Below are 57,671 nucleotides of genomic sequence, written 5' to 3' on the forward strand. Positions count from 1 at the left end.
CCCGGCGCCCCCCTACCCCCCCGGCCCCCCCCGGGCCCCCCCCGGCCCCCCCAACCCCCCCCCCCCCCCCCCGCCCCCCCCCCCCCCCCCCCCCCCCCGGGGGGGGGCGGCCCCCCGGCCGCCCGCCGATCGTGGTGCGGGGTTCGGTCCTATTGATCCTTGCGGGAGCCGGACGGGCCCCCGAAGAGCCCGCCGCCCGGTGGCTCCGTGGTCGGCGAGGGCGAGGGTCCGCCCGGGTCACCGCTGGGGCCGGCGTTCTCGTTGCCCTGGTTGTCGCCGCCGGCGTTCTGGTTGCACTTGAAGTCCAGCGGATCACACGACTCCGTGGGGCTCGGACTGCCGGAGGTCGTCTCCGACGGCGTCGGAGACGGCGTCGGAGACGCCGTCTCGGACGGCGTCTGCGTCGGCTTCTGGGTCGTCGGCGTCGGGCTCGCGCTCTCGCCGTAGACCTTGTCACCGATCGGCGTGGCCGCCGGGAAGTCCTTCGCCGGCTGGCCCGCCATGGCCTGGCGCATGTAGTCGGCCCAGATCTCGGCCGGGAACGACGCACCGTGGATGGTCTTCTGACCGCCCACGCCGCGCATGGAACGGAAGACCTGCCGCTTGGCCCGGTCGTCGACCCGCCACATGCCGATCGACGTGGACAGCTGCGGGGTGTAACCGGCGAACCAGGCCGACTTGTTCTGGTCAGTGGTTCCGGTCTTGCCCGCCGCCGGGCGGCCGATCTTCGCGGAGGTGCCGGTGCCGCGCTCGACGACGTTCTTCAGCACGTCCGTGACGTTGTTCGCCACGTTCGCGTCGAAGGCCCGCTTGAGCTTGGCGTCCTCCTTGTGGTTGTAGACCTCGCCGTCCTTGTCCTCGACCCGCTCGACCGAGTACGGATCGGCCTGCTGGCCGCTGGCCGCGAAGGTCGCGTACGCCCCGGCGAGCCGGATCGCGCTGGGCGCGGAGGTGCCGAGGGAGAACGTCGGGGTGATCGAGGCCAGCTGCTCCTTGCTGAGGCCCGCGTCCAGGGCCGCGTCCCGCACCTTGTCGGTGCCGACGTCCATGCCCAGCTGGATGAAGGGCGTGTTCACCGAGTACTGCATCGCGGTGCGCAGGCTGACCTTGCCCTTGTCCTCCTCACCGTCGTTGCTCTGGTGCCACTCCTGGTTGTTCTTGTCCTTCCAGACCGAACCGTCGTAGTCGCGCAGCGTCAGCTTGTTGTCACCGTTGTAGACACTCGACGGAGAGACCTTGGTGCGCTCGGAATCCGGTTGGTCACGCGGCCCGTTGCGGTCCCGGACACCGTCCCTCATCGCCGCGGCCAGCACGAAGGGCTTGAAGGTCGAACCCACCTGGACACCGGTGTAGTCCGCGTTGTTGCGATAGTGCTGCAGCGCGTCGCTGCCGCCGTAGATGGCCTTGATCTTGCCGGTCTTGGGCTCCACCGAGGCACCGCCGAACTGCACGTACTTGTCCTGCACGCGCTGTTTCGGCTTGATGTTCTCCTTGGTCACCTTCTCGACCGCGTTCTTCAGTTCACCGATCTTCTTGCGGTCGAAGGTGGTGTGGATCTGATAGCCACCCTTGTCCAGCTGCGCCTTGGAGATGTTGGTGTTGGCGACGACGTAGTTGTCGGCGAGGTCGGTCAGGTAACCGATCTGGCCCTGCTTGTTCGTCGCCACCTTCGGGCTCTTCGTCCGCGGGAAACCCTTGGCGAGATAGTGCTGGGCCTCGGACTTGGACAGCCGGCCCACCTGGACCTCCCGCTTGAGGATCCACGACCAGCGCGCCGTGGCCCGCTTGGTGTTCGCCTCCGCGCTCGCGGTCGGTCCGTAGCCGCCGTTCGGGTCGTACAGGTTGGGCCCGTTGAGCGTCGCGGCGAGGAAGGCGCTCTGGCTCGGGTCGAGCTTCTCGCAGTCCTTGTCGAAGTACGCGCGGGCCGCCGCCTGACAGCCATACGCGCCGCGGCCGTAGTAGGCCGTGTTGAGGTACCCCGCGAGAATGTAGTCCTTGCTCTCGACCGTGCCGACCTTGACGGAGATGAACAGCTCCTTGAGCTTGCGCGTCACCGTCTGCGACTGGTCGAGGTACGTGTTCTTCACGAACTGCTGGGTGATGGTCGACCCACTCTGGGTCGCGCCGCCCCGCGCCATGTTGACGACGGCGCGCGCGATACCCATCGGGTCGACACCCGAGTCCTGGTAGAAGCTGGCGTTCTCGGCCGAGATCACCGCGTTCTGCATGGACTCGGGGATCTTGTTGAGCGGCACGATCTGCCGATTGAGATCACCGCCGCCCGAGACCACCATCTGCTTGCCGTCGCCCCAGTAGTAGACGTTCTTCTGGGCCTGCGAAGCGGCTTGCGCGGTGGGAACGTCGACGATCATCCACCCGATACCCACGGCACTGACGAGCGCCGCGAAGAAGAAGATGAAGGTTCCGGTGACGAGCCTCCAGGACGGGACCCAGCGGCGGAAGCCCGACTTGCCCGCGCGCGGGTAGTCGATGAACCGCTTCTTGGCGGGCGGACCGTCGCCGCCCGCGCCCCGTCCGCGGCCACCGCCGGTGGCCCGCCGGCCGCCGCCGCGCCCTCCGCGGCCCGCGCCACCGGCGGCCGGATCGGGTCCTCGTCTCCGGCCGCCGCGTTGCGCGGCGCGCCGGGCCTCGGCCCTGCCGCCGTGGGAACTCTCCTCCCCGTACGAGGCCGAGCCCGACTCGGCGGCGGCGTTGTGCGATGGTGCTGCGCGACGGCCGGACGACTGCTGTCCGGCACGCCGGGCCGCTGCTCGGCCGCCGCCTTGGGGCTGCGGCGGCTTGCGACGGTGCTCGCTCATGGAACGACTACTCCTCGGGCAGGCGCTATCGCCTGAAAGCGGCAGGTGGCTTCCGGTCCCCCCGATGTGCGATCCGGCCACACCTGGCAACCGGACGCACTGCCTCCAGGACGAGGACGCAGGACAGCGTCACACGGTTCCCTTTGGTCTGCATGGCGAACAGAGTACGCACGGCCAAATCTTGTCCCCTCGGCGCCTTCACTCCATAACGGTCCGGTTGAGTCCCACGAACCGGTGATGTGACGCCGTTCACCGTGGTCGCTCTTGTCCCATCGGAATCACGGTTCTATCGTCTGGATGTATCGAGTCGATACATCAGGTCGGCATAGTGGGCCCAGGAGAGGGGAGAGGCGGGCGATGAGCAGACGCTCCGGCATCCTTGAGTTCGCCGTCCTCGGCCTGCTCCGCGAGTCCCCGATGCACGGATATGAGCTGCGAAAGCGTCTCAACACCTCACTCGGGGTCTTTCGCGCTTTCAGCTACGGCAGCCTCTACCCCTGCCTCAAGACGCTGGTCGCCCAAGGCTGGTTGATCGAGGAGCCCGGGAACGCCTCCGAGGAAGCCGTCGCGGCGACCCTCGCCGGCCGCCGGGCGAAGATCGTCTACAGGCTGACGGCGGAGGGAAAGGAACGCTTCGAGGAGCTGCTCTCCCACACCGGTCCGGACGCTTGGGAGGACGAGCACTTCGGCGTCCGCTTCGCCTTCTTCGGACAGACGTCGCGAGACGTACGGATGCGCGTACTCGAAGGGCGGCGCAGCCGCCTGGAGGAGCGCCTGGCGAAAATGCGGGCCTCCCTGGCCCGCACTCGCGAGCGGCTGGACGACTACACCCTCGAACTCCAGCGGCACGGCATGGAGTCGGTGGAGCGCGAGGTCCGCTGGCTGAACGAGCTGATCGAGAGCGAGCGGGCCGGGCGCGACCAGCGCGACGAGCCCGCCGGGCAGGACCGGACGCCTGAGCAGGGGCCGGGCCGGTCGCCGGAGCAGGACCGGTCAGGAGAGGCGGACGGCCTGCCCCGGCACCGGGGTGGCCCCCGGCCGGACCCGTCCGATGACACCGCCAAGTGAGGCCCCGCACCCCGCGGGGCTTCGTCGAGTACACACAGGGAGCAACCGGAATGGGTTCGGTTCGTGTAGCCATCGTCGGTGTGGGCAACTGCGCCGCGTCGCTGGTGCAGGGCGTCGAGTATTACAAGGACGCCGACCCGGACACCCGCGTGCCGGGTCTGATGCATGTGCAGTTCGGCGACTACCACGTCCGTGACGTGGAGTTCGTCGCCGCCTTCGACGTGGACGCGAAGAAGGTCGGGCTCGACCTCTCGGACGCCATCGGCGCCAGCGAGAACAACACCATCAAGATCTGCGACGTGCCGTCGACCGGTGTCACGGTCCAGCGCGGCCACACGCACGACGGTCTCGGCAAGTACTACCGGCAGACCATCGACGAGTCCGACGAGACCCCGGTCGACGTCGTCCAGGTCCTCAAGGACAAGCAGGTCGACGTTCTGGTCTGCTACCTGCCCGTGGGCTCGGAGGACGCCGCCAAGTTCTACGCCCAGTGCGCCCTCGACGCCAAGGTCGCCTTCGTCAACGCGCTCCCGGTCTTCATCGCCGGCACCAAGGAGTGGGCGGACAAGTTCACCGAGGCGGGCGTGCCGATCGTCGGTGACGACATCAAGTCGCAGGTCGGCGCCACGATCACGCACCGGGTGCTGGCGAAGCTGTTCGAGGACCGGGGCGTCATCCTGGACCGCACCATGCAGCTGAACGTCGGCGGCAACATGGACTTCAAGAACATGCTCGAGCGCGAGCGCCTGGAGTCCAAGAAGATCTCCAAGACGCAGGCCGTCACCTCGCAGATCCCGGACCGCGATCTGGGCGCCGACAACGTCCACATCGGCCCGTCGGACTACGTGGCCTGGCTGGACGACCGCAAGTGGGCGTACGTCCGCCTGGAGGGCCGGGCGTTCGGCGATGTCCCGCTGAACCTGGAGTACAAGCTCGAGGTGTGGGACTCCCCGAACTCCGCGGGCGTCATCATCGACGCGCTGCGCGCCGCGAAGATCGCCAAGGACCGCGGCATCGGCGGCCCGATCCTCTCCGCCTCCTCGTACTTCATGAAGTCGCCGCCGGTGCAGTACTTCGACAACGAGGCCCGGGAGAACGTCGAGAAGTTCATCAGGGGTGAGGTCGAGCGCTGAGCCATCACGGTGCGCCATGAGGCGCTGATCTCCGCCGCTTGATCACGGGCCTCCGGGAATCCCCCCGGAGGCCCGTGCGGTGTGTGAAGGTGGCGTCATGCCCGTTGTGCGTGATCTCCGCGTGCTGCTGCAACTGCGCGACTTCCGCCATCTTCTGGCCGTCCGGCTGCTGTCCCAGTCGGCCGACGGTGTCTACCAGGTCGCGCTGGCCACCTACGTGGTCTTCTCGCCGGAGAAGGAGACGTCCGCCGCGGCCATCGCCTCCGCCATGGCCGTCCTGCTGCTCCCCTACTCCCTCCTCGGCCCCTTCGCCGGTGTGCTGCTGGACCGCTGGCGCCGCCGGCAGGTCCTGCTCCACGGCAATCTGCTGCGCTCCGGGCTGGCCGCCGGAACCGCGGTACTGGTCCTGGCCCAGGTGCCGGAGTGGCTCTTCTACCTCTCCGCCCTGTCGGTGACGGCGATCAACCGCTTCGTCCTGGCCGGCCTGTCGGCCTCGCTGCCCCGGGTGGTGGACAGCCAGGAACGTCTGATCATGGCCAACTCCCTCTCACCGACCGCGGGTACGCTCGCCGCGACCGCGGGCGGCGGCGTGGCGTTCGTGGTCCGGCTCTCCGGCCCGGGCGGCTCCTCTTCGGACGCGTTGGTCGTGCTGCTGGGCGCCGTGCTCTACCTCCTCGCCGGACTCTCGGCGCTCCGCATGCCCTCCGGTCTTCTGGGACCCGATCCGGCGGCCCTGCAACCGCACCTGGGAGCGGCCCTGGCGAGCACCGTCCGCGGACTGGTGGCCGGGGTACGCCATCTCCTGCACCGCCGGGATCCCACCCTGGCCCTGGCCGCGATGACGCTGATGCGCTTCTGCTACGGCGCCCTCACCGTCACGGTGCTGATGCTCTGCCGGTACGCGTGGGCCGACACCGAGTCGGGCGGGCTGGCGCTCCTCGGTATCGCGGTCGGCGTCTCGGGCGCGGGCTTCTTCGCCGCGGCGCTGATCACCCCATGGGCGGTGGGCCGGCTTTCCTCGCTCGACGCCTCCCGGCCGGACGGCCAGCTCCACTGGGTGATGGTGTGCGCAGCGATCGCCGCCGTTCTGGAACCGGGCCTGGGACTCCCCTTCGAGCCCGCCCCGATACTGATTGCCGCCTTCGTCCTCGGCGTCATCACCCAGGGCGCGAAGATCGCCACCGACACGGTCGTCCAGTCCGCAATCGAGGACGACTTCCGCGGGCGGATCTTCTCCCTCTATGACGTGCTCTTCAACGTCGCCTTCGTGGGAGCCGCGGGGGTGACCGCCCTGATGCTGCCGCCGGACGGGGCATCGGCCGTTCTGGTGAGCGGGGTGGCACTGCTCTACGCGGCGACCGCCGCCCTGCTCATGTTTCACGTGAAACACCGCCCCGGGAAACCCACAGAGGTCGATGTTTCACGTGAAACGTGATGTGTCGCGGGCGCGGCGTCAGCCCTGGGCCTGCACCGCCCACCACTCCTTGAGCGCCGCGACGGCGGCGTCCCGGTCCATGGGGCCGTGCTCCAGCCTCAGCTCCAGCAAATGCTTGTACGCCTTGCCGACCTCGGGCCCCGGAGCGATGCCGAGCACCTTCATGATCTCGTTGCCGTCGAGGTCCGGGCGGATCGCGTCCAGCTGTTCCTGCTCCTGCAGCCTGGCGATCCGCTCCTCCAGCCCGTCGTACGCCCGCGAAAGCGCCATGGCCTTCCGCTTGTTGCGCGTCGTGCAGTCCGAGCGGGTGAGCTTGTGCAGCCGGTCCAGCAGCGGCCCCGCGTCGCGCACATAGCGCCGCACGGCCGAATCGGTCCATTCGCCGGTGCCGTAGCCGTGGAAGCGCAGATGCAGCTCGACCAGCCGGGAGACCTCCTTGACCAGTTCATTGGAGTACTTGAGCTTCGTCATCCGCGACTTGGTCATCTTGGCGCCGACCACCTCGTGGTGGTGGAAGGAGACGCGGCCGTCCTTCTCGAAGCGACGCGTCTTCGGCTTCCCGATGTCATGCAGCAGCGCGGCCAGTCGCAGCACCAGATCGGGCCCGTTCTCCTCCAGATCGATGGCCTGATCCAGCACGGTCAGCGAGTGCTCGTACACATCCTTGTGCCGGTGATGCTCATCACGCTCCAGCCGCAGCGCGGGGAGCTCCGGCAGTACGCAGTCGGCGAGCCCGCTCTCGACCAGCAGCCGCAGCCCCTTCCGGGGGTGGGCGCCCAGGACCAGCTTGTTCAGCTCGTCACGCACCCGCTCCGCCGAGACGATGTCGATCCGTCCGGCCATCGCCTTCATCGCGGCGACCACCTCGGGCGCCACCTCGAAGTCCAGCTGAGAGGCGAACCGCGCCGCGCGCATCATCCGCAGCGGATCGTCGGAGAAGGACTCCTGCGGGGTCCCAGGGGTGCGCAGCACCCGCGCGGCGAGATCTTCGAGCCCGTTGTGCGGGTCGATGAACTCCTTCTGCGGGAGCGCCACCGCCATCGCGTTGACCGTGAAGTCCCGGCGGACCAGATCTTCCTCGATGGATTCGCCGTAGGACACCTCGGGCTTCCGGGATGTCCGGTCATAGGCTTCCGAGCGATATGTCGTGATTTCGATCTGGAAGTTCTGATGCGCCCCGTTGTCGCCCGGCCCTTCCTTCTGGCAGCCGACCGTGCCGAAGGCGATGCCCACCTCCCACACGGCGTCCGCCCAGGGCCGGACGATCTTCAGCACCTCGTCGGGGCGGGCGTCCGTCGTGAAGTCCAGATCGTTACCGAGTCGGCCGAGCAGCGCATCCCGTACCGAGCCGCCGACCAGGGCCAGGCTGAACCCGGCCTGCTGAAAGCGTCGGGCAAGATCGTCGGCGACGGGAGAGACCCGCAGGAGTTCGGCCACGGCGCGGCGCTGCACCTGGTTGAGCTCATTGGTGGACTGCGGGGATCGGCTGTCATTGTTGGCGTTCGGCACAACAGAACAGGGTACGTGGCCGCGCGCCCCGGGGCCTCCACGTTGATCGTCGGTTCCATCACGGTGACGATCTTGTGGAGCCGTCCACAGCACTTCGTCACAGCGGGCATCGTTACCATTTCGTGGACGCACATTGCGACGACCACTGACGATCACTGACGACAAGGGACGGGCGAGCGCGTGGCCGATGCGGCAGACCTCCGGGAGACGACGTCCTCTCGCGCCCGTCGATGGCTACGGCGGACCGGGGCGCTGCTCGCAGCGGCACCGGTGCTCGCGGGCGTGCTGCAGGCCCCGGGGGCTCCCGCCGCCCACGCGGCGGGCAAACCCACCGGTTCGCGCTCGGTGGACGTCGACATCACCTCGTTGACGCCCACCGCACCGACCAAGAGCGACACGCTCACCGTCAGCGGCACCGTCACCAACGACAGCGGTTCGACGGTCTCCGGCGCCCATGTCGGCCTCCGGGTCGGCCCCACCATGGAGGGCCGCAACGCGATCGACAGCGCCTCCCGGCGGACCGGCTACCAGCAGGGCGCCGACGGCACCGAGATCGGCGGCAAGTACGCCGAGAAGATCGGCAAGCTGGGCGCGGGTGCCAGCCGGGACTTCACGCTCTCCATACCGGTGAACGAGCTGCACCTCGGGGAGAACGGCGTCTATCAGCTCGGCGTCTCCCTCAGCGGTCAGACCCGGAGCCGCCCCTGGCAGCAGGTCTTGGGCATCAAGCGCACCTTCCTGCCCTGGCAGTCGAGTGCGCCGGCCAAGAAGTCCCAGCTCACCTATCTGTGGCCGCTGATCTCCACGCCCCATATGACCTCGCGCACCGACGCGGACGAGGACCGGACACCGATCTTCCGGGACGACCGTCTCAAGGCGGAGCTGGCCCCCGGCGGCCGGCTCCAGCAGATGGTCAGCCTGGGGAAGAACCTCCCCATCACCTGGGTGATCGACCCCGATCTGCTCGCCACGGTCGACGCGATGACGCGGGAGTACGAGGTCCAGAACCGGCACGGGGACGGGACGACCGCGGGTAGCGGCCAGGCCGTCGCCAAGCGGTGGCTCAACGACCTGCAGAAGGCCGTGCAGGGCCACCAGGTGGTCGCCCTGCCGTTCTCCGACCCCGACCTCGCGTCGCTCGCCCACCACGGCAAGAACGTCCCCGGCGCCCTCAGCCACCTCCGGGACGCCACCGAGCTGGCTTCGACGACCGTGGAGACGGTCCTCGGAGTGAAGCCGCGCACCGACTTCGCCTGGCCCGCCGACGGCGCGGTCGACTCCTCGATCGTCGATGTCGCCACCTCCGCGGGCGCCCACAACGTCATCGCCCGCAGCGACAGCCTCCGGGAAACCGGCAACCTCTCGTACACTCCCACCGCGGCCCGGCAGATCGGCGGCGGCAACACGGCGGTGGTCGCGGACGCCCGGCTGTCCACGGCCTTCACCGGCGACATGTCCAAGGCCGACAACTCCACGCTTGCCATCCAGCGGTTCCTCGCCCAGAGCCAGATGATCAACCTGCAGTCTCCGGACAGGCAGCGCAGCATCGTCGTGGCTCCGCAGCGCATCCCCACCACCAGTCAGGCGCAGGCGATGGCGGCGGCCCTGGACGGCCTGTCCGGGCAGTGGACCCAGCCGATGAACCTGGGGCAGGCCGCGAAGGCCAAGCCCGACCCGAACGCCACCCAGCGCGTGCCCAGCACCCGCTCGTACCCCGCCTCGCTCCGCCGCCAGGAGCTGCCGACCCAGGCGTTCGAGGACGTCCGGAAGACCCAGGGCACGCTCGACAGGTTCGTGACCATCCTCACCGCCAAGTACCACGTGGTCTCTCCCTTCGGAAACGCGATCCGGCGGGAGATGTCCACCTCATGGCGGGGCGATGCCCGGGGCGCCACCCACTTCCGCGAGGGCGTGCAGGGGTATCTGGAGGGGCTGACCAGGAAGGTGCGCCTGATCCCGAAGACGGACATGACCCTGTCCGGGCGGAGCGCGACCATCCCGGTGACCGTGCAGAACAACCTGGTGCAGGGCGTTCAGCTGCGGCTGGTCCTCCGCTCCCAGCAGGGCAACCGCCTGGCGGTCAGCGAGCCCCAGGTCGTCAACGTCGAGGGCGGGCACAGCCAGTCCGTGAAGTTCGGGACGACGGCCAACGCGAACGGCCCGGTATGGGTGTCGGCCCAGCTGGTCACGCCGGACGGACAGCCGTACAGCCGCGAGATGGCGTTCGAGGTGAATGTCACCGAAATCACATCGACCGTCATCCTCGTGATCGCGGGCGGTGTACTGCTGCTGGTCCTCGCCGGAATCCGCATCTACCTCCAGCGCAAGCGGACCGCCACCGCGAACGGCGGCGACGAGGACGCGCAGGAGAACGAGGTGAAGGACGCGGAGACCGACGGAGACGACCCCGCCTCCGCCCTCGTGCCCGAGCAGCCGAGTGACCCGGCGCCGGACACCGGTTCGCAAAGCGCCGGGGCATCCGGCGCGGGTGAGAAAGTGGACCATTGAGCAATTCCGGGGCCGGTCGGCCGCAGCGGACGATGAGGTGGGGTAGCGATGAACGCGCCGTATGACGGTGAGAGGCGGATGCCACCGCCTTCCCCCCACGCGCCCCAGGAACCGTATGGGCAGGAGCCGCACCAGAACGATCCGTACCTGGGCGACGGCCACCAGGCGCCCGCGAGCGATCCGCGCCAGGACTACGGGCAGTACTACGTGCAGGACCCGTACGCGGACGACCCGTACGCCACCGGCAGCTTCACGCCGTACCCCTATCCGGCCCAGGACGCGTACGGCCACGACCCGCTGACGGATCCGCTGTACGACCGGTCCGCCCCCCAGCAGGGCGGCTACCAGCAGCAGACGCCGCACCAGCAGCAGTCCGCCGCACCGCAGGGCGCCGATCCACGGGCCTGGCCGGTGGCACCCGGCTCCCAGGAGCCGGCGCGGCAGAGTTACGCGGCCGAGCCCACCGCCACGGGCTACGGCGACCAGGGCGGCTACGGGGCGGGGGAGCAGCCGCAGCAGGACGCCTTCGCGCACCTCTACCGCGACCAGCAGCAGCCCTACGACCCGCGGCGCGCCCAGGGGCAACCACAGGGCGCCGCCCACGGCTACCCGCCCGTGCCCCCACCGGGCCAGCCGCCGGTGCCCGGCCCCGCGCGGCACGAGTCCGCGCCCCCGTCGGCCGCCGCTCCCACGGTGGCCGCTCCGGTGGTGAGCCCCCCCGAGACCGACGGGCAGGCCGAGGCCGCCCCGAAGCGCTCCGGCGGCCGTGCGGCCGGCCTGCTCCAGTCCAGCGCCCTCATGGCCGCCGGCACCCTGGTTTCCCGGCTCACCGGATTCGTCCGCCAGATGGCGATCGTCGCGGCCCTCGGCGCCGCCTCCGTGGGGCAGACCTACGCGGTCGCGTACCAGCTGCCCGCGATGATCTACTTCCTCACCGTCGGTGGCGGTCTGAACTCCGTCTTCGTCCCGCAGCTCGTGCGCGCGATGAAGGAGGACAAGGACGGCGGTGTCGCCTACGCCAACCGTCTGCTCACCCTCGCGATGGTCGCCCTCGGCAGCCTGGTCGCGCTGTCCATGCTCGCGGCCCCGCTCCTGATCCGGATGCTCTCGCCGTCCATCGCGAACGACCCGCCCTCCAACGAGGTCGCGGTCGCCTTCGCCCGCTACTGCCTGCCCACCATCTTCTTCATGGGTGTGCACGTCGTGGTCGGCCAGATCCTCAACGCCCGCGGTAAGTTCGGCGCGATGATGTGGACCCCGGTCCTCAACAACATCGTCGTCATCGCCACCTTCGGCCTCTTCATCTGGGTGTTCGGAACCTCCAGCACCTCCCAGATGCGCGTCACCACCATCACGGACGAGGGCATCCGGCTGCTCGGCATCGGCACCCTGCTCGGCCTCACCGTGCAGGCCCTGGCGATGTTCCCCTACCTCCGGGCCTCCGGCTTCCGCTTCCGCCCCCGCTTCGACTGGCGGGGCCACGGCCTCGGCAAGGCCGCCAAGCTCGCCAAGTGGACCGTGCTGTTCGTGCTCGCCAACCAGGCCGGCAACATCGTGGTGACCCAGCTCGCCACCGCGGCCGGTTCCGACGCCGACAACCAGGGCCACCCCGGGGCCAGCTACGTCGGCTACACCAGCGCCCAGCTCATCTGGAACATGCCGCAGGCCATCATCACCGTCTCGGTGATGGCCGCCCTGCTGCCCCGGCTCTCCCGGTCGGCCCACGACGGCGACCCCGGGGCGGTCCGCGACGACATCTCCCAGGGCCTGCGCACCTCCGCCGTCGCCATCGTCCCGCTCGCCTTCGGCTTCGTGGCGCTCGGTGTCCCCCTGTGCACCCTGCTCTTCGGCACCTCGGGCACGGAGACGGCCCAGACCATGGGCTACATCCTGATGGCGTTCGGCCTCGGACTCATCCCGTTCTCGGTGCAGTACGTCGTCCTGCGCGGCTTCTACGCCTACGAGGACACCCGAACCCCCTTCTACAACACGGTCATCGTCGCCGCCGTCAACGCGGCCGCCTCCGCCCTCTGCTACTTCGTTCTTCCGACCCAGTGGATCGTGGCCGGTATGGCCGCCTCCTACGGCCTGGCGTACGCCGCCGGCGTGGGCGTGGCCTGGAAGCGACTGCGCAACCGGCTGGGCGGCGACCTCGACGGCCGCCGTGTCGTGCGCACCTACACCCGCCTGGTGGGCGCCAGCGTCCCCGCCGCTCTGCTGAGCGGCGCGGCGGCCTATGCCATCACTCAGGCGCTGGGTCCCGGCATGTCCGGGTCCGTAGCCTCATTGGCGGGCGGAGGTCTCGTTCTTATCGCGGTCTTCTACATTGCTGCGAAACGGATGCGCATTGAAGAGCTGACGGCCATGGTCGGTATGGTGCGCGGACGACTCGGACGCTGATCATTGAGCACAACCATCGTCCGCCATCGTGTGTCGTGCATAGCGGCGGACTGTGGGCACAATTGTCTTGGCTCGGAGTAGGCGCAACGGATGGGGAGGCAGGAACGACGGTGGCGGAACGGAGCACGGCTGCCGTCGACGTGGCCGACAGCGACGGCGAGGAGTCGCTGACCGCCGAGGCGGGAAAGGCCACGGCCGACGGGGCGGGGACGCAACAGAAGGCCGGTACGGAAACAGAGGCCGCGGGCAACCAGGACAAGGGTGCCGCGGCCGACGTAAATCCCCCCGAGCTGCACAGCGGCCACAAGCTGGCCAGACGCTACCGTTTGGAGGAGTGCGTCACCCGACTGGACGGATTCAGCAGTTGGCGTGCGGTGGACGAGAAACTGCGCCGGGCCGTCGGCGTACACGTCCTGCCCGCCGACCATCCACGGGCCCGCCCCGTGCTGGCCGCCGCCCGCTCGGCGGCGCTGCTGGGTGACCCCCGCTTCGTCCAGGTACTCGACGCCGTCGAGGAGAACGACCTCGTCTACGTCGTCCACGAATGGCTTCCCGACGCCACCGAGCTCACCACCGTGCTCGCCTCGGGTCCGCTCGAGCCGCATGACGCCTACCAACTGGTCAGCCAGGTCTCCCAGGCCATGGCCGCCGCCCACCGCGAGGGCCTGGCCCATCTGCGGCTGAACCCCGGCTCCGTCCTACGCACGGAATCGGGCCAGTACCGCATCCGCGGCCTCGCCGTCATGGCCGCGCTGCGCGGCATCAGCTCCGAACACCCGCAGCGCACCGACACCGAGTCGATCGGCGCACTGCTCTACGCCGCGCTCACTCAGCGCTGGCCCTACGACAAGGACGCCCACGGCCTTTCCGGGCTGCCCAAGGGCGTCGGCCTGATCGCCCCCGACCAGGTCCGCGCGGGAGTCCACCGGGGACTGTCCGAGCTGGCGATGCGCGCGCTGGTCAACGACGGCGCCACGGCCTCCCGTCAGGACCAGCCCTGCACCACCCCGGAGGAGCTGTCCAAGGCGGTCGCGGCCATGCCGCGCATCCGGCCGCCCGAGCCCGTCTTCACGCCCTCCCCGGCGTACCAGCACACGACCTACCAGCAGGGCTACGGCCAGCCGCCCGCCCACGGCGGCCCGTCTCGTACGGCCCGCCCGGTCGCGGCTCCCCTGCCTCCGCCGCCCCCGCTGCAGAGCCGTACCGGCAAGGCCCTCAAGTGGACCGTCTCGGCCCTGTTGATCGCGGCCCTGGGCCTCGGCAGCTGGCAACTCGCGGACACCCTTCTGAAGGAAGAAAACAAGCCGGACCCCGGTAAGTCCACCAGTCAGAAGGACGACGACAAGCCCGGTCAGGTTGCCAGCAAGCCGATCCCGATCGAGGACGCCGCCGAGTTCGCCCCGGACGGCTCACCGCAGAACGCCGGCCAGGCGAAGCTCACCCATGACGGAGACGCCTCCACCCTCTGGCGCACCAACGGCTACAACGACGGTCCGCCGCTCGCCCCGTACAAGAAGGGAGTCGGGGTCGTCTATGACCTCGGCTCCGAGCAGAGTCTGAAGGGCGCCTCCATCGGGCTGCACTACGGCGGCTCCTACACCGAGGTCTCGCTGTACGCCACGGACTCCCTGACCCCGTCGGCCTCGGGCTCCGATCCCGTCAGCTCGTTCAAGAAGCTGGCGACGGAGAAGACATCGAGCAAGAGCGCCGACCTGAAGGTCAAGAGCGAGGCCAAGGCCCGTTACGTCCTCGTCTGGCTCACCGCTCTGCCGTACTCTCCCCCGGAGCAGTACTTCACGCGCCCCTACAAGCAGGCCATCACTGAAGTGAAGTTCACCGGCTGACCCAGGGCAGCCGACCGACCGGGGAGGGGGCTCAACGTTGGACGACGCCACCATCGGCGGAGCAAGCGACGGCGAGCTCCTTGCTCAGCACGTGGCCGGCGATCCGCATGCCTTCGGCGAGATCGTGCGACGCCACCGCGACAGACTCTGGGCGGTGGCGCTGCGCACCCTCGGCGACCGGGAGGAGGCCGCCGACGCGGTCCAGGACGCGCTCGTCTCCGCCTACCGCGCCGCGCACACCTTCCGGGGCCAGTCCGCCGTGACGACCTGGCTCCACCGCATCACGGTCAACGCGTGTCTGGACCGCGCCCGCAAGGCCGCCTCCCGTCGCACATCCCCTGTCGACGACACCGAGCGGCTCGAGCAGCTTCTGGAGCCCCATGAGTCGGCCGCCGCACCCGCCGAGCGCGGTGATCTCCATCGCGAGCTGCTGGGAGCGCTGCGCACCCTCCCGCCCGAGCAGCGCGCGGCTCTGGTACTGGTCGACATGCAGGGCTACCCCGTGGCGGAGGCCGCCAAGGTCCTGGACGTCCCCACCGGCACCGTGAAGAGCCGCTGCGCGCGGGGACGGGCCCGGCTGCTGCCGCTGCTCTCGCATCTCCATCCCAACGGAAGGGGTAGCGTCCCGTCCGGCGGGGGAAGGAACCGGTCGCAGGGGACATCCGTCCCACCAGCGGCAGGACCGACTGACACAGATGCCGTGAAGGGCGGAGGTGGGCGAGCGTGACATCCTCGACGGACACGGACGAGCACCCGGAAGTCGCGGAGATCTCCGCACTCACCGAAGGTCTGCTCTCTCCGTCCCGCACCGTCGATGTGCGCACGCACCTCGCCACCTGCGGGCTGTGTGCCGATGTGCAGACCTCCCTGGACGACATCCGCTCCACACTGGGCACCCTTCCCGGGCCGGTGCGCATGCCCGACGACATCGCGGGCCGGATCGACGCCGCACTCGCCGCCGAAGCCCTTCTCGACGCCACAGCCCCCGGCGATCGCGCCTCGGTTTCACGTGAAACCGAGACCGCTGACTCCGCAGGGCATGTTTCACGTGAAACCGAGCCCACGACCGATCCCTCAGGCCCCTCAGGCCCCGCGGCCGACGGAAGGCCCTCCCCGGCCGTGGACCGGCCCGCAGGGCGACCGCGCGCCGCCACCGGACCGGGACGCAAGACCGCCCCCCGCACCGGCGCAGGAGCCCGTGGAGGGCGCGCTCGGCGCTGGCCCAAGGTGGTGCTCGGCACCGCGTGCGCCGCGGCCGTGATCGGTATCGGCACCCTCTTCTTCCCAAGCGGTTCCGAACACGACAAGAGCGGCCCCGGCACCACGGCCAACGCCGACCCCAGCTCCACGGCGAAGACCACCCTCTCCACCGGGACCCTCAAGAACCGGGTGCGGGAGATGCTCGCCGACCAGAAGGCCACCCCGTCGCGCGGAGTCACCACTCAGAACACTCCGGATATGCCGCTGCGTGCGGAGGACCCGGTGGTTCCGTCCTGTGTCCAGCGTGGGACCAGCCGCTCCGAGCCGGTTCTCGCCGCGCAGCAGGACACCTACGGCGGCAAGACGGCCTACATCGTCGTGCTGCCGCATCCCTCCGACAGCACGCTCGTCGACGCCTTCGTGATCGACGCGTCCTGCGTCTCCGCCTCTCACTCCAGCCCCGGGAAGCTTCTGGTGACCCGTACGTATCCGCGAAGCTGAGGCACAGCCCACACCCACGGCCCGCCTGGCCGCACGCGGGAATGCGGGACCCGTAGGATCCGTTGGGTGGGATGGCAGCGGTTCCCCGGAAACCCGGGGGGTGCGCCGTCCAGTCAGCAGTCGGCAGAGACAAGGAAGACATCCGTGAGCGACGTCCGCAACGTGATCATCATCGGTTCCGGGCCCGCGGGCTATACGGCCGCGCTCTACACCGCCCGCGCTTCCTTGAAGCCGCTGGTCTTCGAAGGATCCGTGACCGCCGGTGGTGCCCTGATGAACACCACCGATGTGGAGAACTTCCCCGGCTTCCGCGAGGGCATCATGGGCCCCGACCTGATGGACAACATGCGGGGGCAGGCCGAGCGCTTCGGCGCCGAGCTGATCCCGGACGATGTGGTCGCGGTCGACCTCAGCGAGGACATCAAGACCGTCACCGACTCCGCCGGTACGGTGCACCGCGCGAAGACCATCATCGTCAGCACCGGCTCCCAGCACCGCAAGCTGGGGCTGGCCCGCGAGGACGAGCTTTCGGGCCGTGGCGTCTCCTGGTGTGCCACCTGTGACGGGTTCTTCTTCAAGGACCAGGACATCGCCGTCATCGGCGGCGGTGACACCGCGATGGAGGAAGCGACCTTCCTGTCGCGGTTCGCCAAGTCCGTCACCGTGGTCCACCGTCGGGACACGCTGCGGGCCAGCAAGGCGATGCAGGAGCGCGCCTTCGCCGACCCGAAGATCTCGTTCGTCTGGGACAGCGAGGTCACGGAGATCCACGGCGACGGCAAGCTGTCCGGCCTGACCCTGCGCGACGTCAAGAAGGACGAGACCTCCGAGCTGCCGGTCACCGGTCTGTTCATCGCGATCGGCCATGACCCGCGGACCGAGCTGTTCAAGGGTCAGCTGCACCTGGACGACGAGGGCTACCTGAAGGTCGAGTCGCCCTCCACCCGCACGAACGTGCCGGGTGTCTTCGCCGCGGGTGATGTCGTGGACCACACCTACCGTCAGGCGATCACCGCCGCCGGCACCGGCTGCGCGGCCGCCCTGGACGCCGAGCGCTTCCTGGCCTCCCTGGGCGACAGCGAAGACGCCACCGTCTGAATCCGCTTCCATCCCTGCACCAACGATTAAGGAGAGTAGCCATGGCCGGTGCCACGGTCACCGTGACGGACGCCGACTTCGAGGAGACCGTCCTCAAGAGCGACAAGCCGGTACTCGTCGACTTCTGGGCCGCGTGGTGCGGTCCGTGCCGGCAGATCGCCCCCTCCCTGGAGGCCATCGCCGCCGAGCACGCCGACAAGATCGTCATCGCCAAGCTCAACATTGACGAGAACCCGGCCACGGCCGCCAAGTACGGCGTGATGTCCATTCCGACGCTCAATGTCTACCAGGGCGGCGAGGTCGCGAAGACCATCGTCGGCGCCAAGCCGAAGGCCGCGATCGAGCGCGATCTGGCCGACTTCATCGGCTGAGCCACCCGCACACACGAAGGGGCTGCCCTCTCGGGCAGCCCCTTCGTGTTTCACGTGGAACGCTCACAGCGGACGGAGAGCGGGCTCCTTCTGGACCGCCCCGAGCAGGCGGTCCAGCGCCAGCTCGACGTCCTCCTTCCAGGAGATCGTCGTCCTCAGCTCAAGTCTCAGCCGGGGATACCGCGGATGCGGCCGCACGGTTTTGAAGCCCACCGCGAGAAGGTGGTCGGCGGGCAGCACACACGCCGGTTCCTTCCAGGTGGCATCTCCGAACGCCTCGATCGCTTTGAAGCCCCGGCGGATCAGATCCTTCGCGACGGTCTGCACCATCACCCGGCCCAGGCCCTGCCCCTGGTAGCCCGGCATGAGCCAGGCGGTCATCAGCTGCACGGCATCCGCCGCGACCGGGCTCGTCGGAAAGGCCGTGGACCGCGGCACATACGCGGGCGGCGCGTAGAGCACAAAGCCCACCGGCACATCATCGACGTAGACCACCCGGCCGCAGGATCCCCACTCCAGCAGAACGGCCGAGATCCAGGCTTCCTTCTCCAGCTCCGGACGTCCTGCCCTTACCGCAGCCTCGCCACTGACGGGGTCGAGCTCCCAGAAGACACACGCGCGACAGCGCTTGGGGATGTCCGGGAGGTTGTCCAGCGTGAGCGGTACAAGCCGACGCCCCATGAAGCCAGTCCCTCACTTCCGTGGCCAGCCGCGGCACGGGCGGCTGACAGCGCACTACGCTCCCTGATCAGACTACCGACAAAACCGCCGACAGCGCCCAGGCCCAGTCCTGTGGCCACCAGTCCGGTGCGGCTCACCGATCGCATGGCCCTGCCCTTCGCATGAGGTGCCTCCCCATGGATCCGCCCTACCTGATCGCATCGTATCCGTGCGGAGATTGCACCGATACCGCCCTTGGGCAAAGAGCGGGTCGTGTCCCGATGTCATCGGAACACGACCCGCCCCACTCCGCGCTTTCCCACGGCCGAGCCGCACGGTCAGCGGTTCATTCGTCCTCGTCCGCCGCCTCGTCCCCGGCGGACAGCGGCTGCTCCAGCACCGGGCCCTCGCCCGGGGCCAGAGTGCCGAGAATCCGCTCCAGATCGTCTATCGAGGCGAACTCGACGACGATCTTCCCTTTCTTCTGACCGAGGTCGACCTTCACCCGGGTCTCGAACCGGTCCGACAGCCGGGACGCCAGATCCGTCAGCGCGGGGGACACCCGGGTACCGGCCCGCGGCCCCTTCGTCTTGGGGGCACCACCCGACCGCGAACCCATCAGGGTGACGATCTCCTCGACCGCCCGCACCGACAGCCCTTCGGCAACGATGCGATGCGCCAGCCGGTCCTGTTCATCCGCGTCCTCCACGGAGAGCAGGGCCCGGGCATGGCCCGCGGAGAGCACACCCGCCGCGACCCTGCGCTGGACGGAGGGAGAAAGCTTCAACAGCCGCAGCGTATTGGAGACCTGCGGACGCGAACGCCCGATCCGGTCCGCCAGCTCGTCATGCGTGCAGTTGAAGTCCTTCAGCAACTGGTCGTACGCCGCGGCCTCTTCGAGCGGATTGAGCTGAGCCCGGTGCAGGTTCTCCAGCAGCGCGTCGAGCAGAAGCTTCTCGTCGTCGGTGGCCCGGACGATCGCGGGGATCTTCTCCAGCCCCGCCTCACGGCAGGCCCGCCAGCGCCGCTCGCCCATGATGAGCTCATAGCGCTCGGGCGCCAACTGCCGCACCACGACCGGCTGGAGGAGGCCGACCTCCTGGATCGAGGTGACCAGCTCGGCCAAGGCGTCCTCGTCGAACACCTCGCGCGGCTGACGGGGGTTGGGCGTGATGAAGTCGAGCGGCAGCTCGGCGAAGTGCGCCCCGGCCACCTCGTCCACCGGGGGCGTCGGCGCGGCCTCGGCTTCCTTCTCCGGCGGGGCGGGCGGCTCGGTTTCACGTGGAACGCTCTGCGCGGACAGACCCGCCACCTTGGCCGCCGCCACCCCGCGCTCCTGGGTGAGCACCGGGACCGCGGTCGGCGAGGTCGTAGCCCCTGCGGTGGTGGTCGTTCCCCCGCGCGTCGCGGGTCCGGCGTTATCGGCCCCCTTCGGCGCGGGAGGGATCAAAGCACCGAGCCCACGGCCCAGTCCTCTGCGTCGCTCACTCACTGAATCCCCTCCTGCATGCTGTGCTGGTCGTGCTGGCTGATCTCGGGCATGGGCAAGGCATGAGCGTGCTGAGCGTCGTACTGCACGCTGACCCCGCGAAGCGCGATCTCCCGGGCCGCCTCGAGATAGGAGAGCGCTCCGCTCGATCCCGGGTCATAGGTGAGAACCGTCTGCCCATAGCTGGGGGCCTCGGAGATGCGCACCGATCTCGGGATGCTCGTCCGGAGCACCTCGCCGCCGAAGTGGCTGCGGACTTCGTCCGCCACCTGAGAGGCCAGCCGGGTCCGGCCGTCGTACATCGTAAGCAGGATCGTCGAGACATGGAGCTTGGGGTTGAGATGACCCCGCACCAGGTCGACATTGCGCAGGAGCTGCCCGAGTCCCTCCAGCGCGTAGTACTCGCACTGGATCGGGATCAGCACTTCCGCCCCGGCGACCAGCGCATTGACCGTCAACAGCCCGAGCGAGGGCGGACAGTCGATGAGGATGTAGTCCAGTGGCTGCTCGTAGGCCTGGATGGCTCGGTCCAGCCGGCTCTCCCTCGCCACCAGGGAGACCAGCTCGATCTCGGCTCCGGCGAGGTCGATCGTGGCCGGGGCACAGAACAGCCCCTCCACGTCCGGCACCGGCTGCACCACATCGGACAGCGGCCTGCTGTCGACCAGCACGTCGTAGATCGAGGGGACTTCGGCGTGGTGATCGATCCCCAGTGCCGTCGAGGCATTGCCCTGCGGGTCGAGGTCGATCACAAGGACCCGTCCGCCGTGCAGGGCGAGAGACGCCGCCAGATTGACCGTGGTCGTGGTCTTCCCGACCCCGCCCTTCTGGTTGGCGACCACCATCACCCGGGTCTGCTCCGGCCTGGGCAGTCCCTCACCAGCCCGGCCAAGCGCTTCCACCGCCAGTTGAGCGGCACGGCCAATAGGGGTGTCGTCCATCGGGGGCGGAGTTTCACGTGAAACGTCCTCCCCCGCCGATTCGGTACGGGGGCCGGGGACCGGGTCGGTCATCGGCCCCGCGATGTTGGCGTCGGACCGCAAGGATTCACTCTCCTCGACATCAGGCTCGCGATGCACAGAGCCTGCCATGCTTTGGGGGTTGTGAACCAGCGAGGCCCATTCTCCTGTGGATGAATCCACGTCTTTACGGGGGCGGCGGTCGCGGGGCAGAGCCGCCGCACGACCGCGACTGATGATTCCATGCAGCAGGGAGCGACGTTTCACGTGAAACACGATGCACGGGCAGGCCCGTTGATCCGTCGCGACACTCCGGTATGCGTAGTTTAGGCAGCTTGTATGGAGCACCCCACCAAGCCGTCCGGTCTACGTCAGAGCGCTCAGGGCCGACGTCGTGGCGCCTTGCGCGCCGCCTTGGCGCGCTTCGCGGCGAAGCGCACACCCCCGGGACTCTCCCCGACCTCGACCCGCACCACGGTGGACAGCGGATCGACGACGCCCTCGCCGACGTGCAGCACCGAGGTCCCCACCACACCGAGCTTGCTCAGCGCAGCCCGGGCATGCTTCAGCTCCTCCTCGGCCGTGTCACCCTTCAACAGCAGCATCTCCCCGTACGGCCGCAGCAGCGGAACCCCCCAGCCGGCCAGCCGGTCCAGCGGGGCCACCGCCCGAGCCGTGACCACATGCATCGGGGGCAGCTTCCCGAGGACCTCCTCGGCCCGGCCACGCACGACCGTGACATGGTCCAGGCCCAGCAGCTCCACCACCTCCCGCAGGAAGTTCGTACGGCGCAGCAACGGTTCCAGCAGAGTGATCTGCAGATCCGGGCGGGTCAGGGCGAGGGGAATGCCGGGGAGACCGGCGCCCGAGCCCACATCGCAGACGGTGACCTCCTCGGGCACCACCTCGGAGAGCACGGCGCAGTTGAGCAGATGCCGCTCCCACAGCCGCGGCACCTCGCGCGGGCCGATCAGCCCGCGGGTCACGCCCACATCGGCCAACAACTCGCCGTACCGGACGGCCTCCGGGAAGCGGTCACCGAATACATCCCGAGCCTCCTCGGGCGCCGGGGGGAGCTCCGCTGCTTCCGTCACGGGGACCGTCCTTCCGTACCGAGCACTGTGGTGAACGCTGATGTAAGGCTGACAAGATTCGGCCCCGCCTGCGCGCAGACGGGGCCGGGTAGACCATGAGACCGGGCCTGGTCAGGCCGGGAGTACGACCACGCAGCGCTGGGGCTCCTCGCCCTCGGACTCGCTGTGCAGTCCGGCGGCGGCCACCGCGTCGTGCACCACCTTGCGCTCGAAGGGCGTCATCGCCTTGAGCTTCACCGGCTCGCCGGTGCCCTTCGCCTCTTCCGCGGCCTTGGTGCCCAGCTCGGTCAGCTCGGCACGCTTACGGGCCCGGTATCCGGCGATGTCGAGCATCAGCCGGCTCCGGTCGCCGGTCTCCCGGTGCACCGCGAGCCGGGTCAGCTCCTGAAGGGCCTCCAGCACCTCGCCGTCCCGGCCGACCAGCTTCTGCAGGTCGCGGCTGGTCGAGTCGCTGATGATCGACACCGCTGCGCGGTCGGCCTCGACGTCCATGTCGATGTCACCGTCGAGGTCCGCGATGTCCAGCAGACCCTCGAGGTAGTCGGCCGCGATCTCCCCTTCCTGTTCGAGGCGGGTCAGGGTGTCGACACCCTCGGCGGCGGGGGTGGTGCCTTCCGTCACGGATGGACTCCTTCGTTACTTCTTGGACGGGTGCTTGGGGCGCTGCTGGCCCTTGCGCTGCCCGGACTTCGTGTTCCGGGAGCCGGAGGCCGAGCCGCCGGCAGGCTTGCCGCCCTGCGAACCCTTCTTCTCCGCCGCGCTCTGCTGCGTCGGCTCCTGGTCGGACTTGTCCAGCTTCACCTCGGACGCCGACTGCGCCGTCGCCCTGCTGTGGCCGTGGCCGCCGGCGGTGGTGCGCTGCGACTTGGTCTGCCGCTTGGGCTGCTGGCGGTTGGCGCGGGCCGTCTCGGCGGCCTTCTTGGAGGCGACCTCGGCCGGCTCCTCCTTCAGCTTGCCCTTGGCCCGCAGCCGCTCCTGGCGCGCCTTGTAGGCGAGGCTGCCGGGGGTCGGGTTGCGGCGGATGACGAACATCTGCTGCCCGAGGGTCCAGACGTTGGTGGTCAGCCAGTAGACGAGGACACCGACGGGGAAGTTGATGCCGAAGACGGCGAACATGATCGGGAAGACGTACATCAGCATCTTCTGCTGCTGCATGAACGGCGTCTTCACCGTGAGGTCGACGTTCTTGGTCATCAGCTGGCGCTGGGTGAAGAACTGCGACGCCGACATCAGCACGATCATGGTGATCGTCACGATGCGGACGTCCGTCAGCGAGGCTCCGAGGGACTCGACCTTCGAGGCGGAGTCCAGGAACTTCACCGACAGGGGAGCGCCGAAGATGTGCGCGTTACGGGCGCTGTCCAACAGCGACTGGTCGATGACGCCGACCGTCCTGTTGTTCGCGATGTGGTTGAGGACCTGGTACAGCGAGATGAAGAACGGCGACTGCGCGAGGATGGGCAAGCAGCTGGAGAGCGGGTTGGTACCCGTCTCCTTGTACAGCTTCATCATCTCTTCGGACTGACGCTGCTTGTCGCTCTTGTAGCGCTCCTGGATCGCCTTCATCTTCGGCTGGAGCGCCTGCATGTTCCGCGTCGACTTGATCTGCTTCACGAAGAGCGGGATCAGGCAGATACGGATCAGCACCACCAGCGAAACGATGGACAGACCCCACGCCCAGCCACTGTTCCGGTCGAAAATGAGGCTGTAGAACGAGTGGAACTGGACGATGATCCAGGAAACTACGTCATAAAGAGGACCGAGGATCGTGTCCACGAATCAGGCTCCTTGGGCGTTGGGCTGGGTCTCGGGCTGTGCGGCAGGTTCCACAGCGGAGTGCCCGCCGAAGCGGTTCCGCAGCCGCTGGTGCCACACCGGATGCTTCCGGGGCGGCACGTGGTCGACGCCACCGAGCGACCACGGGTTGCAGCGCAGGATGCGCCACGCCGTCAGCGCCGTTCCTTTCACCGCGCCGTGCCGGTCGATGGCCGTATAGCCATAGTGCGAGCACGACGGGTAGTACTTGCAGACCGGTCCCAACATCGGGCTGATGGTCCACTGGTACAGCTTGATCAACCACAGCAGCGGGTACTTCATCGCGGCACCCCTCCCAGTAGCCGCTGCACTGCGGTGTCGAGATCGCGGGCCAGCTGGTCGTGACCCGCCTCACCCGCACCGGGCAGCGCCCGTACGACCACAAGGCTACCTGCGGGAAAATGATCGAGACGGTCCCGCATGAGATGGCGCAGTCTGCGCTTCACCAGATTGCGGACGACGGCACCGCCGACCGCCTTGCTGACGACGAAACCCGCACGCGCCGGGGGAGCGCTCTCCCCAGGTGCGTGCGGGTCCGTGTTCTTGCTGGTGAGGCCGCTGCGAAAGTGCACGACAAGAAGCGGGCGACCAGCCCTGCGTCCTCGGCGTACCGCGGCCGCGAAGTCCTCGCGCCGCCTCAGCCGATGCTCGGTAGGCAGCACGTCATGGACCTTGAGTCAGGCTGCTCAGGCCGACAGACGGGCGCGACCCTTGCTACGGCGGGACGCGAGGATCGCGCGGCCGGCACGGGTGCGCATACGCAGCCGGAAGCCGTGGGTCTTCGCGCGGCGGCGGTTGTTCGGCTGGAAGGTGCGCTTGCTCACTCGGGGGCTCCAGAAATGAATCGGGTAGTGGCGGTACATCGCCTGGCTGTCACCGTGCGCCCACGAGTAGCTCGCAATACGCCCGAGTGCACCGCTTCACGATCACGGATCATGAAGTCCGTGACCCTTGCCCATCGGAGGCAGGCGGCAGCAGCCATCGACAACTCGACCTGGTCACGGTACGCGCGGTTACGCCATCCGGTCAAACCGACAGACGGCCCGGATGACGCACCGCCCGGCCCGCCCGCCGGGGCAAGGGAACGACCGGCGACATCACATGGCACATTTGTACACACCCTGTGGACAACGACTTGAACCCTGAACCCCGGCCTGACTACCGTGGCCGGGCTCCGATTCCTTCCCACCCGTCCCGAGAACCACCTTTCGTGGGACATGTCGGCGTCCCCCACCCAGCGAGTGAGAGAGCGTGCCCTGTGGCTGACGTACCTGCCGATCTTGCCGCAGTGTGGCCACGCGTGCTCGAGAGGCTTCTGGGAGAAGGCACGGGTCAGGGAGGGCAGGGCGTCGAGGCCAAGGACGAGCACTGGATCAAACGGTGCCAGCCCCTCGCGCTCGTCGCCGACACCGCCCTGCTCGCCGTCCCCAATGAATTCGCCAAGGGCGTGCTGGAGGGCAGGCTGGCCCCGATCGTCAGCGAGACGCTGAGCCGGGAGTGCGGCCGCCCGATCCGCATCGCGATCACCGTCGACGAGTCGGCGGGCGAGCCGATCGTCCCGCAGCAGCCGCAGCGCGACAGCCGGGACGGCTATGAGAGCCGCCGCGACGGATACGACAGCCGCGACGGTCGCGACGGCTACGAGGGACGCGACGGTTACGAGGGATACGAGAGCCGCGACGGCTACGGCCGCCAGACGCCCGACGAGCTGCCGACCGCCCGCCCCGCGTACCCCGGCTATCAGCAGCAGCGCCCCGAGCCCGCCGCCTGGCAGCGGCCCCATGACGACTACGGCTGGCAGCAGCCCCGGCTCGGCGGTTTCCCCGAGGCCGATCCGTACGCGTCACAGCGCTCCTCGTCCGGCTACAAGCAGCAGCCGTACGACCAGCAGCAGCGCGGCGACTACCGGGGCCCCGGTACGGAGCGCCCCGGCCCGGGCGGACCCGGGGGAGGCCCGGGGGCCGGCGGTCCAGGAGGCCCGGGAAACCACGGCGGCCACGGCGGCCCCGGTGGCCACGGCGGCGTACCCGAGCGGCCTCCGTACGAGCAGCAGCGCCACGACCTCCCCGACCCGCTGGAGCGCGCCCGCGGCGGACCGCCCGTCCTGCCCTCGCAGACCGGCGCCCCCGGCCCGCTCGCCGCGCAGCCCGCGCCCGCGTCCGGCCCTGGTGAGCCGACCGCCCGGCTGAATCCCAAGTACCTCTTCGACACCTTTGTCATCGGCGCATCCAACCGCTTCGCGCACGCCGCGGCGGTCGCGGTCGCCGAGGCGCCGGCCAAGGCGTACAACCCGCTCTTCATCTACGGGGAGTCCGGGCTCGGCAAAACGCATCTGCTGCATGCCATCGGGCACTACGCCCGCAGCCTCTATCCCGGCACCCGGGTGCGCTACGTGAGCTCCGAGGAGTTCACCAACGAGTTCATCAACTCCATCCGCGACGGCAAGGCGGACGCGTTCCGCAAGCGCTACCGCGACATGGACATCCTGCTGGTCGACGACATCCAGTTCCTGGCGAGCAAGGAGTCGACGCAGGAGGAGTTCTTCCACACCTTCAATACGCTCCACAACGCCAACAAGCAGATCGTGCTCTCCTCCGACCGGCCGCCCAAGCAGCTGGTGACCCTGGAGGACCGGCTCCGCAACCGCTTCGAGTGGGGTCTGATCACCGATGTGCAGCCGCCGGAGCTGGAGACGCGTATCGCGATCCTCCGCAAGAAGGCGGTGCAGGAGCAGCTGAACGCGCCGCCGGAGGTCCTGGAGTTCATCGCCTCCCGGATCTCCCGCAACATCCGGGAGCTGGAGGGTGCGCTGATCCGGGTCACGGCCTTCGCGAGCCTGAACCGGCAGCCGGTGGACCTCGGTCTCACCGAGATCGTCCTCAAGGATCTGATCCCCGGCGGCGAGGACGCGGCCCCGGAGATCACGGCCACCGCGATCATGGCCGCGACCGCCGACTACTTCGGGCACACGGTGGACGACCTGTGCGGCGCCTCCCGCAGCCGGGTCCTGGTCACGGCGCGGCAGATCGCGATGTACCTGTGCCGTGAGCTGACCGACCTCTCCCTGCCCAAGATCGGCGCACAGTTCGGCGGCCGGGACCATACGACGGTGATGCACGCGGACCGCAAGATCCGGGCGCTGATGGCCGAGCGGCGCTCCATCTACAACCAGGTCACCGAGCTGACCAACCGCATCAAGAACGGCTGAGCGGGCCGCACGGCCGCCACACGGCGGCACCAGAGGCACGCCGCGGTGCTCCGTACGACAGCCGTTGAGGAGCTTGCTGAGGCACCGCGGAGGGTCGCAGAGCGACCACAGAGACGGACAAGGGCGCTCCGGGACGGACAACTCCCGGGGCGCCCTTCGTCGTTCGGTCTCCCCGGCTGTTCGATTCTCTGCCCTGAGAGGCCAGTTCTCCACAGATCCACAGCGGATGGGACGTCCACACCTTGGGGACTTCTCCGTTGTCCAGAATCCGTCCACAGGCTTGGGGTGCAGGATGGGATCTGTCGAGGTCAGCCGGATGTGGAATTGTGGCAAACCGTGGTCCACAGACTGTGGACGACGGGATGACCCACAGGCCGTGCTTCGAGTTGTCCACCGGCCGCCCACAGCCACAGGCCCGTTGCCCACAGCTTCTCCACACGCCTGTCCACTGTTCGGCAACGAAATGGTCTCCCTCACCGGACCGAGTGAAAGGCGTCACACCAAGGAGCCGGGTTGGGCTGTGGGGAAGGTGGGTAAAACTGGGGACGCCGCTGGGGAGAACCGGGTGTCTCCTGTGCATCGCGTGTGCAGAACTTTCCGGCGTCCACAGAACGCGTGAGTTGTCCACGGGTGCCGCCCACAGGACCAGTGGACAAAAAAGCGGCCCTGACCTGCGCAAAGTCAGTTATCCACGGTTTCCACAGGCCCTACTACTACGACCACAGAGTTAGAGCAGGGAAATCGCTTCGAAGTGGGGCCTGTGCACAACTTCGGGCCGGGCCGCCCGACACGTCTCGCACCGACTTGACCCCGAGCCGCGCCGACTGTCAGCGGCGTGCGTCAGACTGGTCTCCGGCACATCAGCCGACGACGAAGGCCAGCAGGGCGAGCCAGCAACAGCAGGAGGCGGTTTCCGGTGAAGATCCGGGTGGAGCGCGATGTACTCGCGGAGGCAGTGGCCTGGACGGCCCGCAGCCTCCCGGCCCGTCCGCCGGTGCCCGTCCTCGCGGGCATCCTGCTGAAGGCGGAGGAAGGCGCTCTCAGCCTCTCCGGCTTCGACTACGAGGTCTCGGCCCGCGTATCCGTCGAGGCCGACGTGGAGGACGACGGCACGGTCCTGGTCTCCGGCCGCCTTCTCGCCGACATCTGCCGCGCTCTCCCCAATCGCCCTGTGGAGATCTCCAGCGACGGTGTGCGCGTGACCGTCGTCTGCGGCTCGTCGCGCTTCACCCTTCACACACTGCCTGTGGAGGAGTACCCGGCGCTGCCGCAGATGCCGACCGCCACCGGCACCGTCCCCGGTGAGGTCTTCGCCGCCGCCGCCGCCCAGGTCGCCATCGCGGCCGGCCGGGACGACACCCTGCCGGTGCTCACCGGTGTGCGGATCGAGATCGAGGGCGACACCGTCACGCTGGCCTCCACCGACCGCTACCGCTTCGCGGTCCGCGAGTTCCTGTGGAAGCCCGAGGCGCCGGACGTCTCCGCCGTCGCGCTGGTCCCCGCCAAGACGCTGCTCGACACCGCCAAGTCCCTGACCAGCGGCGACACGGTCGCCCTGGCGCTGTCCGGCTCGGGTGCGGGCGAGGGGCTGATCGGCTTCGAGGGCGCCGGGCGCCGCACGACCACCCGGCTGCTCGAAGGTGACCTGCCGAAGTACCGCACGCTGTTCCCGACCGAGTTCAACTCCGTCGCCGTGATCGAGACCGCCCCCTTCGTGGAGGCCGTCAAGCGTGTGGCGCTGGTCGCCGAGCGGAACACCCCGGTGCGGCTCAGCTTCGAGCAGGGCGTGCTGATCCTGGAGGCCGGTTCCAGTGACGACGCACAGGCTGTGGAGCGCGTCGACGCGCAACTCGACGGCGACGACATCTCCATCGCCTTCAATCCGACGTTCCTTCTCGACGGGCTCAGCGCGATCGACTCCCCGGTCGCCCAGCTGTCGTTCACCACGTCGACGAAGCCCGCTCTGCTCAGCGGCAAGCCCGCGATGGACGCCGAGGCGGACGACGCGTACAAGTACCTGATCATGCCGGTCCGGCTGAGCGGCTGAGCGGCCGAAGACCGAGCGGATGAGCAGGTGTAGTCAACATCTGTGCGGACACTCGCGGGCGTAGGCTCGGTCCCAGGTACGAAAACCGCACTGACTACGGCATAAGGATCACTGATGGAGCTCGGTCTCGTCGGCCTCGGCAAGATGGGCGGCAATATGCGCGAGCGCATTCGCCGCGCAGGCCACACCGTCATCGGATACGACCGCAACCCGGACGTCGCCGATGTTCACAGCCTCGGTGAACTGGTGAGCAAGCTCAAGGGTCCGCGAGTGGTATGGATCATGGTTCCGGCCGGTGCCGCCACCCAGACCACCATCGACGAGCTGGCCGAACTCCTGTCGCCCGGCGACGTCGTCGTGGACGGCGGCAACTCCCGCTGGACGGACGACGAGAAGCACGCCGAGGAGCTGAAGGCCAAGGGCATCGGCTTCGTCGACTGCGGTGTCTCCGGCGGCGTCTGGGGCCTGGAGAACGGCTACGCGCTGATGTACGGCGGATCGGCCGAGCACGTCGCCCAGGTCCAGCCGATCTTCGACGCGCTCAAGCCCGAGGGGACCGCCGGCGCCGTCCACGCGGGCAAGGTCGGCGCGGGCCACTTCGCCAAGATGGTCCACAACGGCATCGAGTACGCGATGATGCAGGCGTACGCCGAGGGCTGGGAGCTGCTGCAGGCCGTGGACTCGGTCACCGACGTCCGCGAGGTGTTCCGCTCCTGGCAGGAGGGCACCGTCATCCGTTCCTGGCTGCTGGACCTGGCGGTCCGCGCCCTGGACGACGACGAGCAGCTGTCCCGCTTGCGCGGATACGCCGAGGACTCGGGCGAGGGCCGCTGGACCGTGGAGGCCGCGATCGACAACGCGGTGCCGCTGCCCGCCATCACGGCGTCCCTGTTCGCCCGCTTCGCCTCGCGTCAGGACGACTCCCCGCAGATGAAGATGATCGCCGCGCTGCGCAATCAGTTCGGCGGTCACGCGGTCGAGAACACCAAGTAAGCAGCCCCACAAGGGTGTAGTACTGCCGGGGGAGGTCGGCGCAGCCCACCATGCACGTCACGCATCTGTCGCTCGCCGACTTCCGCTCGTACGCCCGGGCCGAGGTCGCCCTGGGCCCCGGCGTCACCGCCTTCGTCGGGCCCAACGGCCAGGGCAAGACCAACCTGGTCGAGGCCGTCGGCTATCTCGCCACCCTCGGCAGTCACCGCGTCTCCTCGGACGCCCCGATGGTGCGCATGGGGGCCGAGCGGGCGGTCGTCCGGGCCACGGTGGTCCAGGGGGACCGGCAGCAACTGGTCGAGCTGGAGCTCAACCCCGGCAAGGCCAACCGCGCCCGCATCAACCGGTCCTCGCAGGTCAGACCGCGCGATGTGCTCGGCATCCTGCGCACGGTGCTGTTCGCGCCCGAGGATCTGGCCCTGGTCAAGGGCGACCCCGGTGAGCGCCGCCGCTTCCTCGACGAGCTGATCACCGCCCGTGCGCCACGCATGGCCGGGGTCCGCTCGGACTACGACCGGGTGCTCAAGCAGCGCAACAGCCTGCTGAAAACCGCCGCGTTGGCCCGGCGGCACGGCTCGCGCGGCGGAAGCGGCGGTGACGCGGCGCTGTCCACCCTCGACGTCTGGGACCAGCACCTGGCCCGGACCGGCGCCGAACTGCTCGCCCAGCGCTTCGACCTGATCTCCGTGCTGCAGCCGCTCGCCGACAAGGCGTACGAGCAGCTGGCCCCGGGCGGCGGCCCGGTCCTGCTGGAGTACCGCGGTTCGGCCGGTGAGGACCTGACCGCGGCCGGCAGCCGCGAGGAGCTGTACGAGCGGTTGATGGCCGCCCTGGCCGACGCGCGCAAGCAGGAGATCGAGCGCGGCGTCACGCTGGTGGGGCCGCATCGGGACGACCTCGTCCTCAAGCTCGGGCGGCTTCCGGCCAAGGGGTACGCGAGCCACGGCGAGTCCTGGTCGTACGCCCTCGCGCTGCGTCTCGCCTCGTACGACCTGCTCCGCGCGGAGGGTGCCGAACCGGTGCTGGTGCTGGACGACGTCTTCGCCGAGCTGGACTCCCGGCGCCGGGAGCGGCTGGCCGAGCTGGTCGTCCCCGGTGAGCAGGTGCTGGTCACGGCGGCCGTGGAGGAGGACGTCCCGGAGGTGCTGGCGGGCGTGCGCTACGCGGTGGCCGAGGGCGAGGTGCGGCGGGTATGACGGACCCCAAGACCCCCGAGCCCTCGGGCGTCGATCTGGCGCGCGTCGCGCTGCGCGCCGCCAAGGAGCAGGCGCGGGCCCGCGGAGCGGCCGCCCAGCAGAAGAAGCAGGCGCGTCGAGGGGGCTTGCGCTCCGGCGCGCGCGCCGATGGACGCGATCCGCTCCCGCTGGGCACGGCGATCAACCGGCTGATCACCGAGCGGGGCTGGGAGGCACCGGCGGCGGTCGGCGGGGTGATGGGCCGCTGGCCTCAGATGGTCGGCCCGGAGGTCGCCCAGCACTGTGAGCCGCAGCGGTACGACGAGGACGCCCGGGTGCTGACCGTGCGCTGCGACTCCACGGCATGGGCGACCCAGCTGCGGCTGCTCGCACCGCAGCTGGTGGCCCGGCTCAACGCCGACCTCGGGCAGGGCACGGTGCGGTTGATCAAGGTGCTGGGCCCCGGCGGACCGCCCCGGCGCTACGGTCCGCTGCGCTCCCCCGGCAGCACCGGCCCGGGCGACACCTACGGCTGACCGTGCGACCCGGGGGCCCGTAAGGAGCCGCCCCTGGGCCCGTATGGACGCCTGAGCACAGGGTGACGGCTGAGACCCCGGTCACGGTCGCCGGTGGTTGACAGCCCGAAGCGCTGAGTGGCGGTGTGAGCCTCTTGGAGCCCGTCCCCGCATATGGGGAGTCGCTGGCGACCGGTTCAGGGCGGCACATGCGGACTCAGGCGCCAGCAAGCCCCCATTCTTGTCGGCGCTACCGGTAGACTGGGCGAGTACACCGTCGCCGCTGGCGCACCGAGCGCTTGCGGACACATGTTGAACGACGCAGCCGCTCCTGCCTGCCCGGAGACGGCATGTGCTGTGCCAGAAAGGGCGCTTCGTGGCCGATTCCGGCAACCCCATCGAAAACATCACGTCCACCCCCGACGGCGAGGCTCTGGCTCCGCCGTCGTACGACGCCAGTGCGATCACCGTCCTGGAGGGGCTGGACGCGGTCCGCAAGCGACCCGGTATGTACATCGGTTCCACCGGTGAGCGCGGCCTGCACCACCTGGTCCAGGAAGTCGTCGACAACTCCGTCGACGAGGCCATGGCCGGTCACGCGGACACCATCGACGTGACGATCCTTCCCGACGGCGGCGTCCGCGTCGTCGACAACGGCCGCGGGATCCCGGTGGGCATCGTCCCCTCGGAGGGGAAGCCGGCCGTGGAGGTCGTGCTGACCGTCCTGCACGCGGGCGGCAAGTTCGGCGGCGGCGGCTACGCCGTCTCCGGTGGTCTGCACGGCGTCGGCGTCTCCGTCGTCAACGCCCTGTCGTCGAAGGTCTCGGTCGAGGTCAAGACGGACGGATACCGCTGGACCCAGGACTACAAGACCGGGGTGCCGACCGCGCCGCTGGCCCGGAACGAGGCCACGGACGAGACCGGCACGACGGTCACCTTCTGGGCCGACGGTGACATCTTCGAGACCACCGAGTACTCGTTCGAGACGCTGTCCCGGCGCTTCCAGGAGATGGCGTTCCTGAACAAGGGACTGTCGATCTCGCTGAAGGACGAGCGCGAGGCCCATGTGGACGAGGAGGGCAACCCGCTCTCCGTGAAGTACCACTACGAGGGCGGCATCGTCGACTTCGTCACGTACCTCAACTCCCGCAAGGGCGAGCTGGTCCACCCCACGGTGATCGGCTTCGAGGCCGAGGACAAGGAGCGGCTGCTCTCCCTCGAGATCGCGATGCAGTGGAACACCCAGTACTCCGAGGGTGTCTACAGCTTCGCGAACACCATCCACACCCATGAGGGCGGTACGCACGAGGAGGGCTTCCGTGCCGCGCTGACGTACCTGATCAACAAGTACGCGCGCGACAAGAAGCTGCTCCGCGAGAAGGACGACAACCTCACCGGTGAGGACATCCGCGAGGGCCTGACCGCGATCATCTCGGTCAAGCTGGGCGAGCCGCAGTTCGAGGGCCAGACGAAGACGAAGCTGGGCAACACCGAGGCGAAGACCTTCGTCCAGAAGATCGTCAACGAGTATCTGGCCGACTGGCTGGACCGGAACCCCAACGAGGCTGCGGACATCATCCGCAAGGGGATCCAGGCGGCGACGGCCCGGGTGGCGGCCCGCAAGGCGCGCGACCTGACCCGCCGCAAGGGACTGCTGGAGACCGCGTCGCTGCCGGGCAAGCTGAGCGACTGCCAGTCCAACGACCCGGCGAAGTGCGAGATCTTCATCGTCGAGGGTGACTCCGCCGGTGGTTCGGCCAAGTCCGGCCGTGACCCGCAGTACCAGGCGATCCTTCCGATCCGAGGCAAGATCCTCAACGTCGAGAAGGCCCGGGTCGACAAGATCCTCCAGAACAACGAGGTCCAGGCGCTGATCTCGGCCTTCGGCACCGGTGTGCACGAGGACTTCGACATCGCCAAGCTCCGCTATCACAAGATCATCCTGATGGCGGACGCCGATGTCGACGGCCAGCACATCAACACCCTGCTGCTGACGTTCCTCTTCCGCTTCATGCGTCCCCTGGTCGAGGCCGGGCACGTCTTCCTCTCCCGCCCGCCGCTCTACAAGATCAAGTGGGGTCGGGACGACTTCGAGTACGCGTACTCGGACCGGGAGCGGGACGCCCTGATCCAGGCCGGCCGTGAGCAGGGCAAGCGCATCAAGGACGACTCGGTGCAGCGCTTCAAGGGTCTGGGCGAGATGAACGCCGAGGAGCTGCGCGTGACCACCATGGACCTCGACAGCCGGGTCCTCGGCCAGGTCACGCTGGACGACGCGGCGCAGGCCGACGACCTGTTCTCGGTCCTGATGGGCGAGGACGTCGAGGCACGGCGCTCGTTCATCCAGCGCAATGCCAAGGATGTCCGCTTCCTCGACATCTGAGTCGGCCACCCGCAGCCGCAGACGACAGAAGGACTTGACCAGCAATGGCCGACGAGAACAACCCGACCACGCCCGACGAACTCGCCGAGGGCGCCGCCATGCGCATCGAGGCGGTCGGCCTCGAGACCGAGATGCAGCGCTCGTATCTCGACTACGCGATGAGCGTCATCGTGAGCCGTGCGCTGCCCGACGTCCGGGACGGCCTCAAGCCGGTGCACCGGCGCGTGCTGTACGCGATGTACGACGGCGGATACCGCCCCGAGAAGGGCTTCTACAAATGCGCCCGCGTCGTCGGCGACGTGATGGGCACGTACCACCCGCACGGTGACTCGTCCATCTACGACGCCCTCGTGCGGCTGGCCCAGTCGTGGTCCATGCGCATGCCGCTGGTCGACTCCAACGGCAACTTCGGCTCCCCGGGCAACGACCCCGCGGCGGCCATGCGGTACACCGAGTGCAAGATGGCCCCGCTGGCCATGGAGATGCTCCGGGACATCGACGAGGAGACCGTCGATTTCCAGGACAACTACGACGGCCGTAACCAGGAGCCGACGGTCCTCCCGGCCCGGTTCCCGAACCTGCTGGTCAACGGCTCGGCGGGGATCGCGGTGGGCATGGCCACCAACATCCCGCCGCACAATCTGCGCGAGGTCGCCGAGGGCGCCCAGTGGTTCCTGGCGAACCCGGAGGCGACCCCGGAGGAGCTGCTCGACGCCCTGATCGACCGGATCAAGGGCCCGGACTTCCCGACCGGCGCGCTGGTCGTGGGCCGCAAGGGCATCGAGGAGGCGTACCGTACCGGCCGTGGCTCGATCACGATGCGCGCGGTCGTCGAGGTCGAGGAGATCCAGGGCCGGCAGTGCCTGGTGGTCACGGAGCTGCCGTACCAGGTCAACCCGGACAACCTGGCGCAGAAGATCGCCGACCTGGTGAAGGACGGCAGGATCGGCGGCATCGCGGACGTCCGCGACGAGACCTCGTCGCGCACCGGCCAGCGCCTGGTCATCGTCCTCAAGCGGGACTCGGTCGCCAAGGTCGTCCTCAACAACCTCTACAAGCACACCGATCTGCAGACGAACTTCGGCGCCAACATGCTGGCGCTGGTCGACGGCGTGCCGCGGACCCTGTCGCTGGACGCGTTCATCCGGCACTGGGTCACCCACCAGATCGAGGTCATCGTCCGCCGGACCCGCTTCCGGCTGCGCAAGGCCGAGGAGCGGGCGCACATCCTGCGCGGCCTGCTCAAGGCGCTGGACGCGATCGACGAGGTCATCGCGCTGATCCGGCGCAGCGACACGGTCGACACCGCGCGCGGCGGCCTGATGGAGCTGCTGGAGATCGACGAGATCCAGGCGAACGCGATCCTGGAGATGCAGCTGCGGCGGCTGGCCGCCCTGGAGCGTCAGAAGATCATCCAGGAGCACGACGAGCTGCAGGCGAAGATCGACGAGTACAACGCGATCCTCGCCTCGCCCGAGCGGCAGCGGCAGATCATCAGCGAGGAACTGACCGCGCTCGTCGAGAAGTTCGGCGACGACCGGCGCTCCAAGCTGGTCCCCTTCGACGGCGACATGTCCATCGAGGACCTGATCGCCGAGGAGGACATCGTCGTCACGATCACCCGCGGCGGCTATCTGAAGCGCACCAAGACCGAGGACTACCGCTCGCAGAAGCGCGGCGGCAAGGGCGTGCGCGGGACGAAGCTGAAGCAGGACGACATCGTCGACCACTTCTTCGTCTCGACCACCCACCACTGGCTGCTGTTCTTCACCAACAAGGGCCGGGTCTACCGGGCCAAGGCGTACGAACTCCCGGACGCGGGCCGGGAGGCGCGCGGCCAGCACGTCGCGAACCTGCTGGCGTTCCAGCCCGACGAGCAGATCGCCCGGATCCTGGCGATCCGGGACTACGAGGCGGTGCCGTATCTGGTGCTGGCCACCAAGTCGGGTCTGGTGAAGAAGACGCCACTGAAGGATTACGACTCGCCGCGCTCCGGCGGTGTGATCGCCATCAATCTCCGCGAGATGGAAGACGGCCGCGAGGACGAGCTGATCGGCGCGGAGCTGGTCTCCGCCGAGGACGATCTGCTGCTGATCAGCAAGAAGGCGCAGTCGATCCGGTTCACGGCGACCGACGAGTCGCTGCGGCCGATGGGGCGCGCGACCTCGGGCGTGAAGGGCATGAGCTTCCGCGAGGACGACGAGCTGCTCTCGATGAATGTCGTCCGGCCCGGTACGTTCGTGTTCACCGCCACCGACGGTGGGTACGCGAAGCGTTCGAACGTCGACGAGTACCGCGTCCAGGGTCGCGGCGGCCTCGGAATCAAGGCCGCCAAGATCGTGGAGGACCGGGGTTCGCTGGTCGGAGCGCTGGTGGTCGAGGAGAGCGACGAGATCCTCGCCATCACGCTCGGGGGCGGTGTGATCCGGACACGGGTCAGCGAGGTCAGGGAGACGGGCCGTGACACCATGGGCGTCCAACTGATCAACCTGGGCAAGCGCGATGCCGTCGTCGGCATCGCCCGGAACGCCGAGGCCGGTCGTGAGGCTGAAGAGGTCGAGGACGTCATCGAGACCGCGATCGAGGCAGCCGAGGAGGCCGCGTCCGAGGCGGCCGGGGGCAGGCCGTCCCCGGCCGATGAGACGACCGAGGAGTAAGTCGTGAGTGGAGCCACGGGCGGAGCGGGTGGCGGCACGGGAGCCGAAGGGCGTCCGGGATCGAAGACCCCGCCCTCCGCGGGCGGTGCGTCCGCCGCGCAAGACGCCCGTGGCCCCGCCACCGACTCCCAGGACGGAGCGGACTCCGGGGGCACGGTGACGGACACCAGGAAGCTGCGTCCCGTGCCCGCGTCGGATCCCCAGCCCGAGCGGCACACGTCGAGCCCGCTGCCCAGTGAGCGGGCCGCCCAGCCGCAGCCCGAGCGGCCGTACCACCCGCCGCAGGCCTACGCCCCGCCGCCCGGCGGCGGGGCGGCCACGGCCGGCCGCGGCCGCCCCGCGCAGCCGGCCGTGCCCGGGCAGCAGCCCCACGGGGCGGCGGCGCGCCGTCCGGGCACCGGCGCCGGTGGCGCGCCCGCCGCGCGCCCGGCGCCGCGTACGCGCAAGGCGCGGCTGCGGGTCGCGAAGGTCGACCCGTGGTCGGTCATGAAGGTCAGCTTCCTGCTCGCGATCGCGCTCGGGATCTGCACGGTGGTCGCGGCGTCGGTGCTGTGGATGGTCATGGACGCCATGGGCGTCTTCAGCGCGGTGGGCGGGACGATCAGCGAGGCGACGGAGGGACAGCAGGGCGGCGGCTTCGATCTGGAGTCGTTCCTGTCGCTTCCCCGCGTCATGACGTTCACCTCGGTGATAGCTGTGATCAACGTGGTGCTGGCCACTGCGCTGGCCACGCTGGGCGCGTTCATCTACAACCTGTCGTCGGGCTTCGTGGGCGGCGTGGAGCTGACGCTCGCGGAGGACGAGTAGCCGAGCGGGGGCGGCCGCGGTTACCGATTTTGGGACTGGGCTGGTGGTGCGCTAATCTTTCGGTGCAGCGCGGGGCTATAGCTCAGACGGTTAGAGCGCTTCCCTGATAAGGAAGAGGCCACAGGTTCAAGTCCTGTTAGCCCCACCGGCACGATCAGCCTGGACGGAGATTCTCCGTCCAGGCTGATTCATTTGGGTGCCCGGGAGTTGATGACCGGATACCGCCCGTCCGATGCCGGGCATAGGTCACCGAACGGTATCGGTCGGTGTGTATCATCGGGCGCCAGAGGTCCCCTACGTCAAGAAAGAGACGAGGTAGCGCGGTGAAGAAGCTTCTCCTGGTCGCACTGGCCGCCATCGGCGGGCTCCTCGTGTACCGCCAGATCCAGGCGGATCGCGCCGAGCAGGATCTGTGGACGGAGGCGACCGACTCCGTGCCCGCAGGTTCGGGTGTGTGACCCCCACAGTCCCGTTACGAGGGCCCCGATCGCTGCAGCGGTCGGGGCCCTCGTCTTTACTCTCGCAAATGAATCGCTTGCATAAGTAAATGTGACGTGCTGGTCGACCGGTATGACGACCGGTATGACGAGGGGGACGCGATGAAGCACCGCAGCAGGGACAGGGCCGGTCTCACCGCGGTGACGGCGCTGTGCGCCGTGGCGACGATGGTGGTGCAGATCCCCGTCGCGGCCGCCGACAGCCCCGCGGGGGCCCGGGAGTACCGGGTCCAGGGCACCCCGGTGCAGGGCTCCGGGAGCGGCGCGGGCGCCCCGTCCCTGAGACCCGGCCGGACGTACGCGGACAGCCTCGGGCCCGGCGAGAAGCGGTTCTACGGCGTCGACCTCGACGCGAAGTCCACCGCCTACGTCTCGGCGGTCGCCGCGCCCCGGCCGGGCGCGGGCGTCGTCTCGTACCGCGACGGCGTCACGGTGACGCTGAAGAACCCCGCGGGCGGTGTCTGCGGCACGGTCCCCCGGCGGATCGAGACGAAGGGGGTCGCCTATCCCCTCGCCGACTACGTCACCCGGCAGACCGGCTCGGGCTCGGTGGCCTCCTGCCGCACGGCGGGCCGGTATCTGGTCACCGTGGAGCGCCAGGCGGGCTCGGCGGACCCCGACAGCTGGCCGCTGGAACTGCGGCTGATGGTGGAGCCGCCGGTGAAGGGCGGCTCCACGGGCCCGGCTCCGGAGGGAAGTTGGCACGCCAAGCCGCCCCAGCCGCCGTCCGGCGGTCCCAGGCCGCGCCAGGGCGGGCGGGGGTTCTCCGACGCGCCGCTGGTGTCCACAGGGGTGTGGCAGGACGACTTCGAGCCGGGGGAGACGCACTTCTACCGGGTGCCGGTCGACTGGGGACAGCAGATATCCGCCATCGCCGAACTCCCCGCCGACGCGGCGGACAAGAGCACCCGTCCGCTCGGCCAGGCGGTGGCCATGCGCGCCTACAACCCGGCGCGGGGGCTGGCCAAGCGGGGTACCGCCCTGGCCCAGGAGGGCGAGCGGCCGCGGACCGAGGTCAGCACCGCCCCGGCGGCGTACGGGAACCGGTACGCGAAGTCCGACTACTCGGTGCGTGCCATGAGCCTCACCGGCGGGTACTACCTGGCGGTCACGCTCAATCCCCCGAATGTGGAACCCCATTTGGACGGTACGGTCCCGGTGACGTTGCGGGTACGGGTCGCGGGGCAGGCCCGCGGTGGCCCGGCCTACGACGGGAACGCGGTCAAGGCGGGCTTCGGGCTCACGGACGACGAGAAGCGGGAGGCCCGCAAGGCGGCCTCGCCGCTCGAGCCCGAGCCCATGGGCCGCCCGGGCGCCGAGGATCGCGACACGCTTCAGGCGGTGGCCTACACGAGCTTCGGGACGGGTTCGCTCCTGCTGGTCGGGCTGGGCGTGTGGATCCTGACCGCCCGGCGCCGCACGGCGGCGGAGGGCCTGCGCGGAGAGCCGGAAGCGGCGGATGCGGCGACGGGACAGCACCGGTACGGGCCGCCGCCCGCCTGGTAGTTCAGCCCGCTTTCAGCCCACTCGTACCAGCTTGCCGGTCCAGCCTGCTGTTTCAGCCCGCGGCGACCAGGGCCCACGCACCCACGGCGAAGCAGAGCACCGCGACGATCAGGATCGAGAGCGTCGTTTTCCGGGACGGACCCCGCCGCCGCGCGGCGGCGGAGGGAACCCGGGGGCTCTGAGCGGTGTATGCACGGGTGAGGGGGTAATCACGCGGCGTCGGCAGGGGCGCTGCGGCCGGAACAGGCGTGGGAGTGGGGGTAGGCGTATGCAGGTGCGCGGGCTGGGGCGATGGGCCCCGCCGGCCGGGCTGTGGGCCCTGTGGCTGGTGTACGGGTGGCTGGGGCGGCTGCGGGAGCGGGGCCGCGGTCGACGGGGTCGGCGGCTGTTGCGGGGGCTGAGGGTGCGGTGTCTGGGGGTGCGGTGTCCGCGGCTGCTGGGGCGGTGGTGTGTGCGGGGGTGGCGTCGGCGTCCGGGGAGGCACCGGGGGAGGCGATATCTGCGGCGGTGGCGTTCGCGGCTGCGGCGTCGGGGGCTGCGCGGTTCGGGGATGCGGCGTCCGTGGCTGCGGCGGCGGGAGGGTGAAGCTGCCGGTGTCCGACATCGAGGGCTGCGCGGGCGGCTCGGCGGCGGGCTCGTTGGCCAGTCCGGCGGCGGGGCCGGCGGATTGGCCGGGATCGCTGGATTGGCCGGGCTCGGCGGGGCCGGCAGGTCCGGCGGCGGGCGGCGCGGGGCGCGTCGCCGCGCCCTTGTCCTCGGGAGGGTCGGCCTTCGCATGGCGGCGCCCCGGCCTGGCCGGGCCGTTCGGGCCGAATCCTGCCGGCAGCGGTCCGAGATGGTCGAAGACCTCGATCACCTCGTCGTCGAGATCGCCCTCGGGCAGCATCTCGACGGCCGACAGGAGCGCCTTGCGCGCCCCCGTGGCGGAACGGAACCGGTCCTCCGGGTCCGGCTGCAGCAGCCCGGCGATCACCTGCCACAGCGGCTCGGGTACGCCTTCGGGAGCGTGCGGCACGCCGTGCTCGCCGAACAGCTTCACGATCGCTTCCCCGTCGGGCTTGTGCCCGCGGAGCAGATACAGCGCCACCAGGCCGACCGCGAACAGGTCGGCCGGGAAGTCCGGCTCCTCGCCCATCATCTGCTCGGGCGCGAAGTAACCGGGAGTGCCCATCACGTAGTTGGCCTCGGTGAGGCGGGGCTCGCCTTTGGTGAGCGCGATGCCGAAGTCACCCAGCCGGACATGGGGCCGGCCCGTTCCGGTGGACTCCAGCAGGATGTTCGCGGGCTTGATGTCCCGGTGGACCACGCCCTCCTCGTGGACGGCGGCCAGCCCGGAGAGCAACTGGTCCAGCAGTGTGCACACATAGCGGGCCGGCAGGGGGCCGTAGTCGCCGATGAGGTGTGCGAACGAGCCGCCGGCCACCAGGTCCATGGTGAACAGCACCTTGTCGTCGTCCGCCGCCCAGCTCGCCGGTGCCAGTACGTGGGGGTGGTCGATCCGCAGGGCCTGCTCCCGTACGAAGCGCAGCAGCGTATGCGCGTCCCGCTGCTGAAGCACCTTCGCCGCGACGTAACGGCGCCGGCGATGGTCCCAGACCCGCCATACGGCGCCCACGCCCCCGCGCCCGATCGGGTCCACCAGTTCGTACCGGCCCGCGAAGATCTCACCCATCGCGCCGTGCCCGCCCCGTCTTCAACTCGTCAGCAGTTCATCAGCCCGTCAGCTCTGGTGCGCCTCGTAGTGCGCGACCGCCTCGGCGGTCCGCCCTGCGCCGTACACACGGAGGAACTCTGCCAGCTCGGGGTGGGTGTGGGTGAGGGAATCCGCCGCATCAATGATGTCCCCGGCGGCGGCCACGGACCGCAGCAGCGACTGGATTTCGCGGACCACGCGCCGTACGGTCGGGGCCCCTGTGCTGGCGGCGGTCTGGGTGGAGTTGAGGACCGACCCACCGGCGGTCTTCTTGATCTCCTCCATGCGCTCCGCGGCCTCGGCGGCGCTGACCCGGCCGTCCGCCGCCTGACTGGAGAGTTCCTGGAGCGCCTGCACCCGCTGGACCACCGCCGGATTGCCGATCTTGGCGCGCTGGCCGCTCATGAGCTGGGACAGCATGGGCGCGGAGAGTCCGAGGATGGCGGCCAGGCGCGCCTGGTTGAGGCCGAGGTCGTCGATGAGACGGCGAAACAGCGCCCCCAGCGGTTCCCCGTACCAACTACGCTGCAGCTCTCGTGCGCGCGCGGTGGCATCCTGCTGTGTTGCGTCCATCTCGCTCTCCCCTTCGCTTCGCTGCCGCGAATCTTGCGTGGCATCCTACGGAGAGCGGTACCCGCGAGCGATACCCGGTCGGGAAAGGCCGCCGGTACCGGGTATCCTGATCGGCGAAGGGGCCTTAGCTCAGTTGGTAGAGCGCCGTCTTTGCATGGCGGATGTCAGGAGTTCGACTCTCCTAGGCTCCACTTTATGAGAGGTCTCCTGACCTGCAAAAACGCAGGCCGGGAGACCTCTTTTCGTGTGGCTGGGACCTCGCGCGGGGGCGGTACCGGGCGGCGCGTACCCCGCGGAAGCCATCGGGGTCGTCCGCTCGCGGGTGATACGCGGACGTGGCCGGATTTCTCATGTGGTCCGTGGCCCACCGCCGGTGCGGCCGATGTCCGTGTCGGAGATCACCCGGCACGGTGCGGGGCGCGAGGCGTCCGCGGCCACCGTTGCGGCGGGTGGGGCGGTCACGGAGCAGCCGCTGCTCCGCGATCTGGCGGCGCGCGATGTGGTGACCCATCAGGTGACCGCCATGGGGGCCGGGGCCGATGCGGGCTCCTCGACGACCCGGTGCGGCGCCGCCATATGCGCTTCGAGGGCGTCCCGGGCCGGGCACGGGCGAGGGATCCGACGAAGCCGAGCAGCACCACGGCGACGATCGCCGGCCGGGCCACCAGCACGAAACGCGAGGAGAGTTCGCGTTCGCGTACGGGGGTGGGTCGGCCCAGCAGCGCGCCGCCGCGGGGCGTTCGCAGCATGACCGCGTACGCCACGATGAGCGCGGACGGTGTGCAGGCGTACGCCGTCGACGTCGACGTAGTGGCGGCTGGTGAAGGTGGACTCGAACCCCTCGGGCAGTCCGGGTACTCCGGCCACGGTGCCGAATCCGGTCAGCGGCTGGGGGATTCGGGCCGGGGTGGTCATGGCGATCGGCGTCTCCTAAAATGGATCGACCGATCTGTAATTGTTTCGGTGTTGCCGCTCCTGGTGTTGGCCCGCGCAACACCTCCCCGATGCCCCACCCTGTCTCACAACTCGGGCAAGCCGCCCGGGAATCGTCTGATCGGCGCGAGTCGCCGCACAGGGGGACGCAATGGGTGAGTTGCATCCGCTGGGGGAGAACCTGCCCGAGGAGTGCCGGGCGTTCGCCGTGGAGCTGAGGAAGCTCTTCGACGGGCTGGGCGTCTCGGTGCGCCGGTACGCCGCACGCAGGTTCCGGGACCCCAGTACGATCTCGCGCTATCTCAGCGGGACGAGAGTCCCGCCGTGGGAGTTCGTGATCGATCTGCTCGCGGATCTCGCGGAGTGCCGGGGCTCCGCGGCCACCCCGGCCGCCATCGAGGTGGTGCGGGAGCTGCACCGCTCCGCGGTGCGCACCAGCGGCTCCCCGGGGCACGCCTTGGAGATCCTGCAGATCCAGCTGGCCGACGCCGACCGGGAGGCGCGGCGCTCCAGCGCGAAGGAGGACGTGCTGGGCGAGGCGCTGCTCGACCTCCGGCACCGCATCGCCGACCTGGAGGTGCGGCTGAGTCAGACCGAGGCGGCCTGGGCGGCGGAGCGGGCCCGCGCCGACGCGCTGGAGATGACCTCCCCGGATCACCAGGAGCTGGTGAAGGAGCGGGACCTGCTGCGGCAGGAGGTGCACCGGCTCACCGAGGAGCTGGAGGACGTACGGCAGCGGGGGCGGCTGGCCGAGGACCGCTGCCAGATGCTGGAGCGGCAGCTCGCCATGGTGGAGTCACAGCGGATGTCGGCGGTCCAGCCGCAGGACGAGGAGCCCGTCGTCCTCGCGGGCCCGGTCGTGCCCGAGCCGTGCGCCGGGCCGCGGCCCAAGATCCTGGTCGTCGACGACCAGCAGAACAACCTGCTGGCCATGGAGGCGGTGCTGGCCACCCTCGACCAGGAGCTGGTGACCGCGACCTCCGGGCAGGAGGCGCTGAAGGCGCTGCTGGACCATGACGACTTCGCGGTGATCCTGCTCGATGTCCAGATGCCCGAGATGGACGGCTACGAGACGGCCGCCCACATCAAGCGGCGCCCGCGCAACCGGGACGTGCCGATCATCTTCCTGACCGCGATGGGCGCCGATCCGGAACATTCCTCGCGCGGCTACGCGGCGGGGGCGGTGGACTACATGGCGAAGCCCTTCGACCCCTGGGCGCTGCGGGCCAAGGTGTCGGTCTTCACCGAGATCTTCCTGGAGCGGCGCCGCTACGGCGGACGGGACGGCCGGGAGTAGTCATCGAAGGGGCCGAGGGGCGGAAGGACCCCGCGGTCCTCCGCCCCTCGGCCCCTTCCGTCCAGGCCGGGGGCGACGGGGGCGACGGGGGGCGACGGGCGTGACGGCGAGGGCGTCAGCGCTGGTCGTCGTCCTTCCCGGCCTCGGCCTCGGCCTGCTTGGCCTGCACCTCGGGGTCGAGGCCGGACTGGTCGCTGCCGTCCACCGCGGCCAGCCGCTCGCGGTCGCCCACCTCGGTCGCCGCCGGGGGCTCGACCAGCCAGTCGGGGTTGGCCTGCCGGTCCCACCACTTCCAGGCGGCGAAGGCACCGGCGCCCACCAGGCCGATGAAGGTGGCCCGCTTGGCGACGCGGCCCATGCGGGCCCGGCGGCTGCGCTTGCGGGCGAGCTTCTCGATGTCGGCCGCCGTCACATGGGTGCGCAGTGCCGCGACGGCCGCGCCCGCACGGGTGACCGCCTCCTCGCGCACCGGCCCGGCGGCCGCGCGCGCTCCGGCGACCGCGTGCTCGACGCGCGGCCCGGTGTAGTCGGCGGCCTGCCGCGCGGCCTTGCGGGTCCGCTTGGCGGCGCGGACGGCGGCCGCGTCCACCTTGGGCGGCAGGGTGCCCCTGGCCTGGTTGAGCCGGGGCGCGACATGCGCGTGGTACTGGCTGCCCGCGGTGCAGCGGGCCTGGTGCGCGGCGTGGGAAACCTTCGGCGCCAGCCGTACGCGAGCCTCGTGCGCGTAATGCGTGGCGGTGTCCTTGGCCGTGCCGGCGTAGGGCGCCACCGCCTCCGCGGCGTGCAGGACGCTGTCCTTCGCGGTGCCGGTCGCGGCTCGCACGCTGTCAATGCGGGTCACGGGATCCTCCTCCTCGGTGGCGTGGTGATGCTCCGGGGTGCAGAGTGCTGAGCTGCATGTGCGCAGTTTCGTGTTTCCATCCCACGAAAGATCATGCCTGTTTGTGGAGATCATGCCCGTTCGCAGCCCGCGCGGCATGCGCGAACCGGCATCCGGGTCATACGGAAGATTCTCCCGGAAAACGCGCGGAATGGCGCGCCGCGAGCGCCCTGGACGGCTACTCGTCGCACTCGGGTCCGTGCGAGGATCAGGGCAAGGAAGCGAAAACGATGGAAGGTAGATCGTGGCCGAGCAGCTGTACGCCACCCTCAAGACGAACAACGGCGACATCGTGGTCCGGCTGCTGCCGAACCACGCCCCCAAGACCGTGAAGAACTTCGTGGAGCTCGCCGAGGGCACCCGCGAGTGGACCCACCCGGCCACCGGCAAGAAGGCCGCGGAAAAGCTCTACGACGGCACCGTCTTCCACCGCGTGATCAGCGGTTTCATGATCCAGGGCGGTGACCCGCTGGGCAACGGCACCGGCGGCCCCGGCTACGAGTTCGGTGACGAGTTCCACCCGGACCTGGCCTTCAACAAGCCGTACCTGCTGGCCATGGCCAACGCCGGCCCGGGCACCAACGGCTCGCAGTTCTTCCTCACGGTCGCCCCGACCACCTGGCTGACCGGCAAGCACACCATCTTCGGCGAGGTCGTCGACGAGGACAGCAAGAAGGTCATCGACACCATCGCGGGTGCCGCGACCAACCCGCGCACCGACCGCCCGCTCCAGGACGTCGTGATCGAGTCCGTCGTCGTGGAGACCCGCGAGGGCTGAACCCCGCACGGGAACTCCGCGCCCCGCTTGTCCGTGTGAACAAGCGGGGCGGGGGAACGCGCGCAAGTCTGCGGACAGGGGGCGAAGGGACACCATGGAGGACCAGGCGGTCTGCTGTTACCGGCACCCGCAGCGGGAGACCGGCATCAGCTGTACCCGCTGTGAGCGCCCGATCTGTCCGGAGTGCATGATCAGCGCCTCGGTCGGGTTCCACTGCCCGGAGTGCGTGCGCGGCGGCGCGTCCGCCTCCGCCTCCGCCTCCGGCGAGCCCTCCGGGCCCCCGCGGCGCGCGGCCGAGCCGCGCACCATAGCCGGCGGCGCGTACACCGCCGACCCACGGCTGGTCACCAAGATCCTGATCGGCCTCAACATCGCCGTCTGGCTGGCCGTGCTGGGCACCGGTGACCGGCTGGTGGACGACTTCGACCTGGTGGGCCGGGCCTACAACCCGGGCACGGCCGACATCGTGGGCGTCGCCGAGGGGCAGTGGTACCGGCTGCTGACCGTGGTCTTCCTGCACCAGGAGCCGATGCACATCGCCTTCAACATGCTGTCCCTGTGGTGGATCGGCGCCCCGCTGGAGGCCGCGCTCGGCCGCGCCCGCTACCTCACGCTCTATCTGCTCTCGGGGCTCGGCGGCAGCGCGCTGTCGTATCTGCTCGCCGCGCAGAACCAGCCCTCGCTCGGCGCCTCCGGCGCGGTCTTCGGCCTGCTGGGCGCCACCGCCGTCCTGATGCGCCGGCTCAACTACGACATGCGCCCCGTCATCGCGCTGCTCGTGCTGAACCTCATCTTCACCTTCGGCTGGTCCGGGATCGCCTGGCAGGCGCATGTCGGCGGCCTGGTGGTCGGCACGGCCGTGGCGTACGCCATGGTGCACGCGCCGCGGGAGCGGCGTGCCCTGGTGCAGCGGGGGGCCTGTGCCGTGATGCTGCTCGCGATCGTCGCGACCGTGTGGGTCCGTACCCTCCAGCTCACCGGCTGACCGAGTAGCCGGCGGCCGTCGGACGGTCGTGGACGGTCTCGAACGGGGGTGGGTTCGGTCAGTTGTCCACAGCACGTGGTGGATCTTGCGCACCCTGTGGAGAACATCTGTGCGTTACCGCACTGACCTGCGTTTTCGCAGGAAGACGCAGGTGTGAGCGATCGAACGCGACCGTTCCACCGATCACACCGGCGTCAATGCGGCAGAGGTTATCCACAGATCTTCTGAGTTTTCCCCGCCTGTGGATAACCCTGTGGACAGGCGCTCTGCACAGACCCGCGCAGCGGATCTACTTCCACTGAGTGGAAACGACGAACCCCGCGGCGATGAAGCCGAAGCCGACCACGATATTCCAGTTGCCCAGGGACTTGACCGGCATGTCCCCCGTCGTCACGTAGAAGAGGACGATCCAGGCGAGGCCGATCAGGAACATCGCCAGCATCAGCGGGGCCACCCACCGGCGGCCACTGGTCAGGCTGATGCTGGTTGCCTGCTTCGCCGGCGGCGGCGTGAAATCGTCCTTCTTGCGGATCCGTGACTTCGGCACGAGGAACTCTCCTGTCGATGCGCTGCGTGACCGCGCGGGGATGTGTACGGACGGCGCCGGGGCGGGACGGTGAAGGGGACCACTTCCCTCCCCCACACGTCAGTTAGCGTAGTCCTTCCGCGGCGTCGTAAGGAGTAAGGGTACGTTGAGCAATTCCGCTGACTCCCCCACCCCGGCGTCCCGTCGTCCCGCGTTCCGGCCGGTCCGGCTGCTGACCGGAGCGGTCTTCGCACTGGCCGGGATCATCTTCTGGACCAGCTTCAACACGGCCCAGGGCACCGACATCCGCAGCGACGAATCGATGCTGCGGCTGTCCGACCTCATCCAGGAACGCAGCCGCAAGAACGGCGCGCTCGACGAGAGCGCGGCCAGGACGCGCGCCGATGTCGACGCCCTCGCCCGCCGCGACAACGGCAGCACCAAGGCCGAGCAGCGCAAGCTGGAGGAGCTGGAGAAGACCGCGGGCACCCGGGGGCTCAGCGGCCCCGGCCTCACCGTCACCCTCACCGACGCCCCGCCGAACGCCACCCCCCAGATCCCCGGCGTGCCCGACCCGCAGCCCAACGACCTCGTCATCCACCAGCAGGACCTGCAGGCCGTGGTCAACGCGCTGTGGCAGGGCGGCGCCAAGGGGATCAAGGTGATGGACCAGCGGCTGATCTCCACCAGCGCCGTACGCTGCGTCGGCAACACCCTGATCCTCCAGGGCCAGGTCTACTCCCCGCCCTACAAGATCACCGCCGTGGGTGACCGGGAGCGGCTGACCACCGCGCTCACCGCCTCCCCCGCCATCCAGAACTACCGCTCCTACGTCGAGGCGTACGGCCTCGGCTGGAAAGTCGACCAGCACGACACGGTGACTCTTCCCGGCTATTCCGGCACAGTGGATCTGCACCAGGCACAGCCCGTCCCGTAGCCGCGCGCCGATGGGGGGCCGATGAGGATCCGGCTGGTCGTCAGGACGCTCAGTGAGCTGTGCGTCACCGCCGGCACCCTGATCCTCCTCTTCGTCGTCTACCTCCTGTACTGGACCTCCGTCCGCGCCGACCAGGCCATGGACGGTGAGATCGACCACCTCCAGGACCGCTGGTCCGCCGGGTCCGTCGCCGCGGCCGAGCGGCCCGCGCCACGGCCGCGCCCCTACGAGAGCGGCGGATCCTTCGCGATCATGTACATCCCGCGGTTCGGCGCCGACTGGGCCAAACCGGTCCTCCAGGGCACCGCCACCGCCACCCTGCGCAAAGGGCTGGGGCACTACGCGGACACCGCCCGCCTCGGCGCCACGGGCAACTTCGCCGTCGCCGGGCACCGCCGCACCTACGGCGACCCCTTCAAGGACTTCCCCCGGCTGCGCCCCGGCGACGCGGTGGTGCTGTCCGACGGCACCACCTGGTACACGTACCGCATCACCGGGCGGCCCTACCGCACCCTCCCGACCGACGTCGGGGTGCTGGACCCGGTGCCGCGGGCGTCCGGCTTCCGCCGCCCCGGGCGCTATCTGACGCTCACGACCTGTGAGCCGGAGTGGGGGCACAGCCACCGGCTGATCGCCTGGGCGCACCTCGACGCGACCCAATCGGTTGCCCAAGGCAAGCCCAAGGCTTTGTACAGCTGACCCTCCGGCCCCACCCCCGGACCTTTACTCTGGTCCTGCACTCCGGTGCTGCAAACGACTTCGTCATCGGCGAGTAGGGATGGCATGTACGGCTGGATCTGGCGGCATCTGCCGGGTAACGCATGGGTGCGGGCGGCGATTTCGCTCGTGCTCGTGCTGGCGATCGTGTTCGTGCTCTTCCAGTACGTCTTCCCGTGGGCGGAGCCGCTGCTGCCGTTCAACGACGTGACGGTCGACCAGGGAATGGCGGGTCCCCGATGAGCGCGCGCGTCCTGGTCGTCGACAACTACGACAGCTTCGTCTTCAACCTCGTCCAGTACCTCTACCAGCTCGGCGCCGAGTGCGAGGTCGTGCGGAACGACGAGGTCTCCCTCGCGCACGCCCAGGACGGCTTCGACGGCGTGCTGCTCTCCCCCGGCCCCGGCACCCCCGAGAAGGCGGGCGTCTGCGTCGACATGGTGCGGCACTGCGCGGACACCGGGGTGCCGGTGTTCGGCGTCTGCCTGGGGATGCAGTCCATGGCCGTCGCCTACGGCGGCGTCGTCGGCCGCGCCCCGGAACTGCTGCACGGCAAGACCTCGCTGGTGACCCACGAGGGCGCGGGCGTCTTCAGCGGTCTGCCGTCGCCCTTCACCGCCACCCGCTACCACTCCCTCGCCGTCGAACGGGACACCGTTCCCGACGCGTTGGAGATCACCGCCTGGACGGAGACGGGCATCGCCATGGGGCTGCGCCACCGCGAACTGCGGATCGAGGGCGTCCAGTTCCATCCCGAGTCCGTCCTCACCGAATGGGGGCACCGCATGCTCGCCAACTGGCTGGTGGAGTGCGGCGACACCAACGCGATAGAGCGGTCGACGGGGCTCGCCCCGGTGGTCGGGGCGGTCGGCGGCAAGGCCGTCGAGTGACCGCACCGCGCCCCGGGCCCGAGGGCGCGGCCCAGGGCGCCCCGGAATCCGCCGCGGGTGCCGCACCGGCGCCCGAGCCGCGCCCCACCGGGCGGCGCCGCCGTGCCCGTCCGGCGGCCGGGGGCGAGCGCCCCGAGGAGGCGGCCGCAGCGCCCACGGGACGGCGGCGCGCCCGGTCGGCCGCCCCGGGCCCCGGCGGGGCCGCGAGCGTGACGGAGACGGCCGTCCTGACCGCCGTGGACCCGGCCTCTCCGGAGACTCCCGCGGCGGCTCCTGCGGCGGCTTCCGCGGCGCCTCCTGCGGGGAACGAGGAGACGATGGAGCTGCGGGTGGGCGCCGCCCGGGCGGCGCCCACCGACGACCGGACGGTGCCGCTGCGTACGGTCGAGCCGGACCGTACGCCCGGCGGCCGTGCGGCCCGCCGCAGGGCGGCTCAGGAGGCCGCGAAACGCGGCGGACGGCACGGTGGCCGGGCGCGGGGCGGTACGGCCGTCACAGGGGCCACAGACGCCTCCGGAGAGGCGCGGCCCCGCACCCGTATGGAGGCCAAGCGCGCCGCCCGTGCCCGCAAGGACAGCCCGGGCGTGGTGGCGAGCCGGGTGATCGGCGAGCTGTTCATCACCCTGGGGGTGGTGATGCTGCTCTTCGTGACGTACCAGCTGTGGTGGACCAACATCCTGGCGCACCAGCAGGCGAACGGCGCGGCAGGCGATCTGCAGAAGAAGTGGGACACCAAGGGCGCCGACCGCGATCCGGGCGTGTTCTCCCCCGGCCAGGGGTTCGCGATCATCTACATCCCCAAGCTGGACGTGAAGGCCCCGATCGCCGAGGGGATCGACAAGCACAAGGTTCTCGACCGGGGCATGGTCGGCCACTACGGCAAGGGCAAGCTGAAGACCGCGATGCCGTGGGACAAGAAGGGCAACTTCGCGCTCGCCGGGCACCGCAACACTCATGGCGAGCCGTTCCGCTACATCAACCGCCTCAAGCCCGGCGACAAGATCGTCGTCGAGACGCAGAGCCGGTTCTACACGTACGACATGACCAGCATCCTGCCGCAGACGTCCCCCTCCAACACGGGCGTCATCGGCCCGGTGCCGCCCGGCTCCGGCTTCAGCAAGCCGGGCCGCTACCTCACGCTGACGACCTGCACCCCCGAGTTCACCAGCACGTACCGGATGATCGTCTGGGGCAAGATGGTCGACGAGCGGCCGCGCAGCGAGGGGAAGCCGGACGCACTGGTCGAGTAGGACCGGGAAGATCCAGAAAAGGGGTACCACGCGGTGGCACGGACCGACCACGACCAGCGGCAGGGCCGGGACCCCGCCCCGTCCGAGACGCAGCCGACCCGCCGCCCCGGCCGCGGGCGGATCGCGGCGGCCATCGGGGTGCTGGGCGAGCTGCTGATCACCGCGGGGCTGATCCTGGCCCTCTTCGTGGCCTACTCGCTGTGGTGGACGAACGTCCTCGCCGACCGGGAGGCGAAGAAGCAGGGCAACCAGGTGCGCAAGCACTGGGCCGCCCAGGGGCCGGGCCGGCTCGACACCAAGGACGGCATCGGCTTCCTGCACGTACCGGCCATGGGCGACGGCGAGGTGCTGGTCAAAAAGGGCACCTCGACCGAGATCCTCAACGACGGCGTCGCCGGGTACTACACGGAGCCCGTCAAGGCCGCGATGCCCTGGGCGAAGTCGGGTAACTTCGCGCTGGCCGCCCACCGGGACGGACACGGCGCCAAGTTCCACGACATCGACAAGATCCACGACGGCGATCCCGTGGTCTTCGAGACCCGGGACACCTGGTACGTCTACAAGGTCTACGCGACGCTGCCCGAGACCTCGAAGTTCAACGTGGACGTGCTGAACGCGGTCCCGAAGGAGTCGGGCAAGAAGAAGGCGGGCCGCTACATCACCCTCTCGACCTGCACTCCGGTCTTCACCTCGCGGCACCGCTACATCGTCTGGGGCGAGCTGGAGCGCACCGAGAAGGTCGACGCGGACCGTACGCCCCCCAAGGAGCTGCGCTGAGGCAGCACCTCTTGACGCTTCACGCCAACGGGGGAAGCCCCCGGCGCCCTCTCCCGGGCGCCGGGGGCTTCCCCGTGCGGTGGTGCCGTGTGCGAGGCGGGCTAGCCGCCGAGGCCGCCGAAGAAGCCTCCGCCGTTGTCGCCTCCGCCGTCGTTGCCCTTGACCGTGACGAGGTTCACGGACGTGCCCTTGGGCACCTGGGTGCCGGCGCCGGGGTTGCTGGCGACCACGGTCGCGTTGTCGCCCTGATCGCCCTGGATGTTGCCCACGTTGAGCCCGAGGTCCTGGAGGGCCTTCTTGGCGTCCTTGAGCTTCTGGCCGCCCAGGTTGGGCACCGGGACCTGCTCCTGCTGGGCCGGGGCCTTGGCGATGGTCAGGTTGATGGTGGATCCGGGCGCGGCCGTACCGCCGCCCGCCGGGTCCTGCCTGATGACCGTGCCGGCCTCGGCGTCGCCGCTCTCCTCCTCCGTCGACTGGACCTTGAAGCCCTGCGCCTTGAGGGTGGCCTCGGCGTCCGCCTGCTTCTTGGTGGTCACGTCGGGGACGGGGACCTGCTGCTGCGGCGCCGCGACGGTCAGGGTGATCGTGGTGCCCCGCGCGACCTTCTTGCCCGCGTCCACGCTCTGGCGGATCACCTTGCCCGGGGTCTGGTCGGACTCCTCGGTCGCCCTGTCGACGGTGAAGCCCTTGTCTTCCAGCGACTGCTTCGCCGACGCGAACTGGACGTTGAGGACGTCGGGGACCTCGATCTTCTCCGCCGGCTTCTTGCCCTTCGACATGGTCAGCTCGACCGTGCCGTAGCGCTTGATCTCGCCGCCGCCCTTGGGGTTCTGCTCACAGACCGTGTTCTTGGCCTGGCCACAGAACCTGGAGCCGACCTGCTTCACCTTGAAGTCGCCGTTGTCCCCCTGGGCGCTGGCCTCCTTGAAGGTCTTGCCGGCCAGTGTCGGCACCGGGACCATCTCGTCGTTCTTGCCGCCGCCGGTGAGCGCCTTCCCGATGAAGATCGCGCCGACCAGCACCAGAATGCCGGCCACCACCAGCAGGATCGTCGAGAGGTTGCGCTTCTTCTCCGGGCCGCCCCGCCGCCGCTCCGGCCGCTCGTCGTAGCCGAAGCCGCCGTCGTCATCCCGCATCGGGGGCAGCATCGAGGTCGCCGGACCGGTGTCCTGCGGCCGCAGCATCGTCGTCGGCTGGTCGTTCGAGCCGTAGCCGACCGCGCCCAGCGCGGCGGTCGCGGCGACCGGCTGGCCTTCGAGGGCCGCCTCGATGTCGGCGCGCATCTCGTCGGCCGACTGATAGCGGTAGTCGGGGTCCTTGACCAGGGCCCGCAGGACGATCGCGTCCATCTCCGGGGTGATCTCGGGGTCGTACGTGCTCGGCGGCTGCGGCTCTTCCCGTACGTGCTGGTAGGCCACGGCCACCGGGGAGTCCCCGACGAACGGCGGCCGCACCGTCAGCAGCTCGTAGAGCAGACAGCCGGTGGAGTAGAGGTCGCTGCGCGCGTCGACGGTCTCGCCCTTGGCCTGCTCGGGGGAGAGGTACTGCGCGGTGCCGATGACGGCCGCGGTCTGCGTCATGGTCATACCGGCGTCGCCCATGGCCCGGGCGATGCCGAAGTCCATCACCTTGACCTGGCCGCTGCGCGTGAGCATCACGTTCGCCGGCTTGATGTCCCGGTGGACGATGTTGTTCCGGTGGGAGTACTCCAGGGCCTGGAGGATCCCGACCGTCATCTCCATCGAGCGCTCGGGGAGCAGCTTTCTCCCGGAGTGGAGAAGCTCACGCAGAGTGGAGCCGTCGACGTACTCCATCACGATGTACGGGATCGAGACACCGTCGACGTAGTCCTCGCCGGTGTCGTAGACCGCGACGATCGCGGGATGGTTGAGCGAGGCGGCCGACTGGGCCTCTCGGCGGAACCGGGCCTGGAAGGACGGGTCGCGGGCGAGGTCCACCCGGAGCGTCTTCACGGCGACAGTGCGGCCGAGGCGGGTGTCGTGCGCGAGGTAGACCTCCGCCATGCCACCGCGGCCGAGCACCGAGCCCAGCTCGTACCGGCCGCCGAGGCGACGCGGCTCTTCCATAGCTACTCCAGCCCTCTTCCGTCATTCCCGGCCGCACCCTGTGTGGGGGACCGGCGAAGTGCTGCTCGCGCATACGGTACCCGGCACGTCTTACGGGACCCGGCCTCGGCCGATACTTGATACCGGACCGGTACGACGACGTGCGGGATTGGTATCAGGGCGTGACCGGCGTCACTTGTCGCGCTCGCTGTCAAGTACCGCCTTCATCACATTCTTCGCGATCGGCGCCGCCAGCTTGCCGCCCGCGATGTCACTGCGCAGGGTGTCGGAACCCTCGACCACGACGGCCACCGCGACCGGGGAACCCTCGTCGGTCTTGGCGTACGAGATGAACCAGGCGTACGGGTTCTCGCTGTTCGCGACGCCGTGCTGCGCGGTACCGGTCTTGCCGCCGACCGTGGCGCCCGGGATCTGGGCGTTGGTGCCGGTGCCCTCCTTGACCACGGTCTCCATCATGTCCTGGAGCTTGCCCGCGTTTTCCGAGCTGAGCGGCTGGCTCATCTCCTCCGGGCTGGTCTGGTCGACCGTGTTCAGGTTGGGGGCGCGCAGCGAGTCGATCATGTACGGCTTCATCAGCTTGCCGTCGTTGGCGACCGCGGAGGCGACCATGGCCATCTGCAGCGGGGTGGCGCGGGTGTCGAACTGGCCGATGGAGGACAGGGCGTTGCCCGGCCGGTCCATCTTCTCGGGGTAGATGCTGGCGGCGGAGCGGACGGGCATGAAGACCTCTTCGTTGAACCCGAACTTCTTCGCCTCCTCCAGCATCTTGTCCTTGCCGAGGTCGTCACCGAGCTTGCCGAAGACGGTGTTGCAGGAGTAGCGCAGGGCCTGCCGCAGGGTCGCGTTCTCGCAGGGGATGTTCCCCTCGTTCGGCAGGTCCTGGGTGGACAGCGGCAGCCGCCACGGCACCGGCGAGTTGGTGGCCCCGTCGATGTCGGTGTACTTGCCGTTCTCCAGCGCCGCCGCGGCGGTGACGACCTTGAACGTGGAGCCGGGCGGGTACGTCTGCCGCAGCGCCCGGTTCAGCATCGGGTCGTCCTCGTCGTTCTTCGGCTGCAGCGCATTCCAGGTCTCCTCGTCGCTCTTCCCGCTGCCCGCGAACTTCGACGGGTCGTAGCTCGGGGTGGAGGCGAGGGCGAGGATCTTGCCGGTGCGCGGGTCGAGCGCGGCGACGGCGCCCTTGTTCTTGCCGAGGCCCTTGTACGCGGCCTCCTGGGCCTTGGCGTTCAGGGTGGTGATGACGTCACCGCCCTTCTGGTTCTTGCCGGTGAACATGTCGACGGTCCGGTTGAAGAACAGCCGGTCGTCGTTGCCGGTGAGGATGCCGTCCTCGAGGTTCTCGATCTGGGTGGCGCCGAACGCCTGGGAGGCGTACCCGGTCACCGGCGCCCACATCGGACCGTTCTTGTACGTGCGCTTGTACTTGAAGTCCGTCCCGTCGGTCTCCACCGACCCGGTGATCGGGCGGCCGTCGACGATGATGTTGCCGCGCGGCTGGCTGTAACGGGCGATCAGGACCCGGCGGTTGTTCTTGTTGTTCTTCAGCCCGTCGGCCTGGACGTACTGGATCCAGTTGTCCCGCACCAGCAGGGCGAGGACCAGAAGGCCGCAGAAGATCGCGATTCGGCGCAGGGGCTTGTTCACGGTCGGACCACCTGAGTCATCTCGGCGTCAGTGGTGGGGGCGGGCGCGGGCGCCGGCCGGCGGGCGGTGTCGCTGATCCTGATGAGGATCGCGATCAGCGCCCAGTTGGCGAGCACCGACGAACCGCCGTACGCCACGAACGGCATCGTCATACCGGTCAGCGGGATGAGGCCCATCACGCCGCCCGCGACGACGAAGACCTGGATGCCGAACGCGGCGGACAGGCCGACCGCCAGCAGCTTGCCGAACGGGTCCCGGGCGGCGAGGGCGGTGCGCATGCCGCGCTCCACGATGAGGCCGTACAGCAGGAGGAAGGCCATGGTGCCGGCCAGCCCCAGCTCCTCGCCGACGGTGGCGAGGATGAAGTCGGAGTTGGCCGCGAAGCCGATCAGGTCGGAGGCGCCCTGGCCCCAGCCGGTTCCCGAGACGCCGCCGGAGCCGAAGGACATCAGGGCCAGGGCGATCTGGTCGGTGGTGGCCCAGCTGGGCCGGGGGGTCTCGTAGACCGCGAACGGGTGCAGCCACGCCATCACACGGACCTTGACGTGCGATTCGAACGAGGCGACTCCGACCGCGCCGACCGCGGACATCAGCAGACCGAAGACGATCCAGCTGGTGCGCTCGGTCGCCACGTACAGCATGACCACGAACAGGCCGAAGAACAGCAGCGAGGTGCCGAGGTCGGTCTCGAAGACCAGGATCAGGATGCTCATCGCCCAGACCACGATGATCGGGCCGAGGTCACGGCCGCGCGGCAGGTACAGCCCCATGAAGCGGCGGCTGGCCAGCGCGAGCGCGTCCCTCTTCACCATGAGGTAGCCGGAGAAGAAGACCGCGATGATGATCTTCGCGAACTCACCGGGCTGGATGGAGAAGGAGCCGATGGTGATCCAGATGCGTGCGCCGAACCGGGCCGGGAAGAACATCGGCAGGATCAGCAGGATCAGCGCACCGATCATGGAGATGTAGGTGTACCGCTGCAGGATCCGGTGATCCTTGAGGAAGATCAGGACGGCCACGAACAGGGCCACGCCCATCGCCGAGTACATCAGCTGGTTGGGCGCCGAGGGGGCGAAGGTCTGGCCGATCGCCTCCGCCCGGCCGGCCAGCCGCCTCGACTGGTCCAGCCGCCAGATGATGACGAGGCCGAGGCCGTTGAGGAGCGTGGCGATCGGCAGCAGCAGCGGATCGGCGTACGGCGCGAACTTGCGCACCACCAGATGGCCGACGCCCGCGAGCAGGCCGAGCCCGATGCCGTAGCTGAGCATGCCCGAGGGCAGCTCGTCGCTGAGCGCCAGGCCCGCGTTGGCGTACGCGAAGACCGGAATGATCACCGCGAACACGAGCATGGCGAGCTCGGTGTTGCGGCGGCTCGGCGGACCGGCCGTACTGATCGTGGTCGTGTTGGTCGTACTACTGCTCATGGGTGGGCGGCCCCTAACGGCTTCACTGCTGGGTGCTGCTGCACTGCGGGACCAACTCCTTCTCCTGCTCCGACAGGGTGGGACCCGGCTTCGGAGTGGGAGAGGGCGACGCCGGGTTCTTCGGCGTCGGTGTGGCCTTGGCGGCGCGCAACCCCGTCGTCGCGCTCTGACTCTGCTGCGGCCTGCTGCTGCCGCTACCTGCCTTGCCTCCGGATCCGCCGCCGGCCTGCCCCTTGCCGCCGGTGAGGTCCTTCTGGCTCTCCTCGGCCCTGCGCTGTGCGTCAGCCTTTCTGCAGGCGCTGGCGAGAGTGGCGAGATCCTTCGTCTTGTCCTCGGCCTGGCCGAGCCCGCTGACCGCGATGGTGTCCTCCACGCGGCTGCGCTGGTCGGTCGGGAGGTACTTGAGTTCGATCTCGCGGTGGTCCTCATGGACCTTGTTGAGCTTGATCCACGCAAGGTCCTGGTTGATGCCCTGGTAGATCGCGACATGGTCTCCGTTGGAGCCCACGTAGTACTGCGTCTGCGTCCACTGATAGCCGCTGTAGAGGCCGCCGCCGATCACGGCGAGGCCCAGCGCGATGATCAGCGA

The 57,671-nt window shown here is 69.5% G+C and carries 48 protein-coding genes and 2 tRNA genes (1 of these 50 running past the window's edge); 31 read left to right on the forward strand and 19 right to left on the reverse strand.

Annotated elements, in window-relative coordinates:
• Positions 1-149: 149 nt before the first annotated feature.
• Positions 150-2,819 (reverse strand): transglycosylase domain-containing protein, encoded by a 2,670-nt coding sequence (locus tag ACFZCY_RS02890; RefSeq protein WP_391168870.1) that lies wholly within the window; start codon positions 2,817-2,819, stop codon positions 150-152.
• 357 nt (positions 2,820-3,176) lie between these two features.
• Between ACFZCY_RS02890 and ACFZCY_RS02895 the strand changes: the two genes are divergently transcribed.
• From ACFZCY_RS02895 to ACFZCY_RS02905, 3 genes are all read left to right on the forward strand, one after another.
• A complete protein-coding gene (locus tag ACFZCY_RS02895) occupies positions 3,177-3,887 on the forward strand; it encodes a helix-turn-helix transcriptional regulator (RefSeq protein ID WP_391168872.1) in 711 nt (236 codons plus the stop codon).
• Between the two features lie 50 nt (positions 3,888-3,937).
• Positions 3,938-5,020 carry an inositol-3-phosphate synthase gene (locus ACFZCY_RS02900; protein ID WP_361477343.1) on the forward strand — a complete coding sequence of 361 codons (1,083 nt, stop codon included), beginning with the start codon at positions 3,938-3,940 and terminating at the stop codon, positions 5,018-5,020.
• Between the two features lie 97 nt (positions 5,021-5,117).
• Positions 5,118-6,455: an MFS transporter gene (locus tag ACFZCY_RS02905; protein ID WP_391168874.1), complete on the forward strand. Its 1,338-nt coding sequence runs from the start codon at positions 5,118-5,120 to the stop codon at positions 6,453-6,455.
• 18 nt (positions 6,456-6,473) lie between these two features.
• On the opposite strand, the gene ACFZCY_RS02910 is transcribed toward ACFZCY_RS02905, so the two are convergent.
• Positions 6,474-7,964, reverse strand: a complete 1,491-nt coding sequence (locus ACFZCY_RS02910; RefSeq protein ID WP_391168875.1) for a CCA tRNA nucleotidyltransferase — start codon at positions 7,962-7,964, stop codon at positions 6,474-6,476.
• A 180-nt stretch (positions 7,965-8,144) separates the two neighbouring features.
• On the opposite strand from ACFZCY_RS02910, the gene ACFZCY_RS02915 reads away from it, so the two are divergent.
• The 7 genes from ACFZCY_RS02915 to trxA all read left to right on the forward strand — a co-directional run bounded on the left by ACFZCY_RS02915 (position 8,145) and on the right by trxA (position 17,886).
• Positions 8,145-10,472 (forward strand): DUF6049 family protein, encoded by a 2,328-nt coding sequence (locus tag ACFZCY_RS02915; RefSeq protein ID WP_391168877.1) that lies wholly within the window; start codon positions 8,145-8,147, stop codon positions 10,470-10,472.
• Between the two features lie 48 nt (positions 10,473-10,520).
• The gene (murJ, locus tag ACFZCY_RS02920) at positions 10,521-12,872 is read left to right on the forward strand and encodes a murein biosynthesis integral membrane protein MurJ (protein ID WP_391168879.1); all 2,352 of its coding nucleotides are present in this window, start codon (positions 10,521-10,523) and stop codon (positions 12,870-12,872) included.
• A gap of 110 nt (positions 12,873-12,982) precedes the next feature.
• Complete coding sequence (locus ACFZCY_RS02925) at positions 12,983-14,716, forward strand: protein kinase family protein (RefSeq protein WP_391168881.1); 1,734 nt, start codon at positions 12,983-12,985, stop codon at positions 14,714-14,716.
• Positions 14,717-14,753: 37 nt separating this feature from the next.
• A complete protein-coding gene (gene sigM / locus ACFZCY_RS02930; RefSeq protein ID WP_009716495.1) occupies positions 14,754-15,443 on the forward strand; it encodes an RNA polymerase sigma factor SigM in 690 nt (229 codons plus the stop codon).
• Positions 15,440-16,417, forward strand: a complete 978-nt coding sequence (locus ACFZCY_RS02935; RefSeq protein ID WP_391168883.1) for a hypothetical protein — start codon at positions 15,440-15,442, stop codon at positions 16,415-16,417. Before sigM ends, ACFZCY_RS02935 begins: the two co-directional genes overlap by 4 nt.
• A 144-nt stretch (positions 16,418-16,561) precedes the next feature.
• The gene (gene trxB, locus ACFZCY_RS02940; protein WP_391168885.1) at positions 16,562-17,515 is read left to right on the forward strand and encodes a thioredoxin-disulfide reductase; all 954 of its coding nucleotides are present in this window, start codon (positions 16,562-16,564) and stop codon (positions 17,513-17,515) included.
• 41 nt (positions 17,516-17,556) lie between these two features.
• Positions 17,557-17,886, forward strand: a complete 330-nt coding sequence (gene trxA / locus ACFZCY_RS02945) for a thioredoxin (RefSeq protein ID WP_009716492.1) — start codon at positions 17,557-17,559, stop codon at positions 17,884-17,886.
• A gap of 63 nt (positions 17,887-17,949) precedes the next feature.
• On the opposite strand, the gene ACFZCY_RS02950 is transcribed toward trxA, so the two are convergent.
• The 9 genes from ACFZCY_RS02950 to rpmH form a co-directional block, all read right to left on the reverse strand.
• Positions 17,950-18,567 (reverse strand): GNAT family N-acetyltransferase, encoded by a 618-nt coding sequence (locus ACFZCY_RS02950; RefSeq protein WP_055545947.1) that lies wholly within the window; start codon positions 18,565-18,567, stop codon positions 17,950-17,952.
• Between the two features lie 325 nt (positions 18,568-18,892).
• Entirely contained in the window at positions 18,893-20,038 is a 1,146-nt protein-coding gene (locus ACFZCY_RS02955; RefSeq protein WP_391168888.1) for a ParB/RepB/Spo0J family partition protein, read from the reverse strand.
• Positions 20,035-21,126 (reverse strand): AAA family ATPase, encoded by a 1,092-nt coding sequence (locus tag ACFZCY_RS02960; protein ID WP_391169383.1) that lies wholly within the window; start codon positions 21,124-21,126, stop codon positions 20,035-20,037. The genes ACFZCY_RS02955 and ACFZCY_RS02960 overlap by 4 nt, the downstream gene beginning before the upstream one ends.
• 248 nt (positions 21,127-21,374) lie before the next feature.
• Complete coding sequence (rsmG, locus tag ACFZCY_RS02965) at positions 21,375-22,088, reverse strand: 16S rRNA (guanine(527)-N(7))-methyltransferase RsmG (protein ID WP_055545944.1); 714 nt, start codon at positions 22,086-22,088, stop codon at positions 21,375-21,377.
• 111 nt (positions 22,089-22,199) lie between these two features.
• Positions 22,200-22,709, reverse strand: coding sequence for a R3H domain-containing nucleic acid-binding protein (locus tag ACFZCY_RS02970; RefSeq protein WP_055545943.1), 510 nt, complete (start codon positions 22,707-22,709; stop codon positions 22,200-22,202).
• A gap of 15 nt (positions 22,710-22,724) precedes the next feature.
• On the reverse strand, positions 22,725-23,864 hold the full coding sequence (yidC, locus tag ACFZCY_RS02975; RefSeq protein WP_391168889.1) for a membrane protein insertase YidC: 1,140 nt from the start codon (positions 23,862-23,864) through the stop codon (positions 22,725-22,727).
• A gap of 3 nt (positions 23,865-23,867) precedes the next feature.
• Positions 23,868-24,185 (reverse strand): membrane protein insertion efficiency factor YidD, encoded by a 318-nt coding sequence (gene yidD, locus ACFZCY_RS02980; protein ID WP_009716485.1) that lies wholly within the window; start codon positions 24,183-24,185, stop codon positions 23,868-23,870.
• Positions 24,182-24,565 carry a ribonuclease P protein component gene (gene rnpA, locus ACFZCY_RS02985; RefSeq protein ID WP_361477382.1) on the reverse strand — a complete coding sequence of 128 codons (384 nt, stop codon included), beginning with the start codon at positions 24,563-24,565 and terminating at the stop codon, positions 24,182-24,184. Before rnpA ends, yidD begins: the two co-directional genes overlap by 4 nt.
• A 24-nt stretch (positions 24,566-24,589) precedes the next feature.
• On the reverse strand, positions 24,590-24,727 hold the full coding sequence (rpmH, locus tag ACFZCY_RS02990; RefSeq protein WP_003956500.1) for a 50S ribosomal protein L34: 138 nt from the start codon (positions 24,725-24,727) through the stop codon (positions 24,590-24,592).
• Positions 24,728-25,203: 476 nt separating this feature from the next.
• On the opposite strand from rpmH, the gene dnaA reads away from it, so the two are divergent.
• From dnaA to ACFZCY_RS03045, 11 genes are all read left to right on the forward strand, one after another.
• Positions 25,204-27,111 carry a chromosomal replication initiator protein DnaA gene (gene dnaA / locus ACFZCY_RS02995; protein WP_391168890.1) on the forward strand — a complete coding sequence of 636 codons (1,908 nt, stop codon included), beginning with the start codon at positions 25,204-25,206 and terminating at the stop codon, positions 27,109-27,111.
• A gap of 916 nt (positions 27,112-28,027) precedes the next feature.
• Positions 28,028-29,158 (forward strand): DNA polymerase III subunit beta, encoded by a 1,131-nt coding sequence (gene dnaN, locus ACFZCY_RS03000; protein WP_391168892.1) that lies wholly within the window; start codon positions 28,028-28,030, stop codon positions 29,156-29,158.
• A 114-nt stretch (positions 29,159-29,272) separates the two neighbouring features.
• Entirely contained in the window at positions 29,273-30,151 is an 879-nt protein-coding gene (gene gnd, locus ACFZCY_RS03005; RefSeq protein WP_391168893.1) for a phosphogluconate dehydrogenase (NAD(+)-dependent, decarboxylating), read from the forward strand.
• Positions 30,152-30,201: 50 nt separating this feature from the next.
• Complete coding sequence (recF, locus tag ACFZCY_RS03010; protein ID WP_391168895.1) at positions 30,202-31,347, forward strand: DNA replication/repair protein RecF; 1,146 nt, start codon at positions 30,202-30,204, stop codon at positions 31,345-31,347.
• Positions 31,344-31,862 carry a DciA family protein gene (locus ACFZCY_RS03015; RefSeq protein ID WP_391168897.1) on the forward strand — a complete coding sequence of 173 codons (519 nt, stop codon included), beginning with the start codon at positions 31,344-31,346 and terminating at the stop codon, positions 31,860-31,862. Before recF ends, ACFZCY_RS03015 begins: the two co-directional genes overlap by 4 nt.
• 331 nt (positions 31,863-32,193) lie before the next feature.
• On the forward strand, positions 32,194-34,224 hold the full coding sequence (gyrB, locus tag ACFZCY_RS03020; RefSeq protein ID WP_391168899.1) for a DNA topoisomerase (ATP-hydrolyzing) subunit B: 2,031 nt from the start codon (positions 32,194-32,196) through the stop codon (positions 34,222-34,224).
• 44 nt (positions 34,225-34,268) lie between these two features.
• Positions 34,269-36,881, forward strand: a complete 2,613-nt coding sequence (gene gyrA / locus ACFZCY_RS03025; RefSeq protein WP_391168901.1) for a DNA gyrase subunit A — start codon at positions 34,269-34,271, stop codon at positions 36,879-36,881.
• A 3-nt stretch (positions 36,882-36,884) separates the two neighbouring features.
• Positions 36,885-37,688, forward strand: coding sequence for a DUF3566 domain-containing protein (locus tag ACFZCY_RS03030; protein ID WP_391168903.1), 804 nt, complete (start codon positions 36,885-36,887; stop codon positions 37,686-37,688).
• A 71-nt stretch (positions 37,689-37,759) separates the two neighbouring features.
• Positions 37,760-37,833 (forward strand) — tRNA-Ile (locus ACFZCY_RS03035).
• 178 nt (positions 37,834-38,011) lie between these two features.
• Positions 38,012-38,146 (forward strand): DLW-39 family protein, encoded by a 135-nt coding sequence (locus ACFZCY_RS03040; protein ID WP_003958712.1) that lies wholly within the window; start codon positions 38,012-38,014, stop codon positions 38,144-38,146.
• Positions 38,147-38,242: 96 nt separating this feature from the next.
• Positions 38,243-39,691: a hypothetical protein gene (locus tag ACFZCY_RS03045; protein WP_391168905.1), complete on the forward strand. Its 1,449-nt coding sequence runs from the start codon at positions 38,243-38,245 to the stop codon at positions 39,689-39,691.
• A gap of 52 nt (positions 39,692-39,743) precedes the next feature.
• Here the strand turns inward: ACFZCY_RS03045 and ACFZCY_RS03050 are convergent, their stop codons facing one another.
• Positions 39,744-41,363 (reverse strand): protein kinase, encoded by a 1,620-nt coding sequence (locus ACFZCY_RS03050; protein WP_391168907.1) that lies wholly within the window; start codon positions 41,361-41,363, stop codon positions 39,744-39,746.
• Between the two features lie 48 nt (positions 41,364-41,411).
• Positions 41,412-41,957, reverse strand: coding sequence for a DNA-binding protein (locus ACFZCY_RS03055; RefSeq protein ID WP_055545925.1), 546 nt, complete (start codon positions 41,955-41,957; stop codon positions 41,412-41,414).
• Positions 41,958-42,075: 118 nt separating this feature from the next.
• Here ACFZCY_RS03055 and ACFZCY_RS03060 point away from each other — a divergent pair.
• Both ACFZCY_RS03060 and ACFZCY_RS03065 read left to right on the forward strand, forming a co-directional pair.
• Positions 42,076-42,148, forward strand: a tRNA-Ala gene (locus tag ACFZCY_RS03060).
• A gap of 893 nt (positions 42,149-43,041) precedes the next feature.
• On the forward strand, positions 43,042-44,187 hold the full coding sequence (locus ACFZCY_RS03065; RefSeq protein ID WP_391168909.1) for a response regulator: 1,146 nt from the start codon (positions 43,042-43,044) through the stop codon (positions 44,185-44,187).
• A gap of 115 nt (positions 44,188-44,302) precedes the next feature.
• Here the strand turns inward: ACFZCY_RS03065 and ACFZCY_RS03070 are convergent, their stop codons facing one another.
• Positions 44,303-45,028, reverse strand: coding sequence for a DUF5324 family protein (locus ACFZCY_RS03070; RefSeq protein ID WP_391168911.1), 726 nt, complete (start codon positions 45,026-45,028; stop codon positions 44,303-44,305).
• A gap of 283 nt (positions 45,029-45,311) precedes the next feature.
• Between ACFZCY_RS03070 and ACFZCY_RS03075 the strand changes: the two genes are divergently transcribed.
• Both ACFZCY_RS03075 and ACFZCY_RS03080 read left to right on the forward strand, forming a co-directional pair.
• Positions 45,312-45,845, forward strand: a complete 534-nt coding sequence (locus ACFZCY_RS03075; RefSeq protein ID WP_361477419.1) for a peptidylprolyl isomerase — start codon at positions 45,312-45,314, stop codon at positions 45,843-45,845.
• A gap of 94 nt (positions 45,846-45,939) precedes the next feature.
• Positions 45,940-46,830, forward strand: coding sequence for a rhomboid family intramembrane serine protease (locus tag ACFZCY_RS03080; protein ID WP_391168914.1), 891 nt, complete (start codon positions 45,940-45,942; stop codon positions 46,828-46,830).
• Between the two features lie 289 nt (positions 46,831-47,119).
• Here ACFZCY_RS03080 and crgA read toward each other — a convergent pair whose 3' ends face one another.
• Entirely contained in the window at positions 47,120-47,377 is a 258-nt protein-coding gene (gene crgA, locus ACFZCY_RS03085; protein WP_055545915.1) for a cell division protein CrgA, read from the reverse strand.
• Between the two features lie 145 nt (positions 47,378-47,522).
• Here crgA and ACFZCY_RS03090 point away from each other — a divergent pair, with 145 nt between their 5' ends.
• The 6 genes from ACFZCY_RS03090 to ACFZCY_RS03115 all read left to right on the forward strand — a co-directional run bounded on the left by ACFZCY_RS03090 (position 47,523) and on the right by ACFZCY_RS03115 (position 51,927).
• Positions 47,523-48,293, forward strand: a complete 771-nt coding sequence (locus tag ACFZCY_RS03090) for a DUF881 domain-containing protein (RefSeq protein WP_391168916.1) — start codon at positions 47,523-47,525, stop codon at positions 48,291-48,293.
• Between the two features lie 21 nt (positions 48,294-48,314).
• Positions 48,315-48,992, forward strand: a complete 678-nt coding sequence (locus tag ACFZCY_RS03095) for a class E sortase (protein WP_391168918.1) — start codon at positions 48,315-48,317, stop codon at positions 48,990-48,992.
• 84 nt (positions 48,993-49,076) lie between these two features.
• Positions 49,077-49,253, forward strand: coding sequence for a hypothetical protein (locus tag ACFZCY_RS03100; protein WP_039938336.1), 177 nt, complete (start codon positions 49,077-49,079; stop codon positions 49,251-49,253).
• On the forward strand, positions 49,250-49,900 hold the full coding sequence (locus tag ACFZCY_RS03105; protein WP_391168920.1) for an aminodeoxychorismate/anthranilate synthase component II: 651 nt from the start codon (positions 49,250-49,252) through the stop codon (positions 49,898-49,900). The genes ACFZCY_RS03100 and ACFZCY_RS03105 overlap by 4 nt, the downstream gene beginning before the upstream one ends.
• The gene (locus ACFZCY_RS03110; RefSeq protein WP_391168922.1) at positions 49,897-51,150 is read left to right on the forward strand and encodes a class E sortase; all 1,254 of its coding nucleotides are present in this window, start codon (positions 49,897-49,899) and stop codon (positions 51,148-51,150) included. The genes ACFZCY_RS03105 and ACFZCY_RS03110 overlap by 4 nt, the downstream gene beginning before the upstream one ends.
• A gap of 33 nt (positions 51,151-51,183) precedes the next feature.
• Complete coding sequence (locus ACFZCY_RS03115) at positions 51,184-51,927, forward strand: class E sortase (RefSeq protein ID WP_391168923.1); 744 nt, start codon at positions 51,184-51,186, stop codon at positions 51,925-51,927.
• A 101-nt stretch (positions 51,928-52,028) separates the two neighbouring features.
• Here ACFZCY_RS03115 and pknB read toward each other — a convergent pair whose 3' ends face one another.
• The 4 genes from pknB to ACFZCY_RS03135 all read right to left on the reverse strand — a co-directional run.
• On the reverse strand, positions 52,029-54,014 hold the full coding sequence (gene pknB / locus ACFZCY_RS03120; RefSeq protein ID WP_391168924.1) for a Stk1 family PASTA domain-containing Ser/Thr kinase: 1,986 nt from the start codon (positions 54,012-54,014) through the stop codon (positions 52,029-52,031).
• Between the two features lie 171 nt (positions 54,015-54,185).
• Entirely contained in the window at positions 54,186-55,658 is a 1,473-nt protein-coding gene (locus ACFZCY_RS03125) for a penicillin-binding transpeptidase domain-containing protein (RefSeq protein ID WP_391168926.1), read from the reverse strand.
• Positions 55,655-57,082 (reverse strand): FtsW/RodA/SpoVE family cell cycle protein, encoded by a 1,428-nt coding sequence (locus tag ACFZCY_RS03130; RefSeq protein WP_361488757.1) that lies wholly within the window; start codon positions 57,080-57,082, stop codon positions 55,655-55,657. The genes ACFZCY_RS03125 and ACFZCY_RS03130 overlap by 4 nt, the downstream gene beginning before the upstream one ends.
• A gap of 22 nt (positions 57,083-57,104) precedes the next feature.
• Positions 57,105-57,671 carry the final stretch of a protein phosphatase 2C domain-containing protein gene (locus tag ACFZCY_RS03135; RefSeq protein WP_391168928.1) on the reverse strand. Its footprint extends 1,011 nt past the window's final position, so the window shows 567 of its 1,578 coding nt (coding positions 1,012-1,578); its start codon lies beyond the right edge, outside the window; the stop codon is at positions 57,105-57,107.

Source organism: Streptomyces sp. NPDC007983 (assembly GCF_042958345.1).
GTDB lineage: Bacteria > Actinomycetota > Actinomycetes > Streptomycetales > Streptomycetaceae > Streptomyces.

Excerpts from the sequence above, each read along its gene's own strand:
- ACFZCY_RS02890 (WP_391168870.1), bottom strand. The coding sequence starts at position 2,819 with ATGAGCGAGCACCGTCGCAAGCCGCCGCAGCCCCAAGGCGGCGGCCGA.
- ACFZCY_RS02895 (WP_391168872.1), top strand. The coding sequence starts at position 3,177 with ATGAGCAGACGCTCCGGCATCCTTGAGTTCGCCGTCCTCGGCCTGCTC.
- ACFZCY_RS02900 (WP_361477343.1), top strand. The coding sequence starts at position 3,938 with ATGGGTTCGGTTCGTGTAGCCATCGTCGGTGTGGGCAACTGCGCCGCG.
- ACFZCY_RS02905 (WP_391168874.1), top strand. The coding sequence starts at position 5,118 with ATGCCCGTTGTGCGTGATCTCCGCGTGCTGCTGCAACTGCGCGACTTC.
- murJ (WP_391168879.1), top strand. The coding sequence starts at position 10,521 with ATGAACGCGCCGTATGACGGTGAGAGGCGGATGCCACCGCCTTCCCCC.
- trxA (WP_009716492.1), top strand. The coding sequence starts at position 17,557 with ATGGCCGGTGCCACGGTCACCGTGACGGACGCCGACTTCGAGGAGACC.
- ACFZCY_RS02950 (WP_055545947.1), bottom strand. The coding sequence starts at position 18,567 with ATGGGGCGTCGGCTTGTACCGCTCACGCTGGACAACCTCCCGGACATC.
- ACFZCY_RS02960 (WP_391169383.1), bottom strand. The coding sequence starts at position 21,126 with ATGGCAGGCTCTGTGCATCGCGAGCCTGATGTCGAGGAGAGTGAATCC.
- yidD (WP_009716485.1), bottom strand. The coding sequence starts at position 24,185 with ATGAAGTACCCGCTGCTGTGGTTGATCAAGCTGTACCAGTGGACCATC.
- gnd (WP_391168893.1), top strand. The coding sequence starts at position 29,273 with ATGGAGCTCGGTCTCGTCGGCCTCGGCAAGATGGGCGGCAATATGCGC.
- recF (WP_391168895.1), top strand. The coding sequence starts at position 30,202 with ATGCACGTCACGCATCTGTCGCTCGCCGACTTCCGCTCGTACGCCCGG.
- ACFZCY_RS03015 (WP_391168897.1), top strand. The coding sequence starts at position 31,344 with ATGACGGACCCCAAGACCCCCGAGCCCTCGGGCGTCGATCTGGCGCGC.
- gyrA (WP_391168901.1), top strand. The coding sequence starts at position 34,269 with ATGGCCGACGAGAACAACCCGACCACGCCCGACGAACTCGCCGAGGGC.
- ACFZCY_RS03050 (WP_391168907.1), bottom strand. The coding sequence starts at position 41,363 with ATGGGTGAGATCTTCGCGGGCCGGTACGAACTGGTGGACCCGATCGGG.
- ACFZCY_RS03055 (WP_055545925.1), bottom strand. The coding sequence starts at position 41,957 with ATGGACGCAACACAGCAGGATGCCACCGCGCGCGCACGAGAGCTGCAG.
- ACFZCY_RS03065 (WP_391168909.1), top strand. The coding sequence starts at position 43,042 with ATGGGTGAGTTGCATCCGCTGGGGGAGAACCTGCCCGAGGAGTGCCGG.
- ACFZCY_RS03080 (WP_391168914.1), top strand. The coding sequence starts at position 45,940 with ATGGAGGACCAGGCGGTCTGCTGTTACCGGCACCCGCAGCGGGAGACC.
- ACFZCY_RS03095 (WP_391168918.1), top strand. The coding sequence starts at position 48,315 with ATGAGGATCCGGCTGGTCGTCAGGACGCTCAGTGAGCTGTGCGTCACC.
- ACFZCY_RS03100 (WP_039938336.1), top strand. The coding sequence starts at position 49,077 with ATGTACGGCTGGATCTGGCGGCATCTGCCGGGTAACGCATGGGTGCGG.
- ACFZCY_RS03105 (WP_391168920.1), top strand. The coding sequence starts at position 49,250 with ATGAGCGCGCGCGTCCTGGTCGTCGACAACTACGACAGCTTCGTCTTC.
- pknB (WP_391168924.1), bottom strand. The coding sequence starts at position 54,014 with ATGGAAGAGCCGCGTCGCCTCGGCGGCCGGTACGAGCTGGGCTCGGTG.
- ACFZCY_RS03130 (WP_361488757.1), bottom strand. The coding sequence starts at position 57,082 with ATGAGCAGTAGTACGACCAACACGACCACGATCAGTACGGCCGGTCCG.